Origin of the sequence: Pseudooceanicola endophyticus (genome assembly GCF_018760365.1) — a bacterium.
Lineage (GTDB): Bacteria > Pseudomonadota > Alphaproteobacteria > Rhodobacterales > Rhodobacteraceae > Pseudooceanicola > Pseudooceanicola endophyticus.
On record NZ_JAHIAB010000015.1, the window covers coordinates 56,073 to 111,134 of the forward strand.

Below are 55,062 nucleotides of genomic sequence, written 5' to 3' on the forward strand. Positions count from 1 at the left end.
CCGCCGAGACCGAGGCCCGTCCGATCTACAGGCGCGAGGAGGACCGCTCGGTCACGCCGCTGGTGGAAAGCACCGCCTTCGTGCTCGATTCGATCCGCCCCGAGCATGAACAGACGCTGGGCTACATCCGCCGCCCGGTGGGCGAGACGGCGACGCCGCTGCATTCCTACTTTGCCCTGGTGGCCGACGACCCCTCGATCCAGATCGTCACCGATGCGCAGAAATGGTACATCGAACAGATGATGGCCGGCACCGCGCACGAGGGCCTGCCGATCCTCTCGGCGGGGGCGCCCTTCAAGGCCGGTGGCCGCGGCGGCCCGGACTACTACACCGAGGTGCCGGTGGGCCCGGTGGCGATCAAGAACGTCGCCGATCTCTACCTCTATCCGAACACGATCCGCGCGGTGAAGATCTCGGGCGCACAGCTCCGGGGCTGGCTCGACCGCTCCGCGGGAATGTTCAACCAGGTCCAGCCCGGGGCGCAGGATGCGGAACTGCTCTCGGCCAGCTTCCCCAGCTACAATTTCGACGTGATCGACGGGGTGACCTACCAGATCGACCTGTCGAAACCCGAACGCTACGACGGCGACGGGAAAGAGGTTTCCACCGACACCCGCATCGTGAACCTCGCCTACCAGGGCCAGCCCGTCACCGACGACATGAGCTTCATCGTCGCCACCAACAACTACCGCGCCTCGGGCGGTGGCCATTTCCCCGGCGCCCTGGGCGACACGATCATCTTCGACGGCCCCGACACCAACCGCGACATCATCGTGCGCTACATCGTCGAGAAGGGCACGATCAACCCCAAGGCCGACGGCAACTGGACCTTCAAGCCGATGCCCGGCACCACGGTGCTGTTCCAGTCCGGCCCCGGCGCCGCGAAATACGCCGACAGCATCACCAGCGTGAAGATCGAATCCGCGGGCGAGGGCCAGGATGGCTTCGCGCTCTACCGCATGACGCTCTGACCCCGGCGCGGCCCTTCCCGGGCCGCCCCATTTTCTTGTCGGAAAATACCTCCGCCGGAGGCCGCCGCGCCCGCCCGGGCGCGGCGTTTCCACGGGTTGCAATGCGCCGGCACCTCGCCTATATCGCTTCTCGAGAGGTTGGCGCGGGCGAGCGCCTCGCCAACCCGGTCAGGTCCGGAAGGAAGCAGCCGTAACGAGTCCCGCTTGGGTCGTTGTCCAATCTCTCACTTCAGCGCTTTCGCACGGCGAAGACGCGTCACCCGGCAGCGTGGTTTCGCAGAAACCGTGCCAGAGGGTCCCTCCCCGGATACATCCCCCGATACGCCTGAACGCCCCTGACGGGACGGCGGGCGGGGCGATCTGCGCCACAGGCGCAGGAGCGGCGCACCCGTCCCCGAAGCCACAGGTTTACGCCCGACCAAGGGACCAGTACCTTCGCCCCGACGACCCGAATCCGAAAGAAGCCCCATGTCCGACAGCGTCCCCGCCTCCGGCCCCTACCAGGTCCTCGCCCGGAAATACCGGCCCGAGACCTTCGCCGATCTCGTCGGCCAGGACGCCATGGTGCGCACGCTGAAGAACGCCTTCGCCGCCGACCGCATCGCCCAGGCCTTCATCATGACCGGCATCCGGGGCACCGGGAAGACCACCACCGCGCGGATCATCGCCAAGGGGATGAACTGCATCGGCCCCGACGGCACCGGCGGGCCCACGACCGAACCCTGCGGCCAGTGCGAACATTGCCGCGCCATCATGGAAGGCCGCCATGTCGACGTGATGGAGATGGATGCGGCCTCCAACACCTCGGTCAACGACATCCGCGAGATCATCGACAGCGTGAACTACCGGGCCGCCTCGGCACGCTACAAGATCTACATCATCGACGAGGTCCACATGCTCTCGACCAGCGCCTTCAACGCGCTGCTCAAGACGCTCGAGGAACCCCCCGCCCATGTGAAGTTCATCTTCGCGACGACCGAGATCCGCAAGGTTCCCGTGACGGTGCTCTCGCGCTGCCAGCGCTTCGACCTGCGCCGGATCGAGCCCGAGGTGATGATCGCGCTGCTGCGCAAGATCGCGACGAAGGAAGCCGCCGAGATCACCGATGACGCGCTGGCGCTGATCACCCGCGCCGCCGAAGGCTCGGCCCGCGACGCGACTTCGCTGCTGGATCAGGCGATCTCCCACGGGGCGGGCGAAACCACCGCCGATCAGGTCCGCGCCATGCTGGGCCTTGCCGACCGGGGCCGGGTCCTCGACCTCTTCGAGATGATCCTGAAGGGCGATGCCGCCTCGGCCCTGACCGAGCTTTCGGCGCAATATGCCGATGGCGCCGATCCCCTGGCGGTGCTGCGCGACCTCTCGGAAATCACCCACTGGGTCAGCGTGGTGAAGATCACCCCCGATGCCGCCGAGGACCCGACCATCGGTCCGGACGAACGGGCCCGGGGCCTTCGGCTGGCCGAACAGCTGGGCATGCGCGTCCTGACCCGGATGTGGCAGATGCTGCTGAAGGCGCTGGACGAGGTTGCCACCGCCCCCAATGCCATGATGGCCGCCGAGATGGCGGTGATCCGGCTGACCCATGTGGCCGAACTGCCCTCTCCGGAGGAGCTGGTGCGCCGGCTCCAGGACGCACCGCGTCCCCCCGACGGGCCCGGCGGCGGCGGTCTGCCCCGCGGCAATGGCGCGCCGAACGGCCAGGGTTCGATGTCCGCGCGGGGCGCGGACGCACCTGCGGCGGGCGGGGGGGCCTCGGCTTACGCCTCGGCCCGGACCAGCGGCGGCCAGGGCGCCCAGGGCGCGGTGATGCGCGCCGAGGAGCTGGAGCAGGCGCTGGCCAACTACCCGACCTTCGAACATGCGGTGGAGCTGATCCGCACCAACCGCGACGTGAAGCTGCTGGTCGAGGTCGAGACCGGCGTGCGGCTGATCTCCTACCGGCCGGGCCGGATCGAATTCGCCCCTGCCGAGGGCGCGCCGCGCGACCTTGCGCAGCGCCTGGGCGCGCGCCTGCAGACCTGGACCGGCAACCGCTGGGCGGTGATCATCGGCAATGGCGAGGGCGGCGAGACCATCGCCGAGAAGCGCGATGCCAAGGTCCTGGCGATGAAGCAGGAAGCCCGCCAGCACCCGATGGTGCAGGCGATCCTGGCCGCCTTCCCGAAGGCCGAGATCACCAATGTCCTGAGCCGGGCCGAGATCGCCGCCAAGGCCGAGGCCGAGGCCCTGCCCGAGGTCGAGGACGAATGGGACCCGTTCGAAGACGAATGAGCCGCCCGCCCTTGCACGGGCCGGGCCGCGGGGCGATATGACCCCGGAGCACTGACACCGCCGGCAGCGACCGGCCGCAAAGGAGAGACGCGATGTTCAAGGGCCTCGGACAGATGGGCGACATGGCCAAGATGATGAAGGCCGCCAAGGAGATGCAGGAAAAGATGGCACAGTTGCAGGACGACCTGCACGACATCACCGTCACCGGCGAAAGCGGTGCCGGGCTGGTGAAGGCCGTCGCGTCTGCCAAGGGCGAGCTGAAGAGCCTCGACATCGATCCCTCGATCTTCGATCCGAACGAGAAGGAAGTGGTCGAGGACCTGATCCTGGCCGCGATCAAGGACGCCCAGGCCCGCGCCCAGGAGCGCGCGCAGCAGGAAATGGCGAAGATCACCGAGGGCCTCGGCTTGCCGGCCGACTTCAAGATGCCGTTCTGATCGCATGACCGCCGGCGGTGACATCGAGGCGCTGATCCAGATGATGGCGCGCCTTCCGGGGTTTGGTCCCCGCTCTGCCCGGCGGGCGGTGCTGCAGCTCGTGCGCAAGCGCGAGCTGCTGCTGATGCCGCTGGCGGACCTGATGCAGCAGGTCGCGGTGACGGTGCGCGAATGCCCGCGCTGCGGCAATATCTGCAGCGGGCCGCTCTGCGACATCTGCCTGGACCCGAAGCGCGCCACCGGCGAGCTTTGCGTGGTTGAGGACGTCGCCGATCTCTGGGCGATGGAGCGCGGCGGCGCCTTCAAGGGGCGCTACCATGTGCTGGGCGGCACGCTGAGCGCGCTCGACAATGTCGGCCCCGAGGAGCTGCGCATCCCGATGCTGATCACCCGCGTCGAGGAAGAAGAGATCCGCGAGGTGATCCTGGCGCTCAATGCCAATGTCGAGGGCCAGACCACGGCGCATTACATTGCCGACCAGCTGGAGGGCCAGGTGCGCCTGACCTCTCTGGCGCAGGGCGTGCCGGTGGGCGGAGAACTGGACTACCTGGACGACGGGACGATTTCGGCGGCGCTTCGGGCCCGGCGCGAGGTCTGAGCGCGCGCGGTCTACGGGGAACGCTGCCCCTTCACCGGATTCACCGGAACATGCCGCGCCTTAGCCCTTTCCCCTGCCCGGATTGCGATTGCGCCGCCAGACACCGATCGCGGTGCCAAGCATGGTGCATAGGCTGACGACGCCCAGGTAGACCGCCTGATTTCCACGCACGACAAGCTCGGCCAGGACGATGCCGAGGATCAGGCCCAAAATGCCCCAAAGACCCAGTTTCATGACTGCCTCCCTACTGTGGTGATTGTGATCCCGAGCCGCCCGACAGCAGCGACAGCACCATCGGCAGGCGCCGGTCTAGCCAGCGCTGCGTGACCCTGCGCACCAGTTCCGGGTCGAAGCCCCGGCGCCAGAACTGCGGATTGAGCTCGATGTCCTCGCGCCAGGCCCGGAAATCTTCGATCGCCTGGTCGGGGCTTTCCGTGTTCGACAGGTTGACCGCCAGGACAAGGGCGTCTGGTTTCCCCTTGGTCTTCCCCGGGTTCCAGGCCAGCAGCCAAGGCCCGCGCCCGTCGTCAAGCGAAATACCCGACCAGGCGGCAAGATCGCTGGCAGCCTTGGCATCACGTCGCGCCTGAAGCGCGGTCTCGATATCGTAACGGCGGGCGGCAATGGCACAGGCGGTTTCGGCATCGGCGGCCTCATTTGCCTCTTTCACCGCAGCCTCGTCACTGAGCGGGAGGACCGTCACGACCTGCATGTCGATATCGTTGCCCGTGACCCGCAAGACAATGTCCGGGGTCGAGAACGACTGGTGGAAGGCTTGGCAAAACATATGGAATCGCGCCCGCGCTGCGGGGCGTTCCGGTCGTGTGGTGAAGACGAGCACACCATAGCCCGCGAAATTCGACGGCGGGAACTGTTCCGGTGCGACGAAAGCCCTTGAGGCCACGAATTCCGCCGACGACGCCTGTGCCCCTGAGCGCCCGAAGATACGACCTATGAGGCTTCCCAGGCCCACCGGCGCCGCTTCCACGACGATGGCCGAAGTCTCCGATATGGCACCTGTGCCCGCGGTCGGTGCGGGGGACGGCTCTTCTGGAACCGAGGCGGGCCCTCTGCCCCCCTGGGGCTTGTCTCCGGAGACGTCCCCCGAAGCCGAAGCGGTTGCCTGGCTGCCATTGTCGCCGGGCCTGTCCATTGCCGGCTTGGTGCAGGCTGCCAGCAGGATCACTGCCGACAAGATCACCGCGAACTTGCGCATCTCACCCCCCTTCCCGTTTCCGGAAAGGTCGTTCAGGCGCATCCACCCGGGCAAGAAAAAACCCTCCGGCATACAACCGGAGGGTAATTTCAGACCTGTTTTGATCGCTCAGTGGTCGTCTTCGTCTTCGGCATCCGTGCTTTTCGGCAGGTTGAAGAAGCTGTCCGCGTCGATGTGACGATCGCGCAGATCGTCCTCTTCCTCGTCGTCGTCATTGCCCGAGAAGGAGAAGGTCTCGAGGCCCTCGATGGCGGTCGGCATACGCGGCTCGGCCTCCATGCCAAGGCTCTGCTCGGTCGAAAGCAGCTTGCGGCGCTCGTCGTCGGTCATCGCCTCGCCACGTTTGGCACGCTCGGCGGCGGCCTTCTGCACGGCGGCGTCCAGCTCGCTCTGCTTGCACAGCCCCAGGGCAACGGGATCGATCGGCTGCATCGAGGCGATGTTCCAGTGGGTGCGTTCGCGGATCGACTGGATCGTCGGCTTGGTGGTGCCCACCAGCTTGGAGATCTGGCCATCGGTCAGCTCCGGGTGGAACTTGACCAGCCACAGGATCGAGTTCGGACGGTCCTGGCGCTTGGAGAGCGGGGTGTAGCGCGGGCCACGGCGCTTTTCCTCGCCCACGGCAGAGGGGTTAAACTTCAGCTTCAGCTTGTGAAGCGGGTCCTTCTCGGCCTTGTCGATTTCCTGCTGCGTGAGCTGGTTGTTGGCGATCGGGTCGAAGCCCTTGACGCCGGCGGCCACATCGCCATCGGCAATGCCCTGAACCTCAAGCTCGTGCATGCCGGTGAAATCGGCGATCTGCTTGAAGGTCATCGTCGTGTTGTCCACCAGCCAGACGGCGGTGGCCTTCGCCATGATCGGTTTGCCCTGCATGTCGCACTCCTTAAAAGCTACAGCTTCCCCGCTGCCTGGCTTTGGGGCCGAGGCGGCATCGCTTGGCGATGCAGGTTTCCGTTGTCGGGGAACTTGAGCGTTATATAGTCTTGCAAGGTTGAAATTGGAAGAGCGGAATGCGCAAGGCCCTTCTGGGACTGGCTTTCGCCGCCCTGATGCCCCTTGCGGGGGCGCGGGCGGACACGGCCGGAGACTTCGATTACTACGTCCTGTCGCTGTCCTGGTCGCCCGGCTGGTGCGCGACGGAGGGCCGCGGTCAGGATGCCGCGCAATGCGCCCCCGGGCGCAACCTGGGCTGGATCCTGCACGGCCTCTGGCCGCAGTACGAACGCGGCTATCCGAAGAACTGCGCGGTCCCGAGCCGGGCGCCCTCGGCGGCGCAGACCCGGGCGATGAGCGACATCATGGGCAGCAGCGGCCTGGCGGCGCATGAATGGAAGACCCACGGCACCTGTTCGGGACTGTCCGCGGGGGCCTATTTCGACCTCTCGCGCAAGGCATTCGAAAAGATCACGCCGCCCCCGCTGCTCAAGGCCATGTCCCGCGACGCAAGGCTCTCTCCCAGCGTCCTCGAATCGGCCTTCATGGCCGACAATCCGGGGCTGACGCCGGGGGGAATCACCATCACCTGTTCCGGTGGCCGCATCCGCGAGGCCCGGATCTGCCTGACCCGGGACCTGCAGTTCCGCGACTGCGCACCGGATGTGGCCCGCGACTGTTCCCGGCACACCGCGATCTTCGACGCGATCCGCTAGGCCATCCTCCCGGTTCCGGCCGCGCGGGTCTCAGCCCCCGACCCGCAGCACGATCTTGCCGACATGGGCCGAGCTTTCCATGCGGGCATGGGCGGCGGCGGCCTCTTCCAGCGGGAAGGTGCTGTCGATCAGCGGTGCGACCCGGCCCGCCTCCAGCAGCGGCCAGACATGGCGGCGCAGCTCTTCGGCGATCCCGGCCTTTGCCTGATCGGACTGGGCGCGCAGGGTCGATCCGGTGACCACCAGGCGCTTCATCATCACCTGGGCAAAGTTCACCTCGGCTTTCGCACCGCCCAGGAAGGCGATCATCACCAGCCGGCCATCCTGCTTCAGCACCTTGATATCGCGGGGAATGTAGCCGCCGCCCACCATGTCCAGCACAACATCGACACCGCCCTCGGCCTTCAGCACCTCGGCAAAATCCGCCTCGCGGTAGTTGATCGCCCGGTCGGCGCCCAGCTCCAGGCAGGCGGCGCATTTCTCCGCCGTCCCCGCGGTCACGAACACCCGCGCCCCGAAGGCCTTCGCCAGCTGGATCGCCGTGGTGCCGATCCCCGAGGTCCCGCCATGCACCAGCAGGCTCTCGCCGCCCTTCAGCGCGCCGCGGCGAAAGACGTTTTCCCAGACGGTGAAGAAGGTCTCGGGCAGGCAGGCGGCTTCCCGCATCCCCATGCCCGCCGGCACCGGCAGGCAATGGGCCCAGGGCGTGACCACCGCCTCGCCGTAGCCCCCCCCCGGCAAGAGCGCGCAGACCTGCGTGCCAACCGCGCTTTCCGGCACGCCCGGCCCCACCGCCTCGACAATCCCCGAGGCTTCCAGCCCCGGCAGGTCCGACGCCCCGGGCGGCGGATCGTAGGCCCCGGCCCGTTGCAGCGCATCGGGCCGGTTCACCCCGGCATAGGCCACCTTCAGACGCACCTCGCCCGGGCCGGGCGCGGGCACATCCCGCTCGGCCAGAGTCAGAACCTCCGGCCCGCCGGGCCTCGAAATCTCGATCACACGCATGAATCCCCTCTGGCAGGCCGCGCCCACCCCATTCATTTTCTTGTTAAAAATACCTCCGCCGGAGGCGTCCCGACAGAGGCCACCGGCGCAACGCGGCGCGCCTTACGCACCGCGCCCCATCTGGCCCGGCAGGTCCGAAGCCCCTTTCGGCGCCTTCACCCGCGCGAACAGCCCCAGCGGCTTCTCCAGCATCCGCCCCAGCGGAGAGGCCGCCACGCGCCCCTTCACCTTCTCGAACCGCATCACCCCCTCGATCCGCCGTTCGAGGAATTCCCGCGTCGCATGGCCATCCAGAGAATCATCGCCCAGCCAGTAGAGCACGGTCGCCGAATAGACCCCCGACAGGGTCATCCGCTTGGTGTACCAGTTAACGTCCTCGGAGGTATCGCCAAGGGCGGTCCAGATCGCATCCGCCGTGCCCCAGACCGCCTTGGCCCCGTCGGCGGCGTGCTGCGGCAGCGCGAACAGCGTGCTGCCCCGGCGCACCAGCTCGCGATCGGCCAGCTCCAGCCGGATCTCGATGGCGCGGGCGATCTTTTCCGAGAACCGCAGCCCCGAGAGATCCTCGGCCTGCAGCTGCGCCACCATCTGCGCATCGCCCTGGCGATGGTAGGCCAGCGCCATGTCCACGGCACCGCGCGGGAACAGCACCCGGGCGGCCTCCAGGCTCAGCTCCGAATCGGCTGCCGCCGCCCGCAGGCTCGTCTCGCTCCAGCCATCGAAGGGCACGTGCATCAGCGCCGCGTCCAGCATGCGCTCCCGCGCCGAGGGCCCTGCCCCTCCGGGGCTCGTGATCTCGTCGTTCATGGCTGTCTCCTTTCGATCTCGACACCCGGCGCGCGTCTCTTGGGGGCACGGGCTTCCGTCTGGACAACTAGGGCGATGGCTGCTATACGGCCACCTCCTGCACTATCTGACAACTCTAACCTAGGAAGGTGGTGACAACCACATGCAGGTCTCTGTTCGCGACAACAACGTCGATCAGGCGCTCCGCGCCCTGAAGAAGAAGCTCCAGCGCGAAGGCGTTTTCCGTGAAATGAAGCTCAAGCAGCATTTCGAGAAGCCGTCTGAAAAGAAAGCGCGCGAGAAGGCAGAAGCTGTTCGCCGTGCCCGCAAGCTGGCACGCAAAAAAGCTCAGCGCGAAGGTCTCCTCTAAGACCCGGCCGCCGGCCTTTTCGAAGGGCATTTCCTTCGGAACGAACACGATGAAAATGGACGACCCCCGCGGCCTGGCCCGGGGGTCTTCGCTTTTCGGGGCACCGGATTGGCCCGGCCCCGGATCGCCCCCGGATCGGCCAGGATCCGGACCCGCCCGTCCCCGGCCCCGTCTGACCCTCAGACCGGCAGCGCCGTGGTCTTGAAGACGGTGCGCAGCGCGAAGGAGCTCTGCATCCGCTGCACCCCCGGCAGCCGCGCCAGCGACTGGCGATGGATTCGGGCAAAGTCCTCCGAACTTTCGGCAACCACCTTCAGCAGGTAGTCCGCCGTGCCCGCCATCAGATGGCATTCCAGGATCTCGGGCACCCGGGCGACCGCGGTCTCGAAGGCTTCCAGCAGCTCGTCCGCCTGGCCCGACAGGCCGATCTCGACGAAGACGGTGGTCGCCAGCTGCATCCGGCGGGCATCCAGCAGGGCCACGTAGTTCTTGATCAGCCCGTCCTTCTCCAGCCGCTGCACGCGGCGGTGGCAGGCGGATTGCGACAGGCCGACCCTGTCCGAGAGATCCGCGTTGGAGATGCGGCCGTCCTTCTGAAGCACGCGCAGGATGGCGCGGTCGATCTGGTCCAAGGGGCTGATCCGTCCTTCTGGGGGCCCGGGGCGCGCAGGCTGGCGCGCGCAGGGGCGGTATCGGGCAAGATCCTTGCGCCATATCCCTGCGAAACACCAGCCCCCGCGTGGCGGTGATCAGGCCGCCGGGTCCTTCTTCAGCACATCGCGGATCTCCAGCAACACATCGAGCTGGGTGGGACCGGCGGGTTTCTCCTCGGCGGGCGCGGCGGCTTCCTCGCGGATCACCCGGTCCTTCAGGCGGTTGACGTAGCGCACCAGCAGGAAGACCACGAAGGCCACCAGCAGGAAGTTGATCACCGCCGAGAGGAAGGCCCCGTAGGCAAAGACCACGGCCCCCGCATCGCGTGCCGCCGCCAGGCTGTCATAGGGCCCCTGCCCCGCCAGCAGCAGATAGTGGTTCGAAAAGTCGAGCCCCCCGGTCAGCAGCCCCAGGATCGGGTTCAGCAGGTCCGAGACCATGGATTTGACGATGGCGGTGAAGGCCGCCCCGATGATGATGCCCACCGCCATGTCGAGCACGTTGCCCTTGGCGATGAAGGCGCGAAATTCCTTCAACATGGTGTTCCTCGTTAATGTGTGTTCACGGACCATCTTACCTGCATCCCCGCACAGGCAAAGCTAGACTTGCCGTGGGTCCCCTCGTGGTTTTCGCACCGACTGCGGTTATATCGGTGCAAAGCGACAACAGGAGAGAGACGATGTTCCCCGAAGACTTCCCGATCACCCGCAAATGGCCCGCCCAGTCGCCCGAGCTGCTGCAGCTCTATTCCTTCCCGACACCGAATGGCGTGAAGGTCTCGATCGCGCTGGAGGAGATGGAAATCCCCTACGAGGCGCACCGGGTGCCGCTGGGCGATGCCTATGTGCGCAGCCCGGAGTTCCTCTCGCTGTCGCCGAACAACAAGATCCCGGCGATCATCGACCCGAACGGCCCGGAGGGAGAGACCGTGGCGCTGTTCGAAAGCGGCGCCATTCTGATCTACCTGGCCGAGAAGACCGGCAAGCTGATGCCCCCCTCCGGCGCCGGGAAGTACGAGGTCATCAAGTGGCTGATGTGGCAGATGGGCGGCCTTGGCCCGATGCTGGGGCAGCTTGGCTATTTCCACAAGTTCGCCGGCCGCGAGATCGAGGATCCCCGCCCCCGTGATCGTTTCGTCACCGAGGGCAAGCGGCTTCTGAACGTGATCAACGGCCAGCTCGAGGGCAAGGACTGGGTGACCGGGGAGTTCTCGATCGCCGACATCGCCATTGCCCCCTGGCTGAACTCGGTCTTCTTCTACGAGGCTCAGGACCTGCTGGGCTGGGAGGACTTCGCGAACCTGCAGCCCTACCTGGACCGGTTCTTCGCCCGCCCCGCGGTGATCCGGGGCCGGACCATCCCGGCGGCGGACTGAACCGTACCGGGTGGAGCGGCAGCAACAGGCAAGGGCAGCCCCATGGGCCGCCCTTGCTGCATCGCAATGCCGGTGGAGAGATGCGCCTCCGGCGGGGATATTTGGAGCCAGATGAAAGAGCCTGCGGTGGTGAGGGACGGCGGGCGGGGCGTCTCTCCCGGAACGGGAGAGAGCGTCCGACCGTCCGTCCTCAGCCGCGCAGGGCGCCGCCGGTGGCCTTCGCGACCTTCTCGACGATTTTCGTACTGATCGCCTCGATGTCCTTCTCCTTCAGCGTGACGTCCTGCGGCTGCAGGCGCACGGTGAGGGCAAGGCTCTTCTTGCCCTCGCCCAGGGCGCCGCCGATGAACTCATCGAAGACCCGCACATCGGTGATCAGCGCCTTGTCGGCCCCGGCAGCGGCATTGACCAGCGTCAGCGCCTCGACGCGCTCATCGACGATGAAGGCGAAGTCGCGCTCGACCGGCTGCAGGTCGTTCAGGGTCACGGCCCCCTTCGAGGTGGTGGCATTGCGCGGCAGCGGGATTTCTTCCGGCCAGATGGTGAAGCCCACGGCGGGGCCCTTCACATCCATCTGCTGCAGGATCTTCGGATGGATCTCGCCGAAGACGGCCAGCATCTTCTTCGGACCAAGGCAGATCCGGCCATGGCGGCCCGGATGGAACCAGGCAGCTCCGTCGCGCAGGATCTGCACCTTCGCGGGCGCGCCGATGGCCGCCAGCACAGCCTCGACGTCGGCCTTGGCGTCGAAGACATCGACCGCGCGGGCGGCGCCGTGCAGATCCTTCGGCCCGGTCTGGCCGACCAGCAGGCCGGTGACCTGGAGGTGCTGCTCGCCCGGCTCGCCGCCGGTGAAGGCCGCACCGACCTCGAACAGCGCCATGTCGGCCATGCCGCGCGCCTGGTTGCGCGCCGCCGCCTGCAACAGGCCCGCCAGCAGGTCGGGACGCATGTGGCTCATCTCGGATGAAATCGGGTTCGCCACCATGGTTGCATCATCGCCGCCGCCGAACAGAGTGGCCGTTGCCTTGTCGATGAAGCTGTAGGTCACGCATTCGTTGTAGCCGAGCGCCGCCACCGTGCGCCGTGCGATCTGCTCGCGCTGCTGCATCGGGGTCAGGATGGGCTTGGGCACGCCCGGCAGCATCCGCGCCATCGGCTTGGGCTCAAGCTTGGTGAGGGAGGCCATGCGGGCCACCTCTTCCACCAGGTCCGCCTCGCCCAGCACGTCGGGGCGCCAGGACGGCACCTGCGCCATGTCGCCCTCCATCACGAAGCCCAGGCGCTCCAGCGTGGCGCGCTGCTCCTCTGCGGGAATATCCATCCCCACCAGCGACGAGCAGCGATCGGTATCCAGACGATAGGCCCGCGACACGTCCGGCACCTCGCCCGCCACGACCTTGCCGCTTACCGCGCCACCGCAGAGTTCCACGATCAGCGCGCAGGCCCGGTCCAGCGCCTCCATGTTGAAGCCCGGATCGATGCCACGCTCGTTGCGGTAGCGCGCGTCCGAGTTGATCTTCAGCGCACGCCCGCCCTCGGCGATCGAAACGAAGTCCCAGAAGGCCGCCTCGACGAAGACATCGGTGGTTTCCTCGGTGCAGCCCGAGACCTCGCCGCCCATGATGCCGCCGATGCTTTCGACGCCGTTGTCATCGGAAATCACCAGCACGCCGGCGGGGATCTCGTAGGTCTTCTCGTCCAGCGCCAGAAGCTCCTCGCCGCCCTTGGCACGGGAAATCACCAGATCCCCGGCGATCTTGCCGGCATCGAAGACGTGCAGCGGGCGGTTCAGGTCGTAGGTGAAATAGTTCGTCACATCGACCAGAGCGGAGATCGGGCGCAGCCCGATGGCGCGCAGCTTCTGTTGCAGCCATTCGGGGCTGGGGCCGTTCTTCACGCCCTTGATCAGGCGACCGGCGAAGACCAGGCAGCCGTCCTTTGCGCTCTCGTCGATGGTGACGCCGACCGGGCAGTCGCCCGCGGTCTCTTCCAGCGCATAGGCGGGCATCGGCTTCAGCGTGCCAAGGCCGCGTGCCGCCAGGTCGCGGGCCACGCCGCGCACGCCAAGCGCATCGGGGCGGTTCGGCGTGATCGCGATCTCGATCACCGGATCGACGGCGGCGGGGCGGTTCTGGGCCAGCCAGGCGGAGAATTCCTGGCCCACCTCGCCGCTCTCCAGCTCGATGATGCCGTTATGCTCGTCCGAAAGCTCCAGCTCGCGCTCCGAGGCCATCATGCCATGGCTTTCCACGCCGCGGATCTTGCCGACGGAGATGGTGATGTCGAGGCCGGGGATATACATGCCGGGCTTGGCCAGCACCACGGTGATGCCCGCGCGTGCGTTCGGCGCACCGCAGACCACCTGGGTCTCGCCGGTGTCCGCCAGAACCTTGCAGACCCGCAGCTTGTCCGCATCGGGGTGCTGCTCGGCTTCCAGGATCTTCGCCAGGGTGAAGCCCTTCAGCTTCGCCGCCGGGTCCTCCACGCCCTCGACCTCAAGGCCGAGGTCGGTCAGCGTCTCGAGGATGAGATCCAGCGAGGCATCAGTATCAAGGTGTTCTTTCAGCCAGGAAAGGGTGAATTTCATGGGTCAGTCCTTCAGGCGGGAGGCGAGGTCGGCGTCATCGCCCATACGGTAAAGTTTGATTTCACGGATCAGCCGCAGCGTGGGCTTGGCGGCGAAGAGGACCGAACCGATCAGAAACAGCCAGGTCCCCGGGGTCATGAGGCTTTCGTAGAAGAAGAAGACGGAGCCGATGATGAAGCACAGCGCCGCCCCGAAATCCACGCAGGTATGGGCGATCTCGAACAGGGCGTAGATACGCTTGCTGTCCTCGCTCAGCTGGCGGGTCTCGTGGCGGAAGAGTTTCATGCAGGCAACCTTTCCGGGATCAGGCGGGGGAATGTCCCCTCAACTGCGGCCCGAAGGCCCTCCGGCAAGGTCCGCGCGGCGTTCACCGCCCGACCGGCCGCGCCGGACCGCCCCCCCGGGCGGGCGCGTTGCGCCCCCCTGCGGTCGGGCACCAGCCTTGCGGCATCGCCCGTCGGGTTGCGGTCCGGCTGCATCGGCCTCAGACGCCTCCGCGGATCGTCGGCACCTGCAGCGCGCTGAAGCCGTAGTGGCGCAGCCAGCGCAGGTCGCTGTCGAAGAAGGCGCGCAGGTCGGGGATGCCGTATTTCAGCATCGCGATCCGGTCGATCCCCATGCCGAAGGCAAAGCCCTGCCATTCCTTCGGGTCGATCCCGCCGGCTTCCAGAACCTTCGGGTGCACCATGCCGGAGCCCAGGACCTCAAGCCAGCCGTCGCCCTCGCCCACCTTGACGGTGCCGTTTTCCCAGGAGCACTGGATGTCGACCTCGGCCGAGGGTTCGGTGAAGGGGAAGTGCGAGGCGCGGAAACGCGTCTTCACCTTCTTGCCGAAATAGGCCGAGAAGAACTCTTCCAGCACCCACTTGAGGTTCGCCATGGAGATGTCCTTGCCGATGGCAAGCCCCTCGACCTGGTGGAACATCGGCGTGTGGGTCTGGTCGTAGTCGGCGCGGTAGACGCGGCCCGGGCAGATGATGCGCAGCGGCGCGCCGTGCTTCTCCATGGAGCGGATCTGCACCGGGGAGGTATGGGTGCGCAGCACGTGCGGGGGACGGTCATCGCCCTCGGCACGGTGCATGTAGAAGGTGTCCATCTCGGCCCGCGCGGGGTGGTGGCCGGGGATGTTCAGCGCGTCGAAGTTGTACCAGGCCTGCTCGACCTGGGGGCCTTCGGCGACGGCAAAGCCCATGTCGGCGAAGATCGCCGTGCATTCTTCCCAGACCTGGCTGACCGGGTGGATGGAGCCCTGGCGCTGCGGGCGCACCGGCAGCGTCACGTCCAGCCATTCCTCCTTCAGGCGGATGTCCAGCGCGGCATCGGCCAGCGCCACCTTCTTGGCGGCCAGGGCCGAGTTGATCTCGTCCTTCAGGGCATTCAGCTGCGGGCCCATGACCTGGCGCTCTTCCGGGGTCATCTTGCCCAGCTCGCGCATCTTCAGGCTGACCTCGCCCTTCTTGCCGACCGCCTGCACACGCAGCTCTTCCAGCGCGCTTTCGTCAGCTGCCGCGGCAATGGCCGACAGGTACTTCGTCTTCAGATCGTTCATCCGATCCTCTCCTGATCCGGTTTGCACCCTGCTACGAAAGCGGGCCCTGAAAGACAAGAAGCCGCGAGACCTCGAAAGGTCCGCGGCTTCTCCTGAAATCTTACCCTTGGAAGGGGTATTACGCAGCGAGCGCGGCCTTCGCCTTTTCGACGATGGCTGCAAAAGCGGCGGGTTCGTTCACGGCCAGGTCGGCCAGAACCTTGCGGTCCACTTCGATGCCGGCCAGGGCCAGACCGTTGATGAAGCGCGAGTAGGTCATCGCTTCGTCATGCGCGCGGACACCGGCGTTGATACGCTGGATCCACAGGGCGCGGAAGTTACGCTTGCGCGCCTTGCGGTCGCGGGTCGCGTACTGGTTGGCCTTGTCGACGGCCTGACGGGCAACCTTGAAGGTCTTGGAGCGACGGCCGTAGTAGCCTTTCGCTGCGTCGAGGACCTTCTTGTGACGGGCGTGGGTAGTGGTACCACCTTTAACGCGGGACATGTCGCGACCTCCTTATTTCTTTTTCTTTGCGTAGGGCATCATGGGCATAAGGATCTGCTCATCTGCCTTCGAAAGGGTGGTCGTGCCGCGTGCGTCGCGGATGAACTTCGTCGTCCGCTTGATCATGCCGTGGCGTTTCCCGGCCTGGCCAGCAATGATCTTGCCGGTGGCCGAAACCTTGAAGCGTTTTTTGACGCTCGATTTCGTCTTCATCTTGGGCATTTTCAGCTCCTATGTTCAGAGTGAACACGCGACTCGGCATGCCTCACTGGCCGGCCGCGCGGTAGGAAGCCGCCGTATAGGGGCGGATTCGCAGTTTGGCAAGGGTTTTGCGCAGGGCTCAGGAGCCCGTCGCCGCATGGCCGATCGACTGCATCAGATGCAGGGGGCCGATGGTCACGCCATTGCCCCCGAACAGCTGCACCCAATGCTCGACCAGCCAGGCCGTCAGCAGCACCACGGCCACCGAAAGGCCGCCCGCGAAGACGCTGAACAGCGCCCCCGCGACCAGCAGCAGCAGGGCCAGGGCCCCGATGACCCGAAGCGTACCGGGACCCATCAGGCTCACTCGTCGTCCGAGAAGATCAGGCGTTCATCGCAGGGCGCGACGCGCAGGATGTTCGTGGTGCCGGTCTGGTTGAACGGCACGCCGGCGGTGACGACGATCTGGTCGGCCTCGGTGGCCAGCCCGGTGACGCGGGCGCCGCGCGCGGCATTCACCACCGCCTGCTTGAAGCGGTAAAGCTCTCCGGTCATCAGGCAGTTCACGCCCCAGGTCAGGGTCAGCCGGCGCGAGGTCGAGCGTTCCGAGGTCAGCGCCAGGATCGGCACGCGCGGCTTCTCGCGCGAGACGAGAAGCGCGGTGGTGCCCCGCTGGGTGAAGCAGCAGATCACCTTGATCTCGGTCTTCTCGGCGATCTCGCGGGCGGCGGCGACGATGCCGTCGGCGACCGAGCCGATGCCGCGGATCGCGTTCCGCTGCGCCTCGATCACCTCGCGATAAAGCGGATCGCCCTCCACTTCCTTGGCGACGTTGTCCATCGTGGTGACGGCCTCGATCGGGAAGCTGCCGGCAGCGGATTCGGCCGAAAGCATCACCGCATCCGTGCCCTCGTAGATGGCGGCAGCCACGTCCGAGACCTCGGCCCGGGTGGGCATCGGGCTCTCGATCATCGATTCCAGCATCTGGGTCGCGACGATCACCGGCTTGGCGGCGGCGCGGCATTTGCGGATCAGGCGCTTCTGGATCGGCGGCACCGAATGCACCGGCAGTTCGACGCCCAGATCCCCGCGCGCCACCATGATCCCGTCAGAGACCTTCAGGATGTCGTCGAAGACCTTCACGGCGGCGGGCTTCTCGATCTTGGCAAGGATCGCGGCGCGGCCATCGACCAGCGCGCGGGCCTCTTCCATGTCGGCGGGGCGCTGCACGAACGAGAGCGCGATCCAGTCGACGCCCAGCTGGCAGACGAATTCCAGATCCTTGCGGTCTTTTTCCGACAGCGCCGCCAGCGGAAGCACCACGTCGGGCACGTTGACACCCTTGCGGTTGGAGATCGTGCCGCCCACCGTCACTTCGCAGTTCGCGTAATCGGCGCCGCAGTCCTTGACCTTCAGGCGAATCTTGCCGTCGTTGACCAGCAGGCTGGCACCGGGTTCCAGCGCCGCGAAGATCTCGGGATGGGGCAGGTTCACGCGGGCCGCATCGCCCGGGGTCTTGTCCAGGTCGAGACGGAAATCGGCGCCCACGACAAGGTCCTCCGCCTCATTGGCGAAGACGCCGACCCGCAGCTTGGGGCCCTGAAGGTCGGCCAGGATGCCGATGGTGCCGTCGATGTCACGCTCGATCTCGCGGATGATGCGGTGCTTCTCGCGGATCTCGTCATGGCTGCCGTGGGACATGTTGAGCCGGAAGACATCCGCCCCGGCTTCGTGAAGCGCGCGGATCGTCTCGTAGGTCTCGGACGCCGGTCCGAGCGTGGCGACGATTTTCGTATTGCGCTGACGTATCATTCAGGTCATCCCCTATTGTCGCGGTTCGGGGCAAAAACCCCGAATGTTAGCGGTCACATTCACCCATAATCCTTCCGGCGACACTTGCCAATGGAGGTGACACCCTCATGACTTATGCCCCTTTCACGGTTACCGGAACGCAACGGAAAGGACGCTGGCTGATCACCTGTGACCACGCTGCGAACACCGTACCGGATTTCGTGGCAGGCGGAAGCCTTGGTCTTCCGGAAAGCGACATGCAGCGTCACATTGCGTATGATCCCGGAGCCGCCGGAGTTGCAAGGGCGCTTGGCACGCTGCTGGACAGCCCGGTGATCGAAAGCAACTTCTCGCGGCTGGTGATCGACCCGAACCGCGGCGAGGACGACCCGACGCTGCTGATGAAACTCTACGACGGCACGATCATTCCGGCGAACCGCCATGCCGGCCCCGAGGAGCGGGAGGCGCGCCTGAACGCCTGCCACCGCCCCTACCACGCCGAGATCGCCCGCCTGGCCGCACGCCGCGACGATACCGTCTACCTGGCCATCCATTCCTTTACCCCGCAGCTGCGCGGCCGCCCCAAGCGGCCCTGGCATGTCGGCGTGCTGTTTGCCGAGGACGAACGCCTGAGCGCCCCGCTGATCGACCGGCTGCGTGCCGAACCCGACCTGTGCATCGGTGCGAACGAGCCCTACGGCGGCCACCTGCCCGGTGACGCCGTTGACCGCCATGCCATTGCGCCCGGGCGCCTCAACACGCTGATCGAGCTGCGCAACGACCTGATCGCCTCGGCCGAGCAGCAGGCCCGCTGGGCCGAACGCCTTGCCCCGATCCTGCAGGCCGCGCTGGCCGACACCGCATCCTGAGTCCAGAAAGGAAGTCCCATGCCCCAGATCGTCATCGAACACGGCGGCCTCGACCTTGATCTCCAGCCGCTGTTTCAGGCCATGGTCGATGCCATCGTCTCGCATCCCGCCGTGCCGCCCGAGGCGGTGAAGCTGCGCGCCCACAAGGCCGACGCCTTCCTCATGGTCTCCGGGGAGCCGGGCTTTCTGAACGTGACCCTGCGCCTGATGGAAGGCCGCCCGGTCGAACAGCATATCGAGATGTCGGGTCTGCTTCAGGACGTGATCGCAAAGCTGCTGCCGTCGCAATATGCCGTCAGCCTGGAAACCGTGACCATGGGCAAGGCCTCCTACTTCAAGCGCCCCGCCCCCGCCTCTGCCTGAGACCCGAAAGGAGCCGTCATGGACGACCAGACCCGCACCGAGCTGGAGGCCGCCGCCTTCCGTGCCCTGCGCCATCACCTGATGGAGCAGCGCCCCGACGTGCAGAACATCGACCTGATGAACCTGGCCGGGTTCTGCCGCAACTGCCTGAGCCGCTGGTACATGGAAGCCGCGCAGGAGCGCGGTCTGGACATGGACAAGGAGGCCGCCCGCGAGGCCTTCTACGGCATGCCCTACGAGGACTGGAAGACCCGCAACCAGACCGAGGCCACGCGCGAACAGAAAGCCGAATTCGAGACCGCCTTCCGCGAGAACGTCGGCAAAAAAGACTCGTAAAGCGCAAGTTTTTGTTCACGAAACCTTGAGCTTGCCCCGTCAATCCCCATCTCGGACCGGATGACCCGGACAACAGGAGGGATTGATGGGGCTACGGCGTGAACTGGACAGGTTTTTCTCGAGCGACGCATCGGGAGGCATCTTCCTGATCCTTGCAACGGCGCTGGCCCTGATCGTGGCCAACTCGGCCCTCGGGCCGGCCTATGACGAATGGCTGCACACCTACCTGAAGATTTCCTTCGGCGAGAGCGAGCTGAAGAATTCCCTTCTGCACTGGATCAACGACGGCCTGATGGCGGTCTTCTTCTTCCTGGTCGGGCTGGAGCTGAAGTACGAGCTGCTGGAAGGCAAGCTGAAGAACCCCTCCGACGTGATCATGCCCGGCATGGCGGCGGTGGCGGGCATGGCCTGCCCGGCAATCGTCTTCGTGGCGCTGAACCTCGGCAATGCGGCGAACCTCGGCGGCTGGGCGATCCCGGCGGCGACCGACATCGCCTTCGCCCTGGGCGTGCTGGCGCTGGTCGGCCCCAAGGTGCCCTCCTCGCTGAAGATCTTCCTGCTGACGCTGGCGATCCTTGACGACATGGGCGCCATCGTGGTGATCGCGCTGTTCTACACCGCCGACCTGCAGGTCAACTACCTGCTGATGGCGCTGCTGCCGCTGGCCGCGATGTTCGTGCTGCACAAGCGCAAGGTGCACCGTGTCGCCCCCCTGCTGATGCTGGGCCTGGTGCTGTGGTTCCTGGTGCTGAAATCGGGTGTCCATGCGACCCTCGCCGGCGTGCTGACCGCCTTCTTCATCCCGCTGAAGGACAAGTACGGCAAATCGCCCCTGCACGCGCTGGAACACGGCCTGTCGCCCTATGTGCTGTTCTTCATCGTGCCGCTTTTCGCCTTCGGCAATGCCGGCGTGGTGCTGAAGGGCATGACCTTCTCGGACCTGCTGGATCCGCTGGCGCTCGGCGTTGCGGGCGGGCTGGTGATCGGCAAGCAGGTGGGCGTCTTCGCGGTGGTCTGGATCATGGTGAAAACCGGCCTGGCCCGGATGCCGGCGGGCGCCAGCTGGGGCCATATCTACGGCGTCGCCTGCCTGGCCGGCATCGGCTTCACCATGTCGCTGTTCATCGGCACGCTCAGCTTCGACGATGCGACGATGATGAACTCGGTCCGCCTCGGGGTGCTGGTCGGCTCTGCGATCTCGGCGGTGCTGGGCTTCACGGTGCTCAAGCTCGTGTCGCGCGGCGCCAAGGAAGAGGTGCCGGCCAAGGCCGCCGCCTGATCCGGATCGCACACAGCGGACAAAAAGGGCGCCCCCGGGCGCCCTTTGACGTTTCCGCCGCCCGGCCCCTATACCGGGCCCGATCCCGAAGGAGCCCCGATGCACGCCCAGTTCCCCCTGCCCGACCTTGCCCGCGCCCTGCTGCCCCATGCCTTCGACAGCCGCGACAGCCGCGACAGCGCCCATGACGAGGCGCATCTGCTGCGGGTCTGGCGCAATGCCCAGAAGATCATGGCGCAGGAAGGCGGCGATACCCGGATCCTGCTGGCCGCGACCCTGCTGCATGACTGCGTGCATGTCGACAAGGGCGCGCCGGAGCGCTCGCTGGCCTCGCGCATGGCCGCCGCCCGGGCCAGCGACCTGCTGGGCGAGATGGGCTGGAGCGCGGCCGACACCGCGCAGGTCGCCCATGCCATCGAGGCGCACAGTTTCTCGGCCCAAATCCCGCCGCAGAGCCTTGAGGCGAAGATCCTCCAGGATGCCGACCGGCTGGATGCCCTGGGCTACATGGGGGTCGCGCGCTGCCTGGCGCTGTCGGGGGCCCGCGGCGCGGCGATCTGCCATGCCACGGATCCCGGGGCCCTGAACCGCCCGCTGGACGAGGACGCCTTTGCGCTGGATCACTTCCAGACCAAGCTGCTGGGCTTCGGCAAGGGAATGCAGACGGAAACCGGGCGCACCATGGCCGCCGCCCGCAGCGCCGACCTGCGCCGCTTCTACGACGGGCTGCTGGCCGAGATCGGCTGAGCCGCCCTCAGCCCCGCGTCACCGCCGCAAGCGCCTCTGCCACCGGCAGATCGCCGTCGGTCAGCTCCAGGATCTCGCGGCGGATCTCGGGATGATCGACGAGGGCCGCCAACACGGTGGCCACGTTGCCCCGCTTCACGCTGCCGTAGCCAAGCGCCCAGCCCAGGCTGACCTGACCATCGGCCTCCTCGTGCAGCAGGGTGCCGGGCCGCAGGATCACCCAGTCAAGCCCCGAGGCCGCCACCGCCGCATCGGCGTGCTTCTTGACGGCCATGTAATGCTCGAACCCCGGGCCCAGGTCGCGGTCGCGCCCGGCTTCGGGGAAGGCCGAAACAAGGTAGAAGCGGCGGATGCCGTTGGCCTCGGCGGCAGCCAGCGCCTTCACCGGCCCCTGCCCGTCGATCTCGGAGGTACGCTCGGTTCCGCTGCCGGCGGCCCCGGCCGAGAAGATGATGACGTCATGGTCCTGAGCGGCCAGCGTCAGCTCATGGGCGCTCAGCTCCATCAGGTCGCCACGCAGCGGCGTGACCCCCATCGCCGAAAGCCCTTCGGCCTGTTCTGGGGCGCGGTGCAGGCCGGTGACCTCGTGACCGGCGGCGACAAGCAGCGAGGCCAGACGGTGGCCCACGCCACCCGTGGCCCCGATCAGCAGAATGCGGGACATGGTTCGGATCCTTTCCTTTTGCGAAGATCTAAGGCCGCACCCCGCCGGGAACAGCCCCCGCGGCGATCACGGTGCCGAAACGACATCGGCCCGCCGCTGGTGCGACGGGCCGAGGCCGGTTCCGGGGAAACGCGAAGGCTCAGATGGCCTGCTTGCGCATCTCTTCGATGTAGATCTCGCGCAGGCGCGGTGCGACCGTGCCCGGGACGCCTTCGCCGATCTTGACGCCATCGACCTCGACTACCGGCATCACGAAGGCGGAGGCAGAGGTGGTGAAGGCCTCGTCGGCCTCCTGGGCTTCGGCGATGGTGAAGTTGCGCTCCTCGACCTCGTACTGGGCCTCGGCGGCAAAGCGCAGCACGGCGGCGCGGGTGATGCCGTGAAGGATGTCGTTCGACAGCGCGCGGGTGATGATCTTGTTGCCCTTGACGATATAGGCGTTGTTCGAGGAGCCCTCGGTCACGAAACCGTCCTCGACGAACCAGGCATCATCGACGCCGGCCTTCTTCGCCATCATCTTGGCCATCGACGGCCAGAGCAGCTGGACGGTCTTGATGTCGCGGCGGCCCCAGCGGATGTCCTCGACCGAGATCACCTTGTTGCCGGTCTTGGCGACCGGGCTGTCGGCCAGACCCGGCTTGCTCTGGGTGAACATCACCAGGGTCGACGGGGTGGTTTCGGGATCGGGGAAGACGAAGTCGCGGTCGCCCGGGGCGCCACGGGTCACCTGCAGGTAGATCATGCCGTCGACCAGATCGTTCTTGGTCACCAGTTCGCGGTGGATCGCCAGCAGCTCGTCCATGGTCACCGGGGCGTTCATCGACAGCTCTTTCAGCGAACGCTCCAGGCGCTTCGCATGGCCGTCGAAGTCGATCAGCTTGCCGTTCAGCACGCTGGTCACCTCGTAGACGCCATCCGCCATCAGGAAACCGCGGTCGAAGATGGAGATCTTCGCCTCTTCCTCGGGCAGGTACTCACCATTCACATAGACAATGCGGCTCATCTCATCGCTCCTTGGGCTTTCGCGTCTTCACCGGCGCGGGCACATCACGGCATGGCTTTTGCCCCCGCAGGCGGCAAAAGACCAGTGGTCATTCATCGGGAAAAGGGGGCAGGCCGCCGGAAGGGGGCGGCGACCTGCGCCAGGGATCCCGGGGCATGCGCTTGGGGCAGGCATGTCCCGGGCACGGGGGCCTCAGCCCCAGAGGGTCGCGTCCGAGGGGTGCACCCCTTCGGCGTCGTAAACCAGCGGCGTCTCGCGGTCCTGCGCCATCAGCAGCGGACCGTCGAGATCGGTGATCATCGCGCCCTGCGCCACCAGCAGCGCCGGCGCCATCGCCAGAGAAGAGCCGACCATGCAGCCGACCATGATGCCGTAGCCCTCGGCCAGCGCGGCCTCGCGCAGCGCCAGCGCCTCGGTCAGACCGCCGGTCTTGTCCAGCTTGATGTTCACCACGTCATACTTGCCCTTGAGCTTGGCGAGCGAGGCGCGGTCATGGCAGCTTTCGTCGGCGCAGACCGGCACCGGGCGCTCCATGCCGATCAGCGCATCGTCCAGACCGGCGGGCAGCGGCTGCTCGACCAGCGCGACGCCCAGGCGCACCAGGTGCGGCGCCAGGTCGGCATAGACCTCGGCGGACCAGCCCTCGTTGGCATCGACAATGATCTTGGAGGCCGGCGCGCCGCGACGCACCGCTTCCAGACGCGGCATGTCGTCAGGGGTGCCCAGCTTGATCTTCAGCAGCGGGCGGAAGGCGTTCTTGGCGGCCTGGGCCTCCATCGCGGCGGGTTCGTCCAGCGACAGGGTATAGGCGGTGATCTCGGGCTTGGGCGCGGCCAGACCGGCCAGTTCCCAGACGCGCTTGCCGGCCTTCTTGGCCTCCAGATCCCACAGCGCGCAGTCGACGGCATTGCGTCCGGCGCCGGAGGGCATCAGCTCCTGCAGGCCCTTGCGGGTGATATCGGGCGGCAGCGCCGCGATCTGCGCGGCCACGCTGTCCAGCGTCTCGTCGTAGCGGGCATAGGGCACGCATTCGCCCCAGGCACGGACATCGCCGTCCTGCAGGTGAACGGTCAGCACCTCGGCCTCGGTCCGTGCGCCCCGGCTGATCCGGAACACCTGGGCCAGCGGGAACGTGTCGCGGCTTACCTCGATCTGCACGGGCCTGCCTCCTTCATCTTTCCAAAAATATGCCCGCCGGAGGCGTCGCAACGACGCCCCCGGCGAAACGGATCAGGCTGCGAGCATCGCGTCGACCAGACGCGCGGCGCCGAAGCGGTACGGGTCGGTGGCGGGCAGACCCATGTCTTCCTCGACCTTGGCCAGGTAGGCCTTGGCCTCGTCTTCCGCCATGTGCTGGGTGTTGACCGAGATGCCCACGACCTTGACGTCGGGGTTCACCACCTTGGCCAGCGTCAGCGCCACGTCGCGCAGCGCGTCGAGGGCGGGCAGCTTGTACTCGGGCAGGCCGCGCATGTGTTCGCGGGTCGGCTCGTGGCACAGGATCAGCGCGTCGGGCTGGCCGCCATGCACCAGCGCCATGGTCACGCCGGAATAGGAGGCGTGGAACAGCGAGCCCTGGCCCTCGATCATGTCCCAGTGATCTTCATCATTGTCGGGGGTCAGGTATTCCACCGAGCCGGCCATGAAGTCGGCGATCACGGCATCGAGCGGCACGCCGTCGCCGGTGATCAGGATGCCGGTCTGGCCGGTGGCGCGGAAGGAGGACTTCAGCCCGCGTTCCTTCATTTCCTTGTCCATGCACAGCGCGGTGTACATCTTGCCGACCGAGCAGTCGGTGCCCACGGCCAGGCAGCGCTTGCCGGTGCGTTTCTTGCCGTTGGCGATCGGGTACTGGACGGAGGGGATGCGCACGTCATGCAGGGTACGGCCGCATTCCTTGGCGACGGCGGCCAGGTCGGCCTCGTTGCGCAGCAGGTTGTGCAGGCCCGACGCGATGTCAAAGCCTTCTTCCAGCGCCTCGATCAGCACCTTCTTCCACGCCGGAGAGATCACGCCGCCGCGGTTCGCGACACCGATCACCAGGGTCTTGGCACCGGCAGCCTTGGCTTCGGCCAGGGTCATGTCCGTCAGCTTCATGTCGGCCTTGCAGCCTTCCATGCGGAACTGGCCGACGCAGTTTGCGGGGCGCCAGTCCTTGATGCCCTGGGCGACCTTCGCGGCCAGCGCGTCGGGGGCATCACCGAGGAAGAGGAGGTACGGAGTTTCGATCATTTTATTCAGGCTCCCTGAGGAATTTCCCGCACTCTGCGCCGCATCTGCATCAAGGTGTTTGCAAAGTTGGCGCCAAAACGCCTCATGGCGCAAAGCTGTCCCGGAATTTACCCTGCCTGTCGAAGAATCCGTCTTCTGCGCGCGACTCCCTGCCGCGCTGCAAAAAACCGTTGAGACCCCATGTGGAATTAAATAATCATTAACGAACTATCAGCGCAACTTTGTTACCGACAGGAACGCCGATGTCCTTCCGCCTCCAGCCTCAGGCTCCCGCCTTCCCGAATCGATGCCAGCTTTTCGGGCCCGGTTCGAATACCAAGCTCTTTGCCAAGATGGCCGCCTCGGCTGCCGACGTGATCAACCTCGACCTCGAGGATTCGGTGGCCCCCGACGACAAGGTCCAGGCCCGCGCCAATATCATCGAGGCGATTCGCACGGTGGACTGGGGCAACAAGATCATCTCGGTGCGAATCAACGGCCTGGATACCCCCTGGTGGTACCGTGACGTGGTCGAGGTGATGGAACAGGCCGGTGACCGGCTGGACCGGATCATGATTCCGAAGGTCGGCTGCGGCGCCGATCTTTACGCGGTGGACGCCCTGGTCACCGGGATCGAGCGCGCCACCGGGCGCACCAAACCCGTCGATTTCGAGGTCATCATCGAGAGCGCCGCCGGCATCGCCCATGTCGAGGAGATTGCCGCAGCGTCCCCCCGCCTGAAGGCCATGAGCCTGGGGGCTGCGGATTTCGCGGCCTCGATGGGGATGCAGACGACCGGCATCGGCGGCACCCAGGAAGACTACTACATGTTGCGGGAGGGCCAGAAATATTGGTCAGATCCATGGCATTGGGCGCAGGCGGCCATCGTCGCGGCCTGCCGGACCCATGGTGTCCTGCCGGTAGACGGGCCCTTCGGCGACTTCTCCGACGATGAAGGCTACCGCGCGCAGGCGCTGCGCTCGGCCACGCTGGGCATGGTCGGGAAATGGGCCATCCACCCGAAACAGATCGCCCTGGCCAACGAGGTCTTCACCCCGCCCGAGGCCAAGGTCGCGGAGGCGCGCGCCATCCTCTCGGCCATGGAAGAGGCAAAACGCAGCGGCGCCGGTGCGACGGTATACAATGGAAGACTGGTTGACATCGCGTCCATTAAACAGGCAGAAGTGATCGTGAAACAGGCCGAGCTGATCGCCGCGTCTCTCTGAGGACTTGAAGGCATGCTCGCCAAAGCGCCCGCGGGAGGAGGACCTGCGGGCGCTTCTGTTGATACGACCCCCCTTTCAGGACCGATAGCCGGAACCCGCGCCCCACAAGGCCGCGATTTTCCGGATCAGCTCTTGGATTTGCCGGTCCACGGGCTAGGCTTCGGCCGAAAGACGCCCAGACCGGAGTTCCCATGCGCCGCAACAATTTACTTGACCGTCCCGCCCGAATGTTCATGGCCGCCGCCGCGCTGGCCTGCGGGATCGCCGGCCCGGCGCTGGCGCAGGAAACCCCCGATATCCAGGATTCGCCGGTCGCCCGGGTCTTTGCCGGCAAGTGGATGCAGAGCAAGGATCCCGGCCAGCACGGGCTGCTGATGTACCTGACCACCCCGCGCGCCCGGGCGGGCGAATATTTCTCGGTGGTCTGCGAGGCCGGCGCGCCGGCGGTGAAGCTGGGCTTCGGAAAACGCCAGCGCGGCAAGGAGATCGACTTCGACGTCGATGGCCGCAAGGCGGCCTTCGCGCTTGATGCCACCGGCACCACCAAGGACACCCAGATCGCCAAGTCCAAGATCTACAGCTACCGGGTGGTCTTCCCCTCTTCCGCCGCGCGCGACGGTTTCCTGCAAAGCCTGCGTGCCGGTCACAAGCTGATCGTCGCCGGGCAGGATCACCCGATCGACCTGCGCGGCGCCGCCGAGGCCCTGCAGGAACAGGCCGGCTACTGCCACTGAGCCCTCAGGCGCGGGCGTCCTTCGGGGATCCCATGACCACGAAGGTCGTCAGCGCCGAGACATGGGGCAGCGTGCCCAGCACCTCAGTGTGGAAGCGTTTGTAGGCGGCCAGGTCCGAGACCTCGATCCGCAGCAGGTATTCCCGCGCGCCGGTGATGTTGTGGCACTCGCGCACCTCCGGCGCGCTGACCATGCGGCGTTCGAAGGCCTCCAGCGTGGCCTTCGAATGCACCGCCAGGCCAACGCTGACATAGGCGACGAAGCCCACCCCCATCGCCTGGGGATCCAGCACCGCACGATAGCCTGTGATCACACCGCCGCGCTCCAGCTCCTGGACCCGGCGCAGGCAGGCCGAGGGCGACAGGCCGACGCGCTCGGCCAGCTCCTGGTTGGAGATCCGGCCATCGGTTTCCAGAACCTGCAATATCCTGCGGTTCATCTCGTCCATCTTGGTCATGGATTGTCCAAAAACGTCTCTGCCACCCCACTTTGCAACTTAATGGCGCATGAATGGGCATAGGATTGCAAGGCACTTTCAATCTCCCGGGGGTCCCATGCTTTCACTTCAGTTCCTGTCCGCCCTGCTGCTGTTCTGCGTGGTGGGCTCGGTCACGCCGGGGCCGAACAACCTGATGGTCATGGCCTCGGGGATGAACTTCGGCTACCGGCGCAGCTTCGGACACATGCTGGGGGTGGCGGTGGGCTTTGCCGCCATGGTGGTTCTGGTGGGCCTGGGGCTGATGCGGGTGTTCGAGCTGTTCCCGGTGCTGCGACAGGCGCTGCTGGTGGCCTGCGTGGTCTACCTGCTGTGGCTGGCCTGGAAGATCGCCAATGCCGCCCCGCCCAGCACCGCCGAGACCGAGGTCAGCCACCCGATGAGCTTTCTTCAGGCGGCAAGCTTCCAATGGGTCAATCCCAAGGGCTGGACCATGGCGCTGAGCACGATCACCCTGTTCGCCCCCGACCGCAGCCTGGGCCAGGTGGCGCTGATCGGGCTGATCTATGCGCTGATCACCCTGCCCTGCCTCAGCCTGTGGGTGCTGGCCGGTCAGACCATGCGCCAGCTTCTGGACCGGCCCTGGATGCTGCGGGCGTTCAACTGGACGATGGCGGTGCTGCTGGTCGCTTCGCTCTACCCGGTCCTGCGGGCCTGAGGCCGGCAGGGGCCCGGCCTCTCGGAGCTTCACCAATTCGGCATCGGGACGCCTTCGGGGCGCCCCGGGTTTCTGCGTAGTTGCATCCGGCGATGAGCGCCGTCATATACGCGCTAACCGAAGTGGGAGTCCCTGATGACCAATTACCTCGATTTCGAACGTCCCCTTGCCGAGATTGAAGGCAAGGCCGAGGAACTGCGTGCCATGGCGCGGCAGAACGAGGAGATGGATATCGAGGCCGAGGCCGCCGCGCTCGACAAGAAGGCGGCGGACATGCTGGTCGACCTCTATGCCAAGCTGACGCCCTGGCGCAAATGCCAGGTGGCCCGTCACCCCGAGCGGCCGCATTGCCGCGATTACATCAACGCGCTGTTCACCGAGTTCACGCCGCTGGCCGGCGACCGCAATTTCGCCGAGGACCTGGCGATCATGGGCGGCCTGGCGCGTCTGGGCGACCGTCCCGTCGTGGTGATCGGCCACGAGAAGGGCAACGACACCAAGTCGCGCCTGGAGCGCAACTTTGGCATGGCGCGTCCCGAGGGCTATCGCAAGGCGATCCGTCTGATGGATCTGGCCGACCGGTTCAACCTGCCCGTCGTGTCGCTGGTCGACACCGCCGGCGCCTATCCGGGCAAGGGCGCGGAAGAGCGCGGCCAGTCGGAAGCCATCGCGCGTTCGACCGAGAAATGCCTGCAGCTGGGCGTGCCGATGGTCTCGGTGATCATCGGCGAAGGGGGCTCGGGCGGGGCGGTTGCGATTGCGGCTGCGAACCGCGTCGCGATGCTGGAGCATTCGGTCTATTCGGTGATCTCGCCGGAAGGCTGCGCCTCGATCCTGTGGAAGAACGCCGAGAAGATGCGCGAGGCGGCGGAAGCCATGCGCCTGACCGCGCAGGACCTGCAATCGCTGGGCGTGATCGACCGGATCATCGCCGAGCCGCTGGGCGGCGCGCACCGCGCCCCCTCGGATGCGATCAAGGCCGTGGGCAGCGCCCTGGAAGCCGTTCTGGCCGACCTGTCGAAGCTGGACCGCAAGGCGCTGATTGCCGACCGCCGGAAGAAATTCCTGGAGATGGGCTCCAGGGGACTGGCGGCGTAAGGGGGCGCTGCCCCCAATCGGCCTGCGGCCGATTTCCCCCGAGGTATTTGGGACAAGAAAATGGGAAGGCGGCGCGCCATCTGGTCGGCCGCCTTCCTTGCGTCAGGCCACGGCGGCGGTGACGATGACCTCGACCTTGTAGTCGGGGGTCGCAAGCTTGGCTTCGCCGGTGGCGCGGGCGGGCGCATTAGCGCTGTCGACCCAGGCGTCCCAGACGGCGTTCATCTCGGCGAAATCGGCCATGTCGGCGAGCCAGATGGTGGTGGACAGCAGATGCGCCTTGTCCGAGCCCGCCTCGGCGAGCAGGCGGTCGACCTCGGCCAGGGCGGCCTTGGTCTGCTCGGTCACGGTGGCGCCTTCGCCGACCTGGCCGGCCAGATAGGCGATGCCGTTGTAGACCACGGCCTGGCTCATGCGGGCGCCCGCTTCGATGCGCTTGATGCTCATGTCTCGTTCCTTTGATGCAGAGACGGCCCTGGTCCCCGGGCCACGGGTCTTCACGGCCTGAGGCGCCGCGCGGCCCGTGGTACTGGGCGAGGCGGGCAAGGGAAAGCCCCGGCGACATCGGAAAGCGGAAGAGACTGGTGACCCCGACAGGATTCGAACCTGTAACCTGCCCCTTAGGAGGGGGCTGCTCTATCCAGTTGAGCCACGGGGCCAGCCGAACCCGTCTTACCCCGGCTCTCCCGGCTTGTCATCGGCAGATTCCGCCCGGGGTCGGTCCAATGCAAGGTAGTTTTCGCAGCGTCATCCCGGTGGAAGCGGCGGCGATTAAGTCGCCCTTAAAGCGCGGCTGTCATTCCTCCGAATGTTCAGGCCCCGAAGGAGGGAAACGATGCGTGATCAAAAGGTGGCCCAGGTGGCCCCCGGAAGGAAGACCTCCCCTTTCGCGGTCTTCGGCAACCTGCGCCTGGCGGTGAAGCTGCCGCTGATCATCACGATCGTCAGCCTGATCATGGCCGGAACCCTGACCTATTCGGCCTATAATGATGCCAGCGCGATCATGCGCCAGGAAATCCGGGAAAAGATGCAGGGCGTGCTGAACGTCCGCTCGGACCAGCTGAAGGAGCTGCTTGACCAGTCCGAGCGGCTGCTGGATGCCCAGGCCGCCAATCCCACCGTGCTATCTGCCCTCAACAGTTTCATGCTGGCCTGGATCGCCGAAGGGGATCAGGCGCAGCAGGCCTTGCGCAAGACCTATATCGACGACAACCCCAATCCGGCCGGGCAGCGCGACCAGCTGGTGGTCCTCGACACCCCGTCGCAATACGACCGCATGCACGAGAAGTACCATCCCTACCTGACCAAGCTGATCCGCACCCGGGGTTTCGGCGATGTCTACCTGGTAACCCCTTCTGGAGACGTAATCTATTCCAGCGCCAAGGCCGGAGATTTCGCCACCAACGTGCTCACCGGCCCCGCCGCCCAGAGCGGCCTTGGCGCCATCGTTTCCCGCGCCCTGCAGCTGCCGGCGGGCGAAGTGGCGATCCGCGACTTCGAGGCCTATGCCCCGACCGACAACAAGCCCGCCGCCTTTATCGCGACGCCCCTGATCAATCGCGACGGCTCGTCCATGGGGGTGCTGGCCTTCCGCATCGCCCCGGTCATGATCGACCGTATCATGGCCAATTCCGACGGCCTCGGGCGCAGCGGGCAGGCCTTTCTGCTGGGCGCCGACAAACGGATGCGCAGCGATTCCCGCTTTCCCGACGGGCCGCACATGCTGGACAGCGTCCCCGCGCAGGAGATCGTCGGCGCCGAGGGGCAGGACGACCGCTTTGCGGAGGTCACCGGCATCGGCGGCAAGCCAGTCCTGAGCATGAACGTGGCGGTCAGCTACCAGGAGCTCGACTGGTTCGTCGTGGTCGAACAGGACAGCCGGGAAATCCTGGCGCCGATCACCGGCCTGCGCCAGTCCCTGATCCTCCAGGCCGCGGTGCTGACCCTGGTGATCGCCGTGCTGGGCGTGCTGATCGGCCAGTCCGTCTCTCGGCCCTTCGTGCGCATCGGCCAGGCCATCCGGCGCGTCGCCGAGGGCGACCTGACGTCCGAGATCCCGATGACCGAACGGCGCGAGGATGTCGGCAATCTGGCCCGCAACCTCGAGAACCTGCGCGGCAAGCTGGCTTCGGCCGCCGAGATGACCCACCTGCAGGAGGCCAAGGCCCAGCAACAGCGCGAGGTGGTCGAACATCTGACCTCGGCGATCTCGGAACTGTCGCGGGGCAACCTGACCGCCGCCATCCGGACCCGCTTCGCCAGCGAATACGAGGCACTGCGCGAAGGGTTCAACGGGGCGCTGCGGCAGCTGAACGAGACGATCTCGCAGCTGCTGGCCTCGGCGCAGGAAATCGACCGCAGCGCCCGGGACGTGGAAAATGCCTCCAACGATCTGTCGCAGCGCGCCATCGAACAGGCCGCCAGCCTGGAGGAAACCGCCGCCGCGATCACCGAGCTCTCGGCCTCGGTGAAATCCACCGCCGATTCCGCCGGCGAGGCCGACCAGATCATGCAGCGCGCCAAGGACAGCGCGCAGCGCAACGGAGAGGTGGTTTCCCAGGCGATCGTCGCCATGGACAAGATCTCTCATTCCTCCAAGAAGATCTCGCAGGTGACCTCGGTGATCGAGGACCTGGCCTTCCAGACCAACCTCCTGGCGCTCAATGCCGGGGTGGAGGCAGCCCGGGCGGGCGAAGCCGGGCGCGGTTTTGCCGTTGTCGCCTCCGAGGTGCGGGCCCTGGCGCAACGCAGCTCGGAGGCCGCCAAGGAGATCAATGCGCTGATCCAGGAATCCGCCGAGAACGTCACCGGCGGGGTCGATCTGGTGGACCGCGCCGGGAAATCCTTCGACGGGCTGATCGGCGAATTCGACAAGGTCTCGGCCTCGGTCTCTTCCATTGCCACCGCTGCGCGCGAGCAATCGGTGGGCCTCCAGGAGATCAACACCGCCGTCGACCAGCTGGACGGGGTGACCCAGAAGAACGCTGCCGTCGCCTCCTCTGTGCATGGTACCGGCAAGCTGATGGTGAACGAGGCCGCGAAGCTCAGCGACATTTCCAAGAGCTTCCAGGTCGAGGGCGGCCCTGCCCGTCGCACGCCGGACCGCAGCGCGGCGCCGGCCGCCACCCCGGCCCGGGCCGTCGCCGGTGCCGGCGCAGCCCCGCAGGGCGGCGGCGATGATGACTGGGCCGAGTTCTGAGCCGGGCCTGGCCCACTTCCCTTTCTGACCTGTCCGCAAGCACAGGGCGGCGACTGCGTGAATGGGCGCAGTATCGGCCTCCACCGCCGGGCTCCTGACCCGCAAGCGGGCGGCCCCATGGGAAGGCCGCTTGCAGAGCAGGGGGCCACCGGGATACGATCCTGTCAAAACAACAGGATGTGCCCCCGTGAACAAGCCGCCCAGCCGCCCCCTGACCCTCCGCGATGTATCGGAAGCCTCCGGCGTCTCCGAAATGACGGTCAGCCGGGTGCTGCGCAACCGCGGCGACGTCTCAGAGGCGACCCGTCAGAAGGTCCTGCAGGCCGCCAAGCGCATGGGCTACGTGCCCAACAAGATCGCCGGCGCCCTGGCCAGCCAACGGGTCAACCTGGTGGCCGTCATCATCCCCTCGATGTCGAACATGGTCTTTCCCGAGGTGATGACCGGGATTTCCCGGGTGCTGGAAACCTCTCCGCTGCAACCGGTGGTCGGGATCACCGACTACCAGCCGGAGAAGGAGGAAAAGGTCCTCTACGAGATGCTGTCCTGGCGGCCCTCGGGGATCATCATTGCCGGCCTCGAACATTCGGATGCCTCGCGCGCCATGCTGCAGGCCTCCGGCATCCCGGTGGTCGAGATCATGGATACCGACGGGGAGCCGATCGATTCCGCCGTCGGCATCTCGCATCGCCGCGCCGGGCGCGAAATGGCCAAGGCGATCATGCGGGCGGGCTATCGCAACATCGGCTTTCTGGGCACCCGGCTGGGCCTCGACCACCGCGCCCGCAAGCGCTTCGAGGGTTTCACCCAGGCGCTGGCCCGCAACGGGCTGGAGATCGCCGACAGCGAGTTCTACACCAAGGGATCGGCCCTGGGCAAAGGGCGGGAGCTGACGCAGGCCATCCTGGCGCGCCGCCCCGATCTGGATTGTCTGTATTATTCCAACGACATCGTCGGTGCCGGAGGGCTGCTCTGGGCGATGGAACAGGGCTATGACATCCCCGGCCACCTTGGCCTTGCGGGCTTCAACGATGTCGAGCTGCTGAAGGGCCTGCCCCGCCGTCTGGCCACGATGGACAGCTGCCGGGACGAGATCGGCCGCCGCGCTGCCGAAATCATCCTGGAGCGGGTGGAAAACGCCGAGGCCCCCTCGCACGGGAAGGTCGAACTGACGCCGAAGATCGACTTCGGCGATACGCTGCGGATGAATTGATCCATGGCCCGCGCCCGGCTGGACAATGCCCGGGCGCGCCGCCTGTTCCTGCACCGCCATCTGCTGGCCGAGGCCCCCTCGGGGCCCGGCAAGGGCGCCGACCTGCTGGACCTGGTCACCCGGCTGGGCTTCGTGCAGGTCGATTCGGTCAACACCCTGGCCCGCGCCCATGACATGATCCTTTACGCGCGCCGCCCCGCCTACCGGCCCGGCAACCTCGACCCGCTGCTGGCGCGCGACCGCAGCCTTTTCGAACACTGGACCCATGACGCTTCGGTCATCCCGACCGCCTTCCTGCCACACTGGCAGCTGCGCTTTGCCCGCGACGCCGAGGCCCTGCGCGCCCGCTGGCCCCGCTGGCAGGGAGAGGCCTTTCTGGCCGAGCTGACCCGGGTCCTTGAGCATGTGCGGGCCCATGGCGCGGTCTCTTCGGCGGATCTGAAGGGCGAGGCAGCGCAGAAATCCACCGGCTGGTGGGACTGGCATCCCTCCAAGGCGGCGCTGGAATACCTTTGGCGCAGCGGCGCGCTGGCCATCTGCCACCGCCAGGGGTTCCGCAAGTTCTACGACCTGGCCGAGCGCGTCACCGGCCCCGCCACACCCCCTGACCCGCAGGCCAGCCTGGACTGGCTGAACCGCAACGCGCTGGACCGGCTGGGCTTTGCCACCAGCGGAGAGCTTGCCGCCTTCTGGGACATCGCGACCCCGGCCGAGGCCCGCGACTGGTGCGCCCGGGAACGGGCCGCAGGCCGGTTGGAAGAGATCGAGATCCTGGATACGCAGGACCGCCCCCGCCGCGTCTTCGCCCGCCCCGGCACTCTGGAAGAGGCCGCCGCCCTGCCCCCCGCCCCGCCGCGGCTGCGCGTGCTCAACCCCTTCGACCCGGCGCTGCGCGACCGCGCCCGGGCCGAGCGACTGTTCGGCTTCCGCTACCGGATCGAGATCTTCGTGCCCGCCCCGCAGCGCAGCTATGGCTATTACGTCTTCCCGCTGCTGGAGGGCGAAACCATGGTGGGACGCATCGACATGAAGGCGGATCGCGCGACGGGGCGGCTGCAGGTCACGCGGCTTTGGCCGGAACGCGGCATCGCCTTCGGCAAGGGGCGCATCGCCCGGCTGGAGGCCGAACTGGGGCGCGTGACGCGTTTTGCCGGCCTTGAGGGGATCGACTGGGCGCCGGGCTGGCTGGCAGAGGCGAAATAGACGGCCCCGCCCTGCCCGCCGTCAGCAGGCCTGCACCGCCCGGCCCGTCAGCACCTTCACCAGATGCGCGCGGTAGGCACCGGAGCCGTGCAGATCGCTGATCATGCCCTCGGCCGGCACCGACAGGCCCTCCAGCGCCTCGGGGCGGAAACTGTCCGACAGGGCCGCCTCGGCCTCGGACCAGCGAAAGACGCCATCCTCGGACGCCCCGGTGACGGCGACGCGCACGCCTTCGGCAAATTTCGCCACGACGACCCCGGTCAGGGCGAAGCGCGAGGCGGGCTGTTCGAACTTCAGGTAATGCGCCGCCTCGGGGATCGGGAACTTGACTGCCGTGATGATCTCTCCCTCCTCGAGGTCGGTGGTGAACATCCCCTGGAAGAAGCTGTCCGCTGCGATCTCGCGCCGGTCGGTGACGATCACCGCCCCCGAGGCCAGCACCGCCGCCGGATAGCAGGCGGCGGGATCGTTGTTGGCCAGGCTGCCGCCGATGGTGCCGCGATTGCGCACCGCCGGATCGCCGATCCCCCCCGCCAGCGCCGCCAGCGCCGGATAGACCGCCGCCGCCTCGCGGGCCACCACCGCATGGGCCGTGGCGCCGCCGATGGTCACGCCGCCCTCGCCCGGGCAGACCCCCTTCAGCGCGTCGATGCCCAGCAGGCTGACCAGCCGCGACGGCGCGTTCAGCCGCTGCTTCATCGCCGGGATCAGGGTCTGGCCGCCGGAAAGCGGCAGCGCATCCTCCTCGGCCAGGGCGGCCAGGGCCTCGTCCACCGTGGCGGGCTTGACGAAATCGAAGTTGTACATCGGGCTTCTCCCTCAGCTGTTCATCGCCGCCCAGACCCGGGCGGGCGACAGCGGCATGTCGATATGGGCAACGGGTTTTCCGGCCCGCTCCAGCGCGTCGATCACGGCATTGACCACCGCCGGCGGAGAGCCGATGGCCCCGGCCTCTCCGCAGCCCTTCACCCCCAGCGGGTTGTGCGTACAGGGCGTCTGGCAGGAATGGTCCACCGCGATGTTCGGCACGTCCGAGGCCCGCGGCATGGCGTAATCCATGTAGCTGGCCGACAGCAGCTGGCCGTCCGCATCGTAGCGGCAATGTTCCAGCAGCGCCTGGCCGATGCCCTGGCCGATCCCGCCCTGCACCTGCCCCTCGACGATCATCGGGTTGATGATATTGCCGAAATCATCGGCGGCGGTGAAGGAACAGACCTCGACCTTGCCGGTGCCGGGATCGACCTCCACCTCGCAGATGTAGCAGCCCGAGGGGTAGGTGAAGTTCGCCGGATCGTAGAAGGCGGTTTCCTCCAGCCCCGGTTCGATCTGATCCAGAGGGTAGTTGTGGGGCACGTAGGCGGCCAGGGTCACATCGCCCCAGGCCAGCGACTTGTCGGTGCCCGCGACGGTGAAGCGGCCCTCCTTCAACTCGATATCCTCGTCCGAGGCTTCCAGCATGTGGCCGGCGATCTTCTTCGCCTTGGCGATGATCTTTTCCGTCGCCCGCACCATGGCCGACCCGCCCACCGCGATGGAGCGCGACCCGTAGGTGCCCATGCCCATCGGCGTGTTGGCCGTGTCGCCATGGACGATCTCGACCTGCGAGGCATCGATGCCGATCATGTCGGCGACCACCTGCGGGAAGGAGGTCTCGTGCCCCTGGCCATGGGAATGCGAGCCGGTCATCACCACGATGCCGCCGGTGGCGTTCACGCGCACCGTGGCGGATTCGTACAGCCCGGCGCGGGCGCCCAGCTGGCCCACCAGGTTCGAGGGGGCGATGCCGCAGGCCTCGATGTAATGCGACAGGCCGATGCCGCGCAGCTTGCCCCGGGCCCGGCTGGCCTCGGCCCGGGCGGCAAAGCCCGCGTAATCGGCCAGCCCCAGACAGGTGTCCAGCGTCGCCTCGTAATCGCCGGTGTCGTATTCGACGGCCACCGGGGTCGCGTAGGGGAACTGGTCCTTGCGGATGAAATTCTGCCGCCGCAGCTCTGCCGGATCGACGCCCAGTTCCCGCGCCGCCTTGTCGACCACGCGTTCCAGCTGAAAGGTCGCCTCGGGGCGGCCCGCGCCGCGATAAGCGTCAACGGGGACCGTGTTGGTGAAGACCGCGCGCACGTTGGTATAGATCAGCGGCGTGCGGTAGTTTCCGGCCAGCAGCGTGCCGTGCAGCCAGGTCGGCACCGAGGGCGCGAAGGTCGACAGGTAAGCGCCCATGTTGGCATAGGTCAGGCAGCGCAGCGCAGTGAAGTTGTTGTCGGCATCCAGCGCCAGCTCGACCTTGGTGACATGATCGCGGCCATGGGCATCGCTGATGAAGGCCTCGGAGCGGGTCGAAGTCCATTTGACCGGCTGCTTCAGTTCCTTGGCGGCGAAGGTGACGAAGGCCTCCTCGGCGTAATGGAAGATCTTGGTGCCGAAACCGCCGCCGACATCGGGGGCGACGACGCGCAGCTTGTGTTCGGGGATGCCCAGCACGAAGGCGCCCATCAGCAGCCGGATCACATGCGGGTTCTGCGACGTCGTGTAGAGGGTCGAGCTGTCGTCATGGAAGGCATAGTCGCCAAGCGCCACCCGGGGCTCCATCGGGTTGGCCACCAGGCGGTTGTTGACCAGCTCCAGCGTGGTGACATGGGCGGCCTCGGCGATGGCCTGATCGACGGCCTCGCGGTTGTCCTCGACGAAGCCCCAGCTGTAGCAGAGGTTCGAGCTCAGGTCGTCATGCACCTTCACGGCACCGGCCTCGCAGGCGGCCTTCATGTCGATGACGGCGGGCAGGTCCTCCAGGTCCAGCGCGATCGCCTCGGCGGCATCGCGGGCCTGTTCCAGCGTCTCGGCCACCACGGCGGCGACGATTTCGCCGACATGGCGGATCTTGCCCTCGGCCAGGACCGGGTGCTTGGGCTCCTGCATCGGCTGGCCCTCGCGGTCGGTGACCTGCCAGCCGCAGGGCAGCCCGCCCACCCCGGCGAAATCGGCGGCGGTGAAGATCCGGATCACCCCGGGCATCCCGGCAGCCATGGCCGTGTCGATGCCGTTGATCCTTGCATGGGCCACATCGGCGCGCAGGAAATGCACATGCGCCTGGTGGGGCAGGTTGATATCGTCCGTGTACCGGCCGCGGCCGGTCAGGAAACGGATGTCCTCGCGCCGCTTGGTGCTGGCGCCAATCCCGTCCTTGGGCATTCTTTCCTCCCTGAAACTGCTTGCCGCGAGATCCGGCGCCCGCCTCCCAACGGGTTCCGGCGCGGCGGGCGCCTATTCGGCAGCCACGGCGACCGCCTGGCCCGAAGCCGCGAGGATCGCCTTGACGATGTTGTGGTAGCCGGTGCAGCGGCAGAGGTTTCCCTCCAGATGGGCGCGCACCTCGGCCTCGCTCGGCCTGGGATTGTCCTTCAGCAGCGCTGCCGCCGCCATCACCATGCCCGGGGTGCAGAAGCCGCATTGCAGCCCGTGGTGATCCTGGAAGGCCTGCTGGATGACCGAAAGGCTGCCGTCGGCATTGGCCATCCCCTCGATCGTGGTGACCTCGGCGCCCTCGGCCTCGGCGGCGAACATGGTGCAGCTTTTCACCTGCCGCCCGTCCACATGCACGGTGCAGGCCCCGCATTGCGAGGTGTCGCAGCCGACATGGGTGCCGGTCAGACCCTGGATGTCGCGCAGGAACTGGACAAGCAGCGTGCGCCCCTCCACCTCTCCGGAACAGGGGCGTCCGTTCACCGTCATGGTGATCTTCATGGTGTCTCCTCCCTTGGCCTTCCGGTCCCGGGGACCGGACGCTGCGTCAAGGCTAGGCCCTGCATCCGCCCCCCCGCCATACGACCAAAGTCCAGAGCCTGCGACCAAGGGCCAATGTCCGCAGGCCCGGCAGGGGCGTAGCATCGAAGGCTCTGGCGGCGCCCCCCCCGGCCCCGCTATCATGGCTTCACCCATCAGGACGGAGGACCCCATGGCGGACAGACAGATGCGCTCGGCCCTTGTGGTGGATGATCACCCGCTGTTCTGCGACGCCCTGGCGATCACCCTGGGCAGCGTCGCCGGGATCAGCCGCATCCGCACCGCCGCCACCCTGGAAGAGGCCCTTGAAGAGATCCGCCGCAGCGGCGCCCCCGACGTGGTGGTGCTGGATCTGAACCTGCCGGACGTGCGCGGCCTCGACGGGCTGATCCGGATGCAGGGAGCCGCCCGGGTGCCGGTGGTCGTCGTCTCTTCCATGGCCGAGGACCGCGTGGTGGCCGCCGCCATGAAGGCCGGTGCCGCCGGCTACATCCCCAAGCACAGCCAGCGCGAGGTCTTCCGCACCGCCTTCGAGACCCTGCGCCGGGGCGAGACCTACCTGCCCGAGGGCTTCCTGCCCGCCGAGGAGGAGGACGAGGACGAAATCAGCCGCGACGAGGCGCTGGCGCGCATTGCCATGCTGACCGGCCAGCAGGCCCGCATCCTTGGCCTGATCACCGAGGGCAAGCTGAACAAGCAGATCGCCTATGAACTCTCCATCGCCGAAACCACGGTGAAGGCCCACATGACGGCGATCATGCGCAAGCTCGGCGTGCAAAGCCGCACCCAGGCGGCGCTTCTGGCCAGCCGCGCCAGCTTCTCGAATGTCTTGCAACAGGACGGCCAAGACGCCAGATTTCCCTGACGGCCCTTGGGAGGGGGCCCCGGGGAGGAGAGCCGGATGACCGACATGACCGTCTCCCGGGCCGCGACGGCGGCGCGGATCGTGCGCAGCGCCTCGGTAGAGGTGACCACCCCCGGGGCGGCGCGGGTGCTGGCGGAACGGCTGGGCCCGGACCTTGAGGCGGTGATCCTGTTCGCCGCGCCCGCCTGCGACCTCGATGCGCTGTTCCGCGGCGCCGAGGCGCATATGGGCGGTGCCCGGCTGATCGGCTGCTCGACCGCCGGAGAGATCGACGAGACCGGCTATGCCGAGGGGCGGATCCTGGCCATCGGCCTGCCGCGCTCGCATTTCCGGACCCGGGCGGTGCCGCTGGCCTCGCCCGCCGAGCTGCCGCCCGAACAGCTGATGCGCGACATGCTTGAGACCCGCAACGCCCTGGCACGGGAGGCCCCCGACTGGCGCCACGAATTCGCCTTCCTGCTGATCGACGGGCTGTCGCAGCAGGAAGACCGCATGGCCGCCGCGGTCGCGGCCACGCTGGGCTCGGTGCCGCTGTTCGGCGGCTCGGCGGGCGACATGGAACGGTTCGGCAGCACCCGGGTCTTTGCTGGCGGCGCGGCCAGCCCCGGCGGCGCGGCACTGCTGCTGGTGCGCAGCGCCTGCCCGGTCCGGGTCTTCAAGAGCGACCATTTCCAGCCCACCGAGCGGCGCATGGTGATCACCGGCACCGATCCGGAGCGGCGCCGCGTCACCTCGATCAACGGGGCGCCGGCAGCCGAGGAGCTGGCCCGGATCATCGGCATCGCCCCCGCCGCCCTGGACCGCCGCTTTCTGGCCGCCCATCCCCTGGTGGTGCGCATCGCCGGCGAACACCATGTCCGCTCGATCAGCCATGTCGGCGCCGCCGGAGAGCTGCATTTCTTCTCGGCCATCGGCACCGGCCTGGTGCTGAGCCTGGCGGCCAGCACCGACATGGCCGGGCACCTGCGCAGCGTGCTGGACGGGCTGGCCGAGCCGCGCGCGCCGGATTTCATCCTTGGCTGCGACTGCCTGCTGCGCCGCCTTGAGGCCCGCGAAAAGCAGCAATCCGCCACCCTGTCGGCGCTGATGCGCAGCCACCGCCTGCAGGGGTTCTCGACCTACGGAGAGCAGCTGGGCGCCATGCATGTGAACCAGACCCTGACCGGGGTCGCCATCTATCCGCCCGCAGACCCTGCCGGAGAGGCCCCATGAGCGCCCGCGACCTGTTGAACCCCGCCGATCCGCCGCAGGCCCAGGTCGACAAGCTGCTGAGCATCGCCGAGGCGCTGATGTACCGCGTCGAACAGGTCAACGCGCCCTCCGGCACCGCCTTCGCGCAGTTCCAGCGCGCCGCCCTTCTGGAACAGGAGGTCCGCGCCCGCACCGCCGAGCTGGAGCGCGCGCTGGACCTGCTGAACCAGTCGAATGCCCGGCTGGCGGCGGCCAGCCACGAGGCCGATCAGGCGCGCACCAACCTCACCAACGCGATCGAGACCGTTCAGGAAGGCTTTGCGCTGTTCTCTCCCGACGAGGCGCTTGTGCTGTTCAATTCGCGCTTTGCGCTTTCGATGCCCGATGTCCAGGTCCGGCTGGCGCCGGGGCTCAGCTTTGCCGATTACGTGGCCATGGTCTCGGACAGCCGGCACCTGATGCTGCCCTCGGGCGAGACCCGGGAGGGCTGGCGCGCCGCGCGCATGGCCCGCCACGGCGACCGGCACGGCATGTTCAACGTCCGCCTGCGCGGCAACCGCTGGCTTCAGGTCAGCGAACACCGCACCCCCGAGGGCGGCATCGTCATCCTGCAGACCGATGTCACCGACATCATGCGGGTCGAACGGCGCGAACGCGCGAGGATGCTGGACGACCAGGCCCGGCTGATCCGCGCCACGCTCGACCATCTCGACCAGGGCGTCTGCATCTTCAACCGGGAGGCCCGGCTGGTGGGCTGGAACGCCCGGCTGGCCGACCTGCTGTCCTACCCGATGCGCAATTTCCACATCGGCATCGACGCCGAGGCGCTGATCTCCTGGATCTCGGGGCAGTTCCGCTTTCTGGGCAACACCCAGGCGGGGCGGCTGCGGGCCTGGACCGCCCAGGGCCACGGGCGCCCGCCGCTCTCCTTCGAGATCGCCCAGGGTGACAGCCGCACCCTGTCGGTCTCGGCACAGGAGATGCCGGACCGCGGCTTCGTCATCTCGGTCACCGATGTCACCGCCGAGCGCGCCGCCTCGCGGGCGCTGAGCGCGGTGAACGAGATGCTGGAGGCCCGCGTCGCCGAGCGCACCGAGGAGCTGGAGGCAGCCCTGGCCGAGGCCGAGCGCGCCAATGCTTCCAAGACCCGCTTCGTGGCGGCGGCCAGCCATGACCTGCTGCAGCCGCTCTCTGCCGCCAAGCTGTTCCTGGCCGCCGCCGCGGACAACGGGGCCAGCACCGAAAGCGCGCCGGTGCTGGGCAAGGCGCAGCGGGCGCTGGAAAGCGTGGAACACATGCTGGGCGCGCTGCTCGACATTTCGCGGCTGGAATCGGGGCGCGCCGAGGTCCATGTGGGGTCGGTCGCGGTGGACCGGCTGATGCGCCAGCTGGCCGACGAGATGCTGCCCCAGGCCCAGGCCAAGGGGCTGGAACTGACGCTCTGCCCGTCCTGTGCCGTGGTGGCCAGCGATGCCACCTACCTGCGGCGGATCCTGCAGAACCTGCTGTCGAACGCGATCCGCTACACGCCCCGGGGGCGGGTGCTGCTGGGCGCGCGGCGGCGCGGGCGCTTCCTGCGGATCGAGGTGCACGACACCGGCCCCGGCATCCCCGAGAACCGCCGCAAGGACATCTTCCGCGAATTCGAGCGGCTGGAGGCGCCGGTCAGCCCGACCGATGGCATGGGGCTGGGCCTGGCCATCGTGGAACGCGCCTGCACCCTGCTGGGGCACGCGCTGACCCTGCATTCCCGTCCCGGAGAGGGCACCTGCTTTGCCGTCAGCGTGCCGGTGATCCGCTACGCGCGGCGCGGCTAGCCGGGGGGCGCCGGCCCCGACCGGCCCGGTGGCTCTGCCCGGGGGGCCGCACGCTCTGCCCTGCCCGCCGCGGATGGCGGAAAACGCAGCACCCGGGCCGGGCCGCGCCGGGCGGGCGGCGCCTGCGGCACCGGCAACAGCGCAAACAGCAGCCTGCGCATCCGGGTCTCCCAGGGCAGCGGCGCGAAATGCCGCTGCCAGGCCTGACGGATCTCGGCCTGGCGGCGCGGCGCCTCGCGGCAGAACCCTTCGGCCAGGGCAAGCAGGCGCAGGGCGTCCTCTGCGGGGTCCTCCCGGGGGGACAGGGCGCAGGCATGGGGGTGAACGTCCAGGATATCGCGGGTGCCGGGCAGATCGGCCAGCGCCAGCGGCAGCCCGGCCTCGAACGCCTCCAGCGCGGCGATCGGCATCCCCTCGTAGCGCGAGGTCAGCAGGAAGGCATCGGCCCGGGCCATTTCCTCTCCGAGCGCGCCCAGCGCCCCGAGGAAATCGACCCGCCGCACCGCCGCCGGGCCCAGCAGGCGACGGGCCAGGTGCCGCACCGGCGGGCTGTCGGTCCCCTCGCCGCAGAGGCTGAGCCGGTAGTGCCCCGGCAGGGCGGCGAAGATCCGGAAGGCCCGGGCCAGGTTCTTCTGCCAGCCGGGACGGGCCACCACCAGGATGCGCCGTCGTTCGGGCCGGTCCTTGAACCGTGGTGCCGCCCCCAGGGTCGAGCAGTTGGGCAGCACCAGGCAGCGGTGGCGGGCGCAGATCCCGGGCCCGACGGCCCGGGCATGGGCCTGTCGCGCCCCCTCGCTCAGGAAGATCAGCGTCTGGGCGGGCCCCCGCGCCAGGGCATGGCGTTCGAAGCGCAGCGACAGTGCCGACCACAACCGGCGATGCCCCGGCCCGAAGGGCAGGCCATGATAGGTTACCGCGATCTCGATCCCCGGCAGCCGGCCACGCAGCAGCAACAGCCTCAGCAGGATCACCGCCATCCGGGCATGGGCCCAGACCAGTGCCGGACGTTCGCGCAGGATCAGCCGCTCCAGCGCGCGCAGCGCCGTCAGGTGCCACAGCAGCGCCCCGCCCGTGGCCAGCCCGCGCAGCTGCAAGTGCCGCACCGGACCCCGGCGCAGAAAGCCGTAGCCGCCGCGATCAACATCGCTCACCACGATGAAGCGCACCAGCCCGCGCCCGGCCTCGACCAGGTGGCCCAGGTGCCGGGGGACCCCGGAATAGCCACCGTCTCCGCCCAGCAGCATCACCTTCAGCGGTTCGGCGGGAAAGGGATCAGACCAGGCCAAGCAGCGCCCCTCCCCAGAAGCCCAGGCGCCCCTGCCGGGTCTGCCGGAACAGGCCGAGCTTGCGGAACGTTCCCAGACGGCGCAGCCCCGGCGCACGCCGGGCCGCGGCGAAAGCCTCCAGCGTGGTGCGGTTTTCCGGGGTCAGGGCCGCGCGGCAGGCCAGCAGCGCCGTCAGCTGGGCGTCGATCCGGCGGGCATAGCGCCCGCGCAGCACCGCGCGCTTGCGGGCCAGCCAGCCACGCAGCCCCCGGGAACAGCCGATCGCATTGCCCCCATGCAGCCGGTACAGCACCGCCGGCACCGGATCGTAGAGGCACAGCGCCCCCGCCCCGGTCAGCAGCTGGTAGAGGAACCAGTCATGGGCATAGATCCCCGCGGCCTGCGGCGCGACCTGCCGCACCAGGCGGGCGGCGGCCGGGTTCAGCACCAGCGTATTGCCGAAGGCCACGTTCTCCAGCAGGGCGTTCTCGAAACAAGGGGGCCGGGCGGGATGCGCGGAGGGCCAGTACAGCCCGCCGGAGACATCCCAGTTCACCCGTCGGGCATGGACGAAGGCCGGCACATGGCCCGGCACCCGGCTCAGCAGCGCCTGGGCTCGGGCCAGCTTGCCCGGCAGCCAGATATCGTCCTGATCGGCCAGCGCCACCGGCCCCGGCACCTCCGGCAGATCGGCCAGCAGAGCCAGGAAATGCGCCGCCGCCCCCTGCCCCGGTCCCGCTCCGATCTGCACCTGTCCCTGGGGCCAGCGCGCGGCAAAGCGCCGGAGCAGCCCCGGCGATCCATCTTCGGAACCGTCATCGGACAACCGCAGCCGCCAGCCCGCGCGCAGCGGTTCCGTCAGGCTGCCCAGCTGTGCCGGCAGGTAGCGCGCGCCGTTCTTGACGGCCATCAGGATCAGCATCATGCCTCCGCAGCGGATTGCAGGTCTGGCCGCAGCCTTGCACCCGGGCCGTTAAGGAGCCGTGTCCGCCCACCCGATTTCGCCCCCACTGCCCTCCCCAGACCGGTTAACCCGGTATTCAGCATGACCCGCGTAACGCTGGAGACGGGCCGGATCTCCGGCGCGACGGCACCGGTACAGCGGATCACGGGCGGACCATGGCACGACGGCACCTCAGCTTGCGACATTTCCGGCGGCTGCTGCAGCTTCTGCGGCAGGAGGGGCCGCGCCAGACCGGGCGGCGGGTGCGGCTGTGGTGGCAGGCCACCGGCGGCGGGGCGCGGCCCTCGATCCTGCCGGAGCAGACTGGCGCCCCGGCAGCGACCGACCTGCAAAGCTTCTGGACCGACCTGGCCGAACGGCATGCCTTCCGCATTCCCAGCCCGCCGCTGCAGAACCGCCGCCGCAAGGTCGCCCTGATCGGAGACCTCAACCTGCCGCAATGCCGCAAGTACCGGGTCGAGCAGCTCTCGGAACTGATGCGCCTTTCGGGGGCCGACTACACATTTTCGCATTACGAGGACGTGCCGCGCTGCATGGACATCCTGCAGGATGCCAGCCACGTGATGCTCTACCGGCTCAGCACCCATCCCCTTGTGACGCAATACCTGTACGAGGCCCGGCGGCTGCGGCTGCCGGTGCTCTACGACATCGACGACCCGCTGTTCTCGGTGCCGGCCTATGCGGGCTATGCCAACATGGCGGCCCTGCCGCCCGGGATGCGCGATCATTTCCTGGCACAGGCGCCGCGCTACGCCGAGGTGATGAATGTCGCCGATGCGATCAGCGTCTCGACCCCGGCGCTGCAGGCGCATCTGCGCGAATTCACCCAGAGGCCGGTCTTCCTGCGCCGCAACTTCGCCGACCTCCAGACGCTGGAGGCCCGCCCGGCACCGCCGCCCGCAGGCGGCGGGCTGCGGCTGTGCTTTGCCAGCGGATCGCATGGCCACGAGGCCGATTTCGAGTTGATCGCCGGGCCGGTGCAGCGGCTGCTGGCCCGTGATCCGGCGCACCGGCTGGTGATCCTGGGCCATTTCGACGCCAGCCGCCTGCCCGCCCCCCTGCGCCCGCGGATCGAACCGCATCCCTTCACCGGCTATGCCGCCTATCTGCGCCAGCTGGCCGGCTGCCATGTTGCGCTGATGCCGTTGCAGGATGACCTTTTCAACCGCTGCAAGAGCGCGGTACGGGTGATCGACGCCGCCTCGGTCGGGGTGGCCAGCTTCGTCTCGCCGGTCTCGGACATGGCCGCGATGGTCGAGGACGGCGGCACCGGGCGGGTGCTGGCGGCCCCGCAGGACTGGGACGGCGCGCTGGAGGCGGCGGCCCGCGACCGGGGCGCCACCGCCCGCATGGGCACCGCGGCCCGCCGCGTGCTGGAGGCCGACTGGACGGCCCGTCTGGGCGCGCCGGTGGCCGATCCCGGCCTGCTGCGGTGGCTGGCAGCATGAGCGCGCCGCTGCCCCGCCCCCCTGAGGGAGCGCCGCATGTGCTGGTCGGCAATGTCTTCTTCGCCCCCAACAGCTACGGCGGCGCCACCATCGTCGCCGAGGAGGTCGCCCGCGCCCTGCAGGCCCGCCACGGCTGGCAGGTCAGCGCCGTGTCCGCGATCAGCCGCCGCGACCTGCCGGATTACGCCCTGCGCCGGGCCCAGAGCGGGGCGATCGCCAGCTATCTGATCAATCTGCCGGAACGGCGCGACGCCGTGCAGATGTACGACAATCCCCGGGTCGGAGAGATCCTGGCCCGGCTGATCCGCAGCCTTGCCCCGGACCTTTTGCACCTGCACTGCCTCCAGGAGCTGGGCGTTGCCCCGCTGGAGGCCGCGCGGGCGGCGGGCCTGCCCACCGTGCTGTCCGTGCATGACTTCTGGTGGATCTGCGAACGCCAGTTCATGATCCGCCCCGACGGGCGCTACTGTGCCCAGGACCCGGTGCGGATCGAGGCCTGCCAGCGCTGCGGCCCCGACCTGGGGCCGATGCGGCACCGGCAGGACCGGCTGCGGGCGGCGGCCTCGGCGGCAGCGCTGATGACCTTCCCCTCCGATTTCGCCCGCACCCTGTGCCTGGCCTCCGGGCTGGTCCCGCCCCGGGCCGAAGTCTGGCGCAACGGCATCACCCTGCCCGGTCCGGGGTTCTTCGCCCGCCAGGCCCGGCGCCGCGCCGAGGATCCCCGGCTGGTCTTCGGCTTCTGCGGCGGCCCGTCCGAGCTGAAGGGCTGGCCGCTGATCCGCAGCGCCTTCGCCGGGCTCAACCGGCGGGATTTCCGGGTGGTTCTGGCCGATGGCGCCCTGCGGGACAGCTGGTGGCGCGGCATCGACCTGCGCGCCCTGCCCGGCGACTGGCGGGTCCACCCGCGCTACAGCCAGGCCGGGATGGACGAGTTCTGGTCCGGGATCGACGTGCTGCTGTTCCCCTCGCAATGGAAGGAAACCTTCGGTCTGACCCTGCGGGAGGCGCTGGCCCGGGGCATCCGGGTGATCCAGACCGACAGTGGCGGCACCATGGAGCACAGCGGGCCCGACCGGGACCGCGCCCTGCCGCTGGGCGCCCCCGCCAGCGCCCTGCAACAGGAGATCCTTTTCGCCCTGCGCCGCCCCGACCGACTGGCCCCGCCGGTGCCGGTAGACAGCTTCGCCGATCAGGCCGACCGGTTCGTCGCCCTGACCGCCCCGCTGCTGGAGGCCCGGCCGCATCCGGCCCGACCGCTGCGGCTGCTGCCCTGAACTCCCTGGCCCCGCAGGCCCGGAAGGGGTGGGGCGCGCCGCCCGCAGAGGCGCCCGGGGCAGGACGTGCCGAAGCGGGCCGACCCTCCGGGCCAGGCCCCCCAAGGCGCGCGCCCTTGGCGAGGAAGGCCGAGAGCGCCGGAAAGCGCCCCGCTGTCAGGCCTCCCAGCTGTCCGGCAGGACCAGGCCAAGGGCGCGCAGCTCTGCACATATGCGGGCCACGTCTTCGGCAACCAGATCCGGGAAATAGGCCGGCATCGGCAGTGCGGCCGAGGCATTCACCTGCCGCTTCACCAGCGCCTCCGGATAGGCGTGATGCCCGAGCCCGAGGAAATCCTCGATCCGGGTCAGCACGCCATGGGGATCGCGGCGCATGTCCTCGTAGAAGAGCGGCAACAGGCTGTCCGGGTCCAGCCCCGCGCGCAGGCGACGCATCACCGCGCCGTATTCGGCATTCGACCAGATGAAGTCCTGCCGCAGGAAGGCCTCGGCCTCCTGCGGGCCCCATTGCGCCAGCCGCTCCAGCTGCCCGGTGACGCCAAGGTGGAACTTGACGTGGCTCCACAGCCGCCGGACCGGGTGGCGCATGGTGTAGATCACCCGCAGCCGGGTGCAGCTGCCCCGGATCGCCTGCCAGGCCTCCACCGGCAGATGGGCATGGAGGTTGGAGAAATCGCAGGCGTAAAGCTCTCCGCGCGGGCGGGTGAAGAGGTTGCGGTACCAGAAATCGTCCACCGGGCGGGCCAGGTACTGGGCGGCCCAGTGCAGCTCCAGGCGGATGCGCTCGGGATTGGCGGTCTCGGGGTCGAACCGGTCGAGGTACCGCTCCCGGACGCGGCGCAGGCGGTTGCGGTCCGACAGCTGCCGGCTGTCGCAGTAGCGGTGGTAGAAGTAGTGCAGCTCCTTCTCGGGGGTGAAATGCAGCTCCGGATGGCGCTCCAGCACCGAAAAGAGCCAGGTCGTCCCGGCCTTCATCGCCCCCACGCTGAGGCAGAGATGCCCGAACAGCCGCGCCTCGTCCTGCCCTGCCATGCCGTCATCCCCTCTGACCTCGTTTCCGGCATAAGGGCGATTGGTCAAAGCATGGTTACCGGCCGGCAAAAGGTGAAATGCGGCAGGGCCGTGGCGGAACTCTGGCAAGACCGCGAAACATCCTGAAATTACGTGGCATTTTTCCACTTCGACAGGGGACGTGGCCAGCGGCTGTTAACCGGCGACGCGTAGCCTCGGGACGTCTACCGCTTCCGGAGCCGACCATGCCCACGGGCCGCAATCCGCTGTACGCGCAGCAATGGCATTTTTCCCTGCTCGGCGGGATCGAGGACGTGTGGCAGGACTATACCGGCGCGGGCATCCGCATCGCCGTCTTCGACGAGGGGGTGGAGGCCGGTCAGGCCGACCTGGCGGCCAATTACGATGCCTCTCTGGAATACGATTTCCTGGACGGCGCGCCGGATTCCGCCAGCAACGGCCATGGCACCGCCGTCGCCGCGATCATCGCCGCCGCCGACAACGGCTCGGGCGGCCTCGGAGTGGCCTACGGGGCGCGGCTGACCTCGGTCGATTACATCAACGACGCGGTCTGGCTGGAGGCTTCGGACTATTTCCGGATCTTCTCGGAGGCGGCGCGTTTCGACATCGTCAACAATTCCTGGGGCAACCTCTCGGCCTTCTCGAACTATGGGGATATCGGCGATGCGGAGGGCCAGATCGGGCAGGAGGCCGACGCCATCCGCAGCGCCGCCGACACCGGGCGCCGCGGGCTGGGCACGATCTTCACCAAGGCCGCCGGGAACGAAGCAAACGACAGCTACCTTTCGGTCATGGGCCTGCACGGCAATGGCCATGGCGACGGGCTGAACAACCTGCACGAGATGATCGTGGTCGCCGCCACCGACACCCGCGGCAATGTCGCCAGCTATTCGAACTGGGGCCACAACATCCTGGTCGCCGCCCCCGCCGCCGCGGTGACCAGCGACATGACCGGCACCGCCGGCTACAGCTCCGGCGACACCCTGACCACCTTCGGCGGCACGTCGGCCGCGACCCCGGTGGTCTCGGGTGTGGCGGCCCTGATGCTGGAGGCCAACCGGCAGCTGCACTGGACCGACGTGCAGAACATCCTTGCCAGCTCGGCCCGGCAGACCGGATCCGATTTCGGCGACGGTGCCTCCGGCTACGAGGTATCCTCGTGGTTCTCCAATGGCGCCAGCACCTGGAACGGCGGCGGCATGACCTACCACGTGAACTACGGCTACGGCATGATCGACGCCCGCGCCGCCGTCCGCATGGCCGAGGTCTGGACGCTGATGTCGCCCGGCTCGGGCAAGGTGCAGGCCAGCCAAACGGTGGCCAGCATCCCCGACACGCCGATCCTGCTTGAGGACATGGGCACCGCCGAGCTGAGCGTGACGGTGGAGGCCGGCGACATCCTCCTCGACCATGTCTATGTCGAAGTGGACATGAAACACACCTGGATCCAGGACGTGACGCTGGTCCTCTATGCGCCCGACGGGAGCGAGGTCGACCTGCTGGCCCGGGACGGCAGAAACAGCTACGACGCGGACTGGACCTTCGGCGTCACCTCCCTGCGCGGCATCACCCAGGCCGGGACCTGGCGGCTGGTGGCCACCGACCATGCCGAGCGCGACAGCGGACTGCTGCGCGGCCTGTCCCTGACCTTCGAGGGGCACAGGACCTCCGGCAACGACATCTACACCTTCACCGACGATTTCCTGGCGCTGAAATCCGTCGAAGGCAGCCGGGGCAGCCTGAGCGACGACAATGGCGGCAGCGACTGGATCAACCTCGCGGCGCTCAGCGGCAATGCCCAGATGACCCTGCGCGACAGCGCCGGCACGCTGCGCGTCGACGGCCAGAGCTGGAGCACCCTGTCCGGCAGTTTCGAGAATGTCGCGGGCGGGGATGGCAACGACACGATCTCGGGCAACGGGCTGGCGAACCACCTGCTGGGCGGGCGCGGCGCCGACATCATGGCGGGGGGCGCCGGCAACGACAGCCTGAAGGGCGCCGGCGACAATGACAGCCTGTCGGGGGATGCGGGCACGGACCAGCTGCTGGGCGGGTCGGGCGACGACACGATGGATGGCGGCGCCGACGCGGATGAGCTGCGCGGCGGCTGGGGCAACGATGTCGGCTGGGGCAGTGACGGCAACGACCTGGTGATGGGCAATGTCGGCGACGACCGGATGTACGGTGATGCGGGCGACGATTCGATCACCGGCGACGGCGGCATGGACACGCTCTATGGCGGGGCCGGCAACGACGTGCTGAACGGCGGGCGCCATTCCGACACGGTCTACGGCGGCACCGGGCAGGACCGGCTGGTGGGCGAGCAGGGCTTTGACCACCTGTTCGGCGGATCGGGCGACGATTCCCTTTTCGGCGGGTCCGAGAACGACTGGCTGCACGGCGATCTGGGCGCCGACCTGCTGCTGGGCGGCACCGGCCAGGACCGGCTGTTCGGCGGCGCCGGTCGGGACGTGATGAAGGGGGAAGGCGGCTACGACCGGCTGGAGGGAGGATCGGGCGACGATCTTCTGGATGGCGGCAAGCAGGCCGACAACCTGCTGGGCGGCCAGGGCCAGGACAGCCTTTATGGCCGCGACGGGCTGGACCGACTGTTCGGCGGATCCGGCGACGACCTGCTGTTCGGCGAGGCCACCGGCGACGGGCTGTTCGGCGAGGCCGGACATGACAGACTTTACGGCGGCACCGGCGGCGACAACATGTTCGGCGGCAGCGGCAACGACCTGGTCGACGGGGGATCGGGCGACGACAGGATCAGCGGCGGGGCCGGGTTCGACACCCTGCGCGGCGGCGCCGGCAACGACCTGCTGCGCGGCAATTTCAACGCCGATACCTTCGTCTTCGAAAATGGCTTCGGGCAGGACACGATCGGCGATTTCGACGTCACCGGCGGGCTGGAAAAGATCGACCTGCGCGGGGTCGATGCGATCACCGACCTGGAGGACCTGTTCGCCAACCACCTGGAGGAAACCCTGACCGGGGTCGCCATCACCGATGGCGAGGGCAACCGCATCCTGGTCTCAGGCGTTCACGTGCACGAGCTGACCTCGGCCCATTTCATCCTGTGATCACAACCCCGCATCGAGACGCGAGAGCGCCAGAAGCACCCGGCGCCTCCCACTGCCCGGGCGGCCCGAAGGCAGCAGCCTGGCCCGGATGGTCAGCGCCGCGCCCCGGCTCGCGCCGGTCGCGCTGGCAGGTTCGCCGGTGGCCTGCACCTCGCGCGCCAGTGCCTCCAGGTCGACCAGCGCGACCTTGCCGGCAATCGCGGACAGCGGCCCGGTGCACTCGTCCTCGGTCAGGCCGAAATCGCGGCGCGCCCGCTCCGACACCCGCTGCAGGTTCAACTTGTCGTCCAGAAGCACCGTGCCCAGCCCCAGGGCCTCGAACATCAGCGCGCCGTCCTCGGCCTCCTGGCCCAGCCGCTCCATACGGCGCTGATGCTCTCCCGAAAGCACGACCAGTTCCTCGTTGACCGCGTGCAGCTCCTCGTTGGAACTGCGCAGTTCCTCGTTGGCTGCCTGAAGCTCCTCGTTGGTGGCCAGAAGCTCCTCGTTCGAGCTTTCCAGCTCTTCACTGCTGGCCTCCAGCTTTTCGGTCATCTGCTCCAGCGCGACCTCGGTCAGCCGCAGGTCGCGCTCCATCTCCTGCAAGCGGTGCTGCAGCACCGCGACATCCGCGGTCTGCGGCCCCTGCCCGGTCAGCCGGGTCACCGGGGCGCTGTGGCGATCGGTCCGCTCCAGCGACAGCAGCAGGAAGGCGGGACCGCCGCCGGGCATCTCCAGCGGGCGGGCGCTCAGCTGCAGCGCATGGGCCTCTCCGGTGTCGGTCATCACCGTCAGATGGCGTTCGAACCGGTCCAGCTGGTCGTGCCGCAGCCGGCCAAGGGCCACGCTGACCGGCGATTGCAGGTCATGATGCAGCACCTCCCGGATCGAACGGTTCCGCCCGTTGCCCGGCGTCACGTAGGCCGCCGCCGCGCCATGGCAGGCCATCACCTGCCCCCAGGGCGCGATCACCAGTTCGGGCCGGTCGTGCTGGGCCAGCAGCGCCGTCTGGATCCGCAGCACCTCTGCGCGCTGCGGAGTGGCCGGCGCCTCCGCAGGGGCGCTTCGGGGCGGGGTGTCGGGCCGCGGCGGCACCACCATGGCCGGATCCACCACACGGCCCTTCATGGTGCCGCGGAACAGCCGCCACCGGCTGTCGAGAATGCGGAAATGGATCACGTGGCGGCCCAGGCTTTCCTGCGGCCCCAGCATCAGGTGCCCGCCGGGGCGCAGGCCGAAGATGAACATCGACAGCACGCGCTGCTGCGCCGCCTCGGTCAGCGCCCCGATCAGGTTGCGGCACGAGATCAGATCGATGTTCAGGAAGGGCGGGTCGCGCAGCACGTCATGGGTGGAAAAGATCACCCGCTGGCGCAGCACCGGCGCCACCGTCAGCATGTCGCCCTCGGCGCGGAAATAGCGATCCCGCAGCGCCTGTGGCAGTCCGGCCAGGGCCGTGGCGGGGAACCGCCCGGCGGCGGCGCGCCCGATCGCGGCGCTGTCGATATCGGTGGCGATGATCCGGAAACTGCGGGCCGATCCGGACAGGCGCAATGCCTCGGCCAGCTCGATCGCGATGGTATAGGCCTCCTGTCCGTCGGCACAACCGGGCACCCAGACCCGGATCGGCGCCTCGGGATCTTCCTGCGCGGCCAGGGGCTCCAGCGCGGCCCGGCGCAGCAGGCCGATCGCCTCGGGATCGCGGTAGAAGGCGGCGCCCTGCTGGAACAGCTGGCGGTACAGGTCCGCGATCAGCTCCGGATGGGCGATCAGTTCATCCCGCACGACGGACAGGCTGGGCCGGCAGCGCCGCAGCCGCCAGGCCTCTAGCCCGTCCAGAAGCAGCTTGCTGCGATAGGCCGAAAGCTCCAGCCCGTGGCTCTCCTGCAACCGGTCGAGGATCGCCTGGGCTGCGGTGCGGGCCACGGGCGCGGGCCGTTTCAGCGTGCCGGCGGCCTCCTGCAGGCGGGCCCGGATCGCGCCGGGGATCTCGGGGGCCGACAGCACCCGGTTCACGGCACCGGCTTTCAGCGCGGAGCCGGGCATGGCGGCAAATCCCGCCTCCTGCGGCGACTGCACCAGCACCATGCCGCCGCTTTCACGCACCGCCTGCGCGCCTCGGGTCCCGTCCGACCCCGCGCCCGACAGGATCACCGCGAAGGTCCGGCGCGGATCGCGCCCGGCCATGGAGCTGAAGAAGGTGTCGATGGGCCGCAGCACCGCGCCATCTGCATCCCGCGCCAGCGGACGCAGCCGGAAGCTGCGGCCTGCCAGTTCGACCAGCTGACCCGGCGGGTTCAGATAAAGCGTGTCCGGGCAGAGCGTCATGCCCTCCTCGATCTCACGGATCGCAAGGCCCGTCCGGCGGGCCAGCAGCCGTGCCAGGTTCGAATCCCCGTCGGCCGAGAGGTGACGGATGACGACAAAGCTCCAGCCGGCGGCGTCCGGCGCGGCCTCGAAGAACGCCTCAAGCGGCTCCAGCCCGCCGGCCGAGGCACCAATCGCCACCAGCGGCGGCATCTCCTGTTCAACTGCGGTCGCGATCCGATCCATCGTCCCAAGATCCGGGTTTCTCGGCCGATTAAAAAGGCCCAATGTCAATTTGCAACTTATGCGTGTTCCCAGGCGCAGGAATGTCAGCCGCTGACCCGCCCTGCCCAAATTTTGCGGCGGCGGCCAACGGCCCGGTACGGGCCCCGGGCCGGAATGGAAACGGCGGCAGGCCCTGCGCATCCCGCCTGACCCGCCGCCGTTTGCCACATCCGCCCCGCCGCCCTCGGTCGGCTCTGCGGATATCCGAGGTCCCCGTGCCCCGTTCACTTGGGCAAAGAGTCGGCAAGTATGATTAACAAAACCTTAATAGGGAGATTCCTGTTTACCGCAGCGCAACACCTCTTACCAAATCGTCTATTCTTCGGATGGCGGGGCGAAGCTTTCGGGATAGGCGCGGCCCTTGCGCGGACGGAAGGCCGGCAGGGTCAGGTCGCGCATGATGGCAGCGATTCGCAGCGTCAGCGCGGTGATGAAGCCGGCCACCGCCGAAAGCGTCGGCGGGCAGTCGATGGCCTGGCAGGCGACGATGGTCAGCCCGCCGACGGTGGCGCAGGTCATGTAG

Annotated in this window: 53 protein-coding genes, 1 tRNA gene and 1 other RNA gene (2 of these 55 running past the window's edge); 26 read left to right on the forward strand and 29 right to left on the reverse strand. The window is 67.9% G+C overall.

Annotation, left to right across the window (positions count from 1 at the left end; translation table 11 throughout):
• The 5 genes from KM176_RS21180 to recR form a co-directional block, all read left to right on the forward strand.
• Positions 1–971, forward strand: partial view of a bifunctional 2',3'-cyclic-nucleotide 2'-phosphodiesterase/3'-nucleotidase gene (locus KM176_RS21180; protein ID WP_160896573.1) — the end only. 1,003 nt of this gene lie to the left of the window's left edge; the window shows 971 of its 1,974 coding nt (coding positions 1,004–1,974); the start codon falls outside the window, past its left edge; the stop codon is at positions 969–971.
• Positions 972–1,102: 131 nt separating this feature from the next.
• Positions 1,103–1,201, forward strand: an RNA gene (ffs, locus tag KM176_RS21185) — signal recognition particle sRNA small type.
• A 238-nt stretch (positions 1,202–1,439) separates the two neighbouring features.
• A complete protein-coding gene (locus tag KM176_RS21190) occupies positions 1,440–3,245 on the forward strand; it encodes a DNA polymerase III subunit gamma/tau (protein ID WP_160896571.1) in 1,806 nt (601 codons plus the stop codon).
• 92 nt (positions 3,246–3,337) lie between these two features.
• The gene (locus KM176_RS21195; RefSeq protein WP_160896570.1) at positions 3,338–3,682 is read left to right on the forward strand and encodes a YbaB/EbfC family nucleoid-associated protein; all 345 of its coding nucleotides are present in this window, start codon (positions 3,338–3,340) and stop codon (positions 3,680–3,682) included.
• 4 nt (positions 3,683–3,686) lie between these two features.
• Positions 3,687–4,280: a recombination mediator RecR gene (recR, locus tag KM176_RS21200; protein WP_160896569.1), complete on the forward strand. Its 594-nt coding sequence runs from the start codon at positions 3,687–3,689 to the stop codon at positions 4,278–4,280.
• Between the two features lie 60 nt (positions 4,281–4,340).
• Here the strand turns inward: recR and KM176_RS21205 are convergent, their stop codons facing one another.
• From KM176_RS21205 to KM176_RS21215, 3 genes are all read right to left on the reverse strand, one after another.
• Positions 4,341–4,514 (reverse strand): hypothetical protein, encoded by a 174-nt coding sequence (locus KM176_RS21205; protein ID WP_160896568.1) that lies wholly within the window; start codon positions 4,512–4,514, stop codon positions 4,341–4,343.
• A gap of 10 nt (positions 4,515–4,524) precedes the next feature.
• Positions 4,525–5,496, reverse strand: coding sequence for a hypothetical protein (locus KM176_RS21210; protein WP_160896567.1), 972 nt, complete (start codon positions 5,494–5,496; stop codon positions 4,525–4,527).
• Positions 5,497–5,604: 108 nt separating this feature from the next.
• Entirely contained in the window at positions 5,605–6,369 is a 765-nt protein-coding gene (locus tag KM176_RS21215) for a DUF1013 domain-containing protein (protein WP_160896566.1), read from the reverse strand.
• Between the two features lie 137 nt (positions 6,370–6,506).
• Between KM176_RS21215 and KM176_RS21220 the strand changes: the two genes are divergently transcribed.
• The gene (locus KM176_RS21220; RefSeq protein WP_160896565.1) at positions 6,507–7,145 is read left to right on the forward strand and encodes a ribonuclease T2 family protein; all 639 of its coding nucleotides are present in this window, start codon (positions 6,507–6,509) and stop codon (positions 7,143–7,145) included.
• A gap of 30 nt (positions 7,146–7,175) precedes the next feature.
• Here KM176_RS21220 and KM176_RS21225 read toward each other — a convergent pair whose 3' ends face one another.
• Together KM176_RS21225 and KM176_RS21230 are read right to left on the reverse strand one after the other, a co-directional pair.
• On the reverse strand, positions 7,176–8,150 hold the full coding sequence (locus KM176_RS21225) for an NAD(P)H-quinone oxidoreductase (protein ID WP_160896564.1): 975 nt from the start codon (positions 8,148–8,150) through the stop codon (positions 7,176–7,178).
• A 102-nt stretch (positions 8,151–8,252) separates the two neighbouring features.
• Positions 8,253–8,957, reverse strand: coding sequence for a COQ9 family protein (locus KM176_RS21230; protein ID WP_160896563.1), 705 nt, complete (start codon positions 8,955–8,957; stop codon positions 8,253–8,255).
• Positions 8,958–9,099: 142 nt separating this feature from the next.
• Here KM176_RS21230 and rpsU point away from each other — a divergent pair, with 142 nt between their 5' ends.
• Positions 9,100–9,306: a 30S ribosomal protein S21 gene (gene rpsU, locus KM176_RS21235; protein ID WP_042458983.1), complete on the forward strand. Its 207-nt coding sequence runs from the start codon at positions 9,100–9,102 to the stop codon at positions 9,304–9,306.
• A gap of 179 nt (positions 9,307–9,485) precedes the next feature.
• Here rpsU and KM176_RS21240 read toward each other — a convergent pair whose 3' ends face one another.
• Positions 9,486–9,938 (reverse strand): Lrp/AsnC family transcriptional regulator, encoded by a 453-nt coding sequence (locus tag KM176_RS21240; protein ID WP_160896562.1) that lies wholly within the window; start codon positions 9,936–9,938, stop codon positions 9,486–9,488.
• A gap of 117 nt (positions 9,939–10,055) precedes the next feature.
• Entirely contained in the window at positions 10,056–10,499 is a 444-nt protein-coding gene (gene mscL, locus KM176_RS21245; protein WP_160896561.1) for a large conductance mechanosensitive channel protein MscL, read from the reverse strand.
• A gap of 140 nt (positions 10,500–10,639) precedes the next feature.
• Between mscL and KM176_RS21250 the strand changes: the two genes are divergently transcribed.
• Positions 10,640–11,335 (forward strand): glutathione S-transferase family protein, encoded by a 696-nt coding sequence (locus KM176_RS21250; RefSeq protein WP_160896560.1) that lies wholly within the window; start codon positions 10,640–10,642, stop codon positions 11,333–11,335.
• Positions 11,336–11,525: 190 nt separating this feature from the next.
• Here KM176_RS21250 and pheT read toward each other — a convergent pair whose 3' ends face one another.
• The 7 genes from pheT to pyk form a co-directional block, all read right to left on the reverse strand.
• Positions 11,526–13,925: a phenylalanine--tRNA ligase subunit beta gene (gene pheT, locus KM176_RS21255; protein WP_160896559.1), complete on the reverse strand. Its 2,400-nt coding sequence runs from the start codon at positions 13,923–13,925 to the stop codon at positions 11,526–11,528.
• A 3-nt stretch (positions 13,926–13,928) separates the two neighbouring features.
• Entirely contained in the window at positions 13,929–14,210 is a 282-nt protein-coding gene (locus tag KM176_RS21260) for a YrhK family protein (RefSeq protein ID WP_160896558.1), read from the reverse strand.
• A 199-nt stretch (positions 14,211–14,409) separates the two neighbouring features.
• A complete protein-coding gene (gene pheS, locus KM176_RS21265) occupies positions 14,410–15,474 on the reverse strand; it encodes a phenylalanine--tRNA ligase subunit alpha (RefSeq protein ID WP_160896557.1) in 1,065 nt (354 codons plus the stop codon).
• Positions 15,475–15,592: 118 nt separating this feature from the next.
• On the reverse strand, positions 15,593–15,958 hold the full coding sequence (rplT, locus tag KM176_RS21270) for a 50S ribosomal protein L20 (protein WP_160896556.1): 366 nt from the start codon (positions 15,956–15,958) through the stop codon (positions 15,593–15,595).
• 12 nt (positions 15,959–15,970) lie between these two features.
• Complete coding sequence (gene rpmI, locus KM176_RS21275) at positions 15,971–16,180, reverse strand: 50S ribosomal protein L35 (RefSeq protein ID WP_160896555.1); 210 nt, start codon at positions 16,178–16,180, stop codon at positions 15,971–15,973.
• Positions 16,181–16,298: 118 nt separating this feature from the next.
• Complete coding sequence (locus KM176_RS21280) at positions 16,299–16,526, reverse strand: hypothetical protein (protein WP_160896554.1); 228 nt, start codon at positions 16,524–16,526, stop codon at positions 16,299–16,301.
• The gene (pyk, locus tag KM176_RS21285; RefSeq protein WP_160896553.1) at positions 16,523–17,971 is read right to left on the reverse strand and encodes a pyruvate kinase; all 1,449 of its coding nucleotides are present in this window, start codon (positions 17,969–17,971) and stop codon (positions 16,523–16,525) included. Before pyk ends, KM176_RS21280 begins: the two co-directional genes overlap by 4 nt.
• A 107-nt stretch (positions 17,972–18,078) precedes the next feature.
• Here pyk and KM176_RS21290 point away from each other — a divergent pair, with 107 nt between their 5' ends.
• The 5 genes from KM176_RS21290 (at position 18,079) to KM176_RS21310 (ending at position 21,544) form a co-directional block, all read left to right on the forward strand.
• Positions 18,079–18,819, forward strand: a complete 741-nt coding sequence (locus tag KM176_RS21290) for an N-formylglutamate amidohydrolase (RefSeq protein WP_160896552.1) — start codon at positions 18,079–18,081, stop codon at positions 18,817–18,819.
• Between the two features lie 18 nt (positions 18,820–18,837).
• Entirely contained in the window at positions 18,838–19,182 is a 345-nt protein-coding gene (locus KM176_RS21295) for a 5-carboxymethyl-2-hydroxymuconate Delta-isomerase (protein ID WP_160896551.1), read from the forward strand.
• An 18-nt stretch (positions 19,183–19,200) separates the two neighbouring features.
• Complete coding sequence (locus KM176_RS21300; RefSeq protein WP_160896550.1) at positions 19,201–19,518, forward strand: DUF1244 domain-containing protein; 318 nt, start codon at positions 19,201–19,203, stop codon at positions 19,516–19,518.
• Positions 19,519–19,603: 85 nt separating this feature from the next.
• On the forward strand, positions 19,604–20,797 hold the full coding sequence (gene nhaA, locus KM176_RS21305) for a Na+/H+ antiporter NhaA (RefSeq protein WP_160896549.1): 1,194 nt from the start codon (positions 19,604–19,606) through the stop codon (positions 20,795–20,797).
• A gap of 99 nt (positions 20,798–20,896) precedes the next feature.
• Positions 20,897–21,544 (forward strand): HD domain-containing protein, encoded by a 648-nt coding sequence (locus KM176_RS21310; protein WP_160896548.1) that lies wholly within the window; start codon positions 20,897–20,899, stop codon positions 21,542–21,544.
• 7 nt (positions 21,545–21,551) lie between these two features.
• Here the strand turns inward: KM176_RS21310 and KM176_RS21315 are convergent, their stop codons facing one another.
• The 4 genes from KM176_RS21315 to dgcN all read right to left on the reverse strand — a co-directional run bounded on the left by KM176_RS21315 (position 21,552) and on the right by dgcN (position 25,443).
• Positions 21,552–22,208 (reverse strand): SDR family oxidoreductase, encoded by a 657-nt coding sequence (locus tag KM176_RS21315; protein WP_160896547.1) that lies wholly within the window; start codon positions 22,206–22,208, stop codon positions 21,552–21,554.
• A 139-nt stretch (positions 22,209–22,347) separates the two neighbouring features.
• Complete coding sequence (locus tag KM176_RS21320) at positions 22,348–23,211, reverse strand: D-amino-acid transaminase (RefSeq protein WP_160896546.1); 864 nt, start codon at positions 23,209–23,211, stop codon at positions 22,348–22,350.
• A 192-nt stretch (positions 23,212–23,403) separates the two neighbouring features.
• On the reverse strand, positions 23,404–24,369 hold the full coding sequence (gene dgcA / locus KM176_RS21325) for an N-acetyl-D-Glu racemase DgcA (RefSeq protein ID WP_160896545.1): 966 nt from the start codon (positions 24,367–24,369) through the stop codon (positions 23,404–23,406).
• 72 nt (positions 24,370–24,441) lie between these two features.
• The gene (gene dgcN / locus KM176_RS21330; protein WP_160896544.1) at positions 24,442–25,443 is read right to left on the reverse strand and encodes an N-acetyltransferase DgcN; all 1,002 of its coding nucleotides are present in this window, start codon (positions 25,441–25,443) and stop codon (positions 24,442–24,444) included.
• A gap of 242 nt (positions 25,444–25,685) precedes the next feature.
• On the opposite strand from dgcN, the gene KM176_RS21335 reads away from it, so the two are divergent.
• Positions 25,686–26,648, forward strand: coding sequence for an L-malyl-CoA/beta-methylmalyl-CoA lyase (locus KM176_RS21335; RefSeq protein ID WP_160896543.1), 963 nt, complete (start codon positions 25,686–25,688; stop codon positions 26,646–26,648).
• A gap of 191 nt (positions 26,649–26,839) precedes the next feature.
• Positions 26,840–27,382: a hypothetical protein gene (locus KM176_RS21340; protein ID WP_160896542.1), complete on the forward strand. Its 543-nt coding sequence runs from the start codon at positions 26,840–26,842 to the stop codon at positions 27,380–27,382.
• Positions 27,383–27,386: 4 nt separating this feature from the next.
• Here KM176_RS21340 and KM176_RS21345 read toward each other — a convergent pair whose 3' ends face one another.
• Positions 27,387–27,839, reverse strand: coding sequence for an Lrp/AsnC family transcriptional regulator (locus KM176_RS21345; protein WP_160896541.1), 453 nt, complete (start codon positions 27,837–27,839; stop codon positions 27,387–27,389).
• A gap of 97 nt (positions 27,840–27,936) precedes the next feature.
• On the opposite strand from KM176_RS21345, the gene KM176_RS21350 reads away from it, so the two are divergent.
• Entirely contained in the window at positions 27,937–28,536 is a 600-nt protein-coding gene (locus KM176_RS21350; protein WP_160896540.1) for a LysE family translocator, read from the forward strand.
• A gap of 135 nt (positions 28,537–28,671) precedes the next feature.
• Positions 28,672–29,634 carry an acetyl-CoA carboxylase carboxyltransferase subunit alpha gene (locus tag KM176_RS21355; protein ID WP_160896539.1) on the forward strand — a complete coding sequence of 321 codons (963 nt, stop codon included), beginning with the start codon at positions 28,672–28,674 and terminating at the stop codon, positions 29,632–29,634.
• Positions 29,635–29,736: 102 nt separating this feature from the next.
• Here KM176_RS21355 and KM176_RS21360 read toward each other — a convergent pair whose 3' ends face one another.
• Both KM176_RS21360 and KM176_RS21365 read right to left on the reverse strand, forming a co-directional pair.
• Positions 29,737–30,081 (reverse strand): RidA family protein, encoded by a 345-nt coding sequence (locus KM176_RS21360; protein WP_160896538.1) that lies wholly within the window; start codon positions 30,079–30,081, stop codon positions 29,737–29,739.
• A gap of 135 nt (positions 30,082–30,216) precedes the next feature.
• Positions 30,217–30,293 (reverse strand) — tRNA-Arg (locus KM176_RS21365).
• A 176-nt stretch (positions 30,294–30,469) separates the two neighbouring features.
• Between KM176_RS21365 and KM176_RS21370 the strand changes: the two genes are divergently transcribed.
• The 3 genes from KM176_RS21370 to KM176_RS21380 all read left to right on the forward strand — a co-directional run bounded on the left by KM176_RS21370 (position 30,470) and on the right by KM176_RS21380 (position 35,249).
• Positions 30,470–32,833, forward strand: coding sequence for a methyl-accepting chemotaxis protein (locus tag KM176_RS21370; protein WP_160896537.1), 2,364 nt, complete (start codon positions 30,470–30,472; stop codon positions 32,831–32,833).
• A 187-nt stretch (positions 32,834–33,020) separates the two neighbouring features.
• On the forward strand, positions 33,021–34,046 hold the full coding sequence (locus tag KM176_RS21375; protein WP_311136189.1) for a LacI family DNA-binding transcriptional regulator: 1,026 nt from the start codon (positions 33,021–33,023) through the stop codon (positions 34,044–34,046).
• Between the two features lie 3 nt (positions 34,047–34,049).
• The gene (locus tag KM176_RS21380) at positions 34,050–35,249 is read left to right on the forward strand and encodes a winged helix-turn-helix domain-containing protein (RefSeq protein WP_160896535.1); all 1,200 of its coding nucleotides are present in this window, start codon (positions 34,050–34,052) and stop codon (positions 35,247–35,249) included.
• Positions 35,250–35,270: 21 nt separating this feature from the next.
• Here the strand turns inward: KM176_RS21380 and KM176_RS21385 are convergent, their stop codons facing one another.
• From KM176_RS21385 to KM176_RS21395, 3 genes are all read right to left on the reverse strand, one after another.
• Complete coding sequence (locus KM176_RS21385) at positions 35,271–36,056, reverse strand: FAD binding domain-containing protein (protein WP_160896534.1); 786 nt, start codon at positions 36,054–36,056, stop codon at positions 35,271–35,273.
• 12 nt (positions 36,057–36,068) lie between these two features.
• Positions 36,069–38,435: a xanthine dehydrogenase family protein molybdopterin-binding subunit gene (locus tag KM176_RS21390; protein WP_160896533.1), complete on the reverse strand. Its 2,367-nt coding sequence runs from the start codon at positions 38,433–38,435 to the stop codon at positions 36,069–36,071.
• Positions 38,436–38,507: 72 nt separating this feature from the next.
• Positions 38,508–38,987 (reverse strand): (2Fe-2S)-binding protein, encoded by a 480-nt coding sequence (locus KM176_RS21395; RefSeq protein WP_160896532.1) that lies wholly within the window; start codon positions 38,985–38,987, stop codon positions 38,508–38,510.
• A gap of 211 nt (positions 38,988–39,198) precedes the next feature.
• On the opposite strand from KM176_RS21395, the gene KM176_RS21400 reads away from it, so the two are divergent.
• From KM176_RS21400 to KM176_RS21410, 3 genes are read left to right on the forward strand one after another with little or no spacing between them, the layout of a single operon-like run.
• The gene (locus KM176_RS21400; protein ID WP_160896531.1) at positions 39,199–39,891 is read left to right on the forward strand and encodes a response regulator transcription factor; all 693 of its coding nucleotides are present in this window, start codon (positions 39,199–39,201) and stop codon (positions 39,889–39,891) included.
• Positions 39,892–39,927: 36 nt separating this feature from the next.
• Entirely contained in the window at positions 39,928–41,103 is a 1,176-nt protein-coding gene (locus tag KM176_RS21405; protein WP_160896530.1) for an FIST N-terminal domain-containing protein, read from the forward strand.
• Positions 41,100–42,899, forward strand: coding sequence for a sensor histidine kinase (locus KM176_RS21410; RefSeq protein ID WP_160896529.1), 1,800 nt, complete (start codon positions 41,100–41,102; stop codon positions 42,897–42,899). Before KM176_RS21405 ends, KM176_RS21410 begins: the two co-directional genes overlap by 4 nt.
• On the opposite strand, the gene KM176_RS21415 is transcribed toward KM176_RS21410, so the two are convergent.
• Together KM176_RS21415 and KM176_RS21420 are read right to left on the reverse strand one after the other, a co-directional pair.
• Positions 42,896–44,185, reverse strand: coding sequence for a glycosyltransferase family 4 protein (locus tag KM176_RS21415; RefSeq protein ID WP_160896528.1), 1,290 nt, complete (start codon positions 44,183–44,185; stop codon positions 42,896–42,898). The two genes, KM176_RS21410 and KM176_RS21415, sit on opposite strands and share 4 nt — an antisense overlap.
• Positions 44,172–45,089 (reverse strand): glycosyltransferase family protein, encoded by a 918-nt coding sequence (locus KM176_RS21420; RefSeq protein WP_160896527.1) that lies wholly within the window; start codon positions 45,087–45,089, stop codon positions 44,172–44,174. Before KM176_RS21420 ends, KM176_RS21415 begins: the two co-directional genes overlap by 14 nt.
• Positions 45,090–45,283: 194 nt before the next feature.
• Here KM176_RS21420 and KM176_RS21425 point away from each other — a divergent pair, with 194 nt between their 5' ends.
• Both KM176_RS21425 and KM176_RS21430 read left to right on the forward strand, forming a co-directional pair.
• A complete protein-coding gene (locus KM176_RS21425; RefSeq protein WP_160896526.1) occupies positions 45,284–46,576 on the forward strand; it encodes a glycosyltransferase family protein in 1,293 nt (430 codons plus the stop codon).
• Positions 46,573–47,850, forward strand: a complete 1,278-nt coding sequence (locus KM176_RS21430; RefSeq protein ID WP_160896525.1) for a glycosyltransferase — start codon at positions 46,573–46,575, stop codon at positions 47,848–47,850. The genes KM176_RS21425 and KM176_RS21430 overlap by 4 nt, the downstream gene beginning before the upstream one ends.
• 156 nt (positions 47,851–48,006) lie before the next feature.
• On the opposite strand, the gene KM176_RS21435 is transcribed toward KM176_RS21430, so the two are convergent.
• On the reverse strand, positions 48,007–48,882 hold the full coding sequence (locus tag KM176_RS21435; RefSeq protein ID WP_160896524.1) for a sulfotransferase family protein: 876 nt from the start codon (positions 48,880–48,882) through the stop codon (positions 48,007–48,009).
• 224 nt (positions 48,883–49,106) lie between these two features.
• Here KM176_RS21435 and KM176_RS21440 point away from each other — a divergent pair, with 224 nt between their 5' ends.
• On the forward strand, positions 49,107–51,968 hold the full coding sequence (locus KM176_RS21440; RefSeq protein WP_160896523.1) for a S8 family serine peptidase: 2,862 nt from the start codon (positions 49,107–49,109) through the stop codon (positions 51,966–51,968).
• Here the strand turns inward: KM176_RS21440 and KM176_RS21445 are convergent, their stop codons facing one another.
• Positions 51,969–54,500, reverse strand: a complete 2,532-nt coding sequence (locus KM176_RS21445; protein WP_160896522.1) for a chemotaxis protein CheB — start codon at positions 54,498–54,500, stop codon at positions 51,969–51,971.
• A gap of 354 nt (positions 54,501–54,854) precedes the next feature.
• Positions 54,855–55,062 carry the final stretch of a trimeric intracellular cation channel family protein gene (locus KM176_RS21450; protein ID WP_160896521.1) on the reverse strand. The gene runs 452 nt beyond the window's last position, so 208 of the gene's 660 nt are visible here — the last part of the coding sequence; its start codon lies off the right edge, out of view; its stop codon occupies positions 54,855–54,857.

Excerpts from the sequence above, each read along its gene's own strand:
- KM176_RS21190 (WP_160896571.1), top strand. The coding sequence starts at position 1,440 with ATGTCCGACAGCGTCCCCGCCTCCGGCCCCTACCAGGTCCTCGCCCGG.
- KM176_RS21195 (WP_160896570.1), top strand. The coding sequence starts at position 3,338 with ATGTTCAAGGGCCTCGGACAGATGGGCGACATGGCCAAGATGATGAAG.
- recR (WP_160896569.1), top strand. The coding sequence starts at position 3,687 with ATGACCGCCGGCGGTGACATCGAGGCGCTGATCCAGATGATGGCGCGC.
- KM176_RS21205 (WP_160896568.1), bottom strand. The coding sequence starts at position 4,514 with ATGAAACTGGGTCTTTGGGGCATTTTGGGCCTGATCCTCGGCATCGTC.
- KM176_RS21210 (WP_160896567.1), bottom strand. The coding sequence starts at position 5,496 with ATGCGCAAGTTCGCGGTGATCTTGTCGGCAGTGATCCTGCTGGCAGCC.
- KM176_RS21215 (WP_160896566.1), bottom strand. The coding sequence starts at position 6,369 with ATGCAGGGCAAACCGATCATGGCGAAGGCCACCGCCGTCTGGCTGGTG.
- KM176_RS21220 (WP_160896565.1), top strand. The coding sequence starts at position 6,507 with ATGCGCAAGGCCCTTCTGGGACTGGCTTTCGCCGCCCTGATGCCCCTT.
- KM176_RS21225 (WP_160896564.1), bottom strand. The coding sequence starts at position 8,150 with ATGCGTGTGATCGAGATTTCGAGGCCCGGCGGGCCGGAGGTTCTGACT.
- KM176_RS21230 (WP_160896563.1), bottom strand. The coding sequence starts at position 8,957 with ATGAACGACGAGATCACGAGCCCCGGAGGGGCAGGGCCCTCGGCGCGG.
- rpsU (WP_042458983.1), top strand. The coding sequence starts at position 9,100 with ATGCAGGTCTCTGTTCGCGACAACAACGTCGATCAGGCGCTCCGCGCC.
- mscL (WP_160896561.1), bottom strand. The coding sequence starts at position 10,499 with ATGTTGAAGGAATTTCGCGCCTTCATCGCCAAGGGCAACGTGCTCGAC.
- KM176_RS21250 (WP_160896560.1), top strand. The coding sequence starts at position 10,640 with ATGTTCCCCGAAGACTTCCCGATCACCCGCAAATGGCCCGCCCAGTCG.
- pheT (WP_160896559.1), bottom strand. The coding sequence starts at position 13,925 with ATGAAATTCACCCTTTCCTGGCTGAAAGAACACCTTGATACTGATGCC.
- KM176_RS21260 (WP_160896558.1), bottom strand. The coding sequence starts at position 14,210 with ATGAAACTCTTCCGCCACGAGACCCGCCAGCTGAGCGAGGACAGCAAG.
- pheS (WP_160896557.1), bottom strand. The coding sequence starts at position 15,474 with ATGAACGATCTGAAGACGAAGTACCTGTCGGCCATTGCCGCGGCAGCT.
- rplT (WP_160896556.1), bottom strand. The coding sequence starts at position 15,958 with ATGTCCCGCGTTAAAGGTGGTACCACTACCCACGCCCGTCACAAGAAG.
- rpmI (WP_160896555.1), bottom strand. The coding sequence starts at position 16,180 with ATGCCCAAGATGAAGACGAAATCGAGCGTCAAAAAACGCTTCAAGGTT.
- pyk (WP_160896553.1), bottom strand. The coding sequence starts at position 17,971 with ATGATACGTCAGCGCAATACGAAAATCGTCGCCACGCTCGGACCGGCG.
- KM176_RS21290 (WP_160896552.1), top strand. The coding sequence starts at position 18,079 with ATGACTTATGCCCCTTTCACGGTTACCGGAACGCAACGGAAAGGACGC.
- KM176_RS21295 (WP_160896551.1), top strand. The coding sequence starts at position 18,838 with ATGCCCCAGATCGTCATCGAACACGGCGGCCTCGACCTTGATCTCCAG.
- KM176_RS21300 (WP_160896550.1), top strand. The coding sequence starts at position 19,201 with ATGGACGACCAGACCCGCACCGAGCTGGAGGCCGCCGCCTTCCGTGCC.
- nhaA (WP_160896549.1), top strand. The coding sequence starts at position 19,604 with ATGGGGCTACGGCGTGAACTGGACAGGTTTTTCTCGAGCGACGCATCG.
- KM176_RS21310 (WP_160896548.1), top strand. The coding sequence starts at position 20,897 with ATGCACGCCCAGTTCCCCCTGCCCGACCTTGCCCGCGCCCTGCTGCCC.
- KM176_RS21315 (WP_160896547.1), bottom strand. The coding sequence starts at position 22,208 with ATGTCCCGCATTCTGCTGATCGGGGCCACGGGTGGCGTGGGCCACCGT.
- KM176_RS21320 (WP_160896546.1), bottom strand. The coding sequence starts at position 23,211 with ATGAGCCGCATTGTCTATGTGAATGGTGAGTACCTGCCCGAGGAAGAG.
- dgcN (WP_160896544.1), bottom strand. The coding sequence starts at position 25,443 with ATGATCGAAACTCCGTACCTCCTCTTCCTCGGTGATGCCCCCGACGCG.
- KM176_RS21335 (WP_160896543.1), top strand. The coding sequence starts at position 25,686 with ATGTCCTTCCGCCTCCAGCCTCAGGCTCCCGCCTTCCCGAATCGATGC.
- KM176_RS21340 (WP_160896542.1), top strand. The coding sequence starts at position 26,840 with ATGCGCCGCAACAATTTACTTGACCGTCCCGCCCGAATGTTCATGGCC.
- KM176_RS21345 (WP_160896541.1), bottom strand. The coding sequence starts at position 27,839 with ATGACCAAGATGGACGAGATGAACCGCAGGATATTGCAGGTTCTGGAA.
- KM176_RS21350 (WP_160896540.1), top strand. The coding sequence starts at position 27,937 with ATGCTTTCACTTCAGTTCCTGTCCGCCCTGCTGCTGTTCTGCGTGGTG.
- KM176_RS21355 (WP_160896539.1), top strand. The coding sequence starts at position 28,672 with ATGACCAATTACCTCGATTTCGAACGTCCCCTTGCCGAGATTGAAGGC.
- KM176_RS21360 (WP_160896538.1), bottom strand. The coding sequence starts at position 30,081 with ATGAGCATCAAGCGCATCGAAGCGGGCGCCCGCATGAGCCAGGCCGTG.
- KM176_RS21370 (WP_160896537.1), top strand. The coding sequence starts at position 30,470 with ATGCGTGATCAAAAGGTGGCCCAGGTGGCCCCCGGAAGGAAGACCTCC.
- KM176_RS21380 (WP_160896535.1), top strand. The coding sequence starts at position 34,050 with ATGGCCCGCGCCCGGCTGGACAATGCCCGGGCGCGCCGCCTGTTCCTG.
- KM176_RS21385 (WP_160896534.1), bottom strand. The coding sequence starts at position 36,056 with ATGTACAACTTCGATTTCGTCAAGCCCGCCACGGTGGACGAGGCCCTG.
- KM176_RS21390 (WP_160896533.1), bottom strand. The coding sequence starts at position 38,435 with ATGCCCAAGGACGGGATTGGCGCCAGCACCAAGCGGCGCGAGGACATC.
- KM176_RS21395 (WP_160896532.1), bottom strand. The coding sequence starts at position 38,987 with ATGAAGATCACCATGACGGTGAACGGACGCCCCTGTTCCGGAGAGGTG.
- KM176_RS21400 (WP_160896531.1), top strand. The coding sequence starts at position 39,199 with ATGGCGGACAGACAGATGCGCTCGGCCCTTGTGGTGGATGATCACCCG.
- KM176_RS21405 (WP_160896530.1), top strand. The coding sequence starts at position 39,928 with ATGACCGACATGACCGTCTCCCGGGCCGCGACGGCGGCGCGGATCGTG.
- KM176_RS21410 (WP_160896529.1), top strand. The coding sequence starts at position 41,100 with ATGAGCGCCCGCGACCTGTTGAACCCCGCCGATCCGCCGCAGGCCCAG.
- KM176_RS21420 (WP_160896527.1), bottom strand. The coding sequence starts at position 45,089 with ATGATGCTGATCCTGATGGCCGTCAAGAACGGCGCGCGCTACCTGCCG.
- KM176_RS21425 (WP_160896526.1), top strand. The coding sequence starts at position 45,284 with ATGGCACGACGGCACCTCAGCTTGCGACATTTCCGGCGGCTGCTGCAG.
- KM176_RS21430 (WP_160896525.1), top strand. The coding sequence starts at position 46,573 with ATGAGCGCGCCGCTGCCCCGCCCCCCTGAGGGAGCGCCGCATGTGCTG.
- KM176_RS21435 (WP_160896524.1), bottom strand. The coding sequence starts at position 48,882 with ATGGCAGGGCAGGACGAGGCGCGGCTGTTCGGGCATCTCTGCCTCAGC.
- KM176_RS21440 (WP_160896523.1), top strand. The coding sequence starts at position 49,107 with ATGCCCACGGGCCGCAATCCGCTGTACGCGCAGCAATGGCATTTTTCC.
- KM176_RS21445 (WP_160896522.1), bottom strand. The coding sequence starts at position 54,500 with ATGGATCGGATCGCGACCGCAGTTGAACAGGAGATGCCGCCGCTGGTG.